54 protein-coding genes (2 of these 54 only partly in view) are annotated in these 55225 nt (G+C 70.3%); 23 read left to right on the forward strand and 31 right to left on the reverse strand.

The window, feature by feature from the left end; all coding sequences use genetic code 11:
• The 3 genes in view from KV106_RS11520 to KV106_RS11530 are tightly spaced (at most 52 nt apart) and all read right to left on the reverse strand, a layout consistent with a single transcriptional unit that may run on beyond the window.
• On the reverse strand, positions 1-399 hold the 5' portion of the coding sequence (locus tag KV106_RS11520) for a Bug family tripartite tricarboxylate transporter substrate binding protein (protein ID WP_057589679.1). 573 nt of this gene lie to the left of the window's left edge; only the first 399 of its 972 coding nucleotides appear in the window; the start codon lies at positions 397-399; the stop codon falls past the left edge of the window.
• 22 nt (positions 400-421) lie between these two features.
• Positions 422-1480, reverse strand: coding sequence for a beta-keto acid cleavage family enzyme (locus tag KV106_RS11525; RefSeq protein ID WP_261210404.1), 1059 nt, complete (start codon positions 1478-1480; stop codon positions 422-424).
• 52 nt (positions 1481-1532) lie between these two features.
• Positions 1533-2381, reverse strand: coding sequence for a TauD/TfdA dioxygenase family protein (locus tag KV106_RS11530; RefSeq protein WP_261210405.1), 849 nt, complete (start codon positions 2379-2381; stop codon positions 1533-1535).
• A 158-nt stretch (positions 2382-2539) separates the two neighbouring features.
• Here KV106_RS11530 and KV106_RS11535 point away from each other — a divergent pair, with 158 nt between their 5' ends.
• A complete protein-coding gene (locus KV106_RS11535) occupies positions 2540-3532 on the forward strand; it encodes an AraC family transcriptional regulator (protein WP_261210407.1) in 993 nt (330 codons plus the stop codon).
• On the opposite strand, the gene KV106_RS11540 is transcribed toward KV106_RS11535, so the two are convergent.
• From KV106_RS11540 to KV106_RS11555, 4 genes are all read right to left on the reverse strand, one after another.
• Complete coding sequence (locus KV106_RS11540; RefSeq protein WP_261210409.1) at positions 3519-3752, reverse strand: hypothetical protein; 234 nt, start codon at positions 3750-3752, stop codon at positions 3519-3521. The two genes, KV106_RS11535 and KV106_RS11540, sit on opposite strands and share 14 nt — an antisense overlap.
• A 225-nt stretch (positions 3753-3977) precedes the next feature.
• Positions 3978-5066 carry a phosphatidate phosphatase App1 family protein gene (locus tag KV106_RS11545; RefSeq protein ID WP_261210411.1) on the reverse strand — a complete coding sequence of 363 codons (1089 nt, stop codon included), beginning with the start codon at positions 5064-5066 and terminating at the stop codon, positions 3978-3980.
• Entirely contained in the window at positions 5063-5572 is a 510-nt protein-coding gene (locus tag KV106_RS11550; RefSeq protein ID WP_261210413.1) for a dihydrofolate reductase, read from the reverse strand. The genes KV106_RS11545 and KV106_RS11550 overlap by 4 nt, the downstream gene beginning before the upstream one ends.
• Positions 5573-5642: 70 nt before the next feature.
• Entirely contained in the window at positions 5643-6476 is an 834-nt protein-coding gene (locus tag KV106_RS11555; RefSeq protein WP_261210415.1) for a thymidylate synthase, read from the reverse strand.
• A 132-nt stretch (positions 6477-6608) separates the two neighbouring features.
• On the opposite strand from KV106_RS11555, the gene KV106_RS11560 reads away from it, so the two are divergent.
• From KV106_RS11560 to KV106_RS11585, 6 genes are all read left to right on the forward strand, one after another.
• Positions 6609-7148, forward strand: a complete 540-nt coding sequence (locus tag KV106_RS11560) for a sigma-70 family RNA polymerase sigma factor (protein ID WP_261210417.1) — start codon at positions 6609-6611, stop codon at positions 7146-7148.
• Positions 7145-8161, forward strand: coding sequence for a FecR domain-containing protein (locus KV106_RS11565; RefSeq protein WP_261210419.1), 1017 nt, complete (start codon positions 7145-7147; stop codon positions 8159-8161). The genes KV106_RS11560 and KV106_RS11565 overlap by 4 nt, the downstream gene beginning before the upstream one ends.
• 114 nt (positions 8162-8275) lie before the next feature.
• Positions 8276-10705, forward strand: coding sequence for a TonB-dependent siderophore receptor (locus tag KV106_RS11570; RefSeq protein ID WP_261210421.1), 2430 nt, complete (start codon positions 8276-8278; stop codon positions 10703-10705).
• Between the two features lie 24 nt (positions 10706-10729).
• Positions 10730-11356, forward strand: coding sequence for a nitrile hydratase subunit alpha (gene nthA, locus KV106_RS11575; RefSeq protein WP_261210423.1), 627 nt, complete (start codon positions 10730-10732; stop codon positions 11354-11356).
• On the forward strand, positions 11353-12012 hold the full coding sequence (gene nthB, locus KV106_RS11580) for a nitrile hydratase subunit beta (RefSeq protein WP_261210425.1): 660 nt from the start codon (positions 11353-11355) through the stop codon (positions 12010-12012). The genes nthA and nthB overlap by 4 nt, the downstream gene beginning before the upstream one ends.
• Positions 12009-12380, forward strand: coding sequence for a nitrile hydratase accessory protein (locus KV106_RS11585; RefSeq protein ID WP_261210427.1), 372 nt, complete (start codon positions 12009-12011; stop codon positions 12378-12380). The genes nthB and KV106_RS11585 overlap by 4 nt, the downstream gene beginning before the upstream one ends.
• A 9-nt stretch (positions 12381-12389) precedes the next feature.
• Here KV106_RS11585 and KV106_RS11590 read toward each other — a convergent pair whose 3' ends face one another.
• Positions 12390-13826 carry an FAD-binding oxidoreductase gene (locus tag KV106_RS11590; protein WP_261210429.1) on the reverse strand — a complete coding sequence of 479 codons (1437 nt, stop codon included), beginning with the start codon at positions 13824-13826 and terminating at the stop codon, positions 12390-12392.
• A complete protein-coding gene (locus KV106_RS11595; protein ID WP_409976509.1) occupies positions 13823-14290 on the reverse strand; it encodes a DUF2069 domain-containing protein in 468 nt (155 codons plus the stop codon). The genes KV106_RS11590 and KV106_RS11595 overlap by 4 nt, the downstream gene beginning before the upstream one ends.
• 14 nt (positions 14291-14304) lie before the next feature.
• Here KV106_RS11595 and KV106_RS11600 point away from each other — a divergent pair, with 14 nt between their 5' ends.
• A complete protein-coding gene (locus tag KV106_RS11600; protein WP_261210433.1) occupies positions 14305-15516 on the forward strand; it encodes a YihY family inner membrane protein in 1212 nt (403 codons plus the stop codon).
• A gap of 9 nt (positions 15517-15525) precedes the next feature.
• On the opposite strand, the gene KV106_RS11605 is transcribed toward KV106_RS11600, so the two are convergent.
• Positions 15526-15870 (reverse strand): Mpo1-like protein, encoded by a 345-nt coding sequence (locus tag KV106_RS11605; RefSeq protein ID WP_057592409.1) that lies wholly within the window; start codon positions 15868-15870, stop codon positions 15526-15528.
• A 101-nt stretch (positions 15871-15971) separates the two neighbouring features.
• On the opposite strand from KV106_RS11605, the gene KV106_RS11610 reads away from it, so the two are divergent.
• Positions 15972-16367, forward strand: coding sequence for a thioredoxin family protein (locus KV106_RS11610; RefSeq protein WP_261210436.1), 396 nt, complete (start codon positions 15972-15974; stop codon positions 16365-16367).
• A gap of 46 nt (positions 16368-16413) precedes the next feature.
• Complete coding sequence (locus KV106_RS11615) at positions 16414-17085, forward strand: Rossmann-fold NAD(P)-binding domain-containing protein (RefSeq protein ID WP_261210438.1); 672 nt, start codon at positions 16414-16416, stop codon at positions 17083-17085.
• 12 nt (positions 17086-17097) lie between these two features.
• Here KV106_RS11615 and KV106_RS11620 read toward each other — a convergent pair whose 3' ends face one another.
• From KV106_RS11620 to KV106_RS11630, 3 genes are all read right to left on the reverse strand, one after another.
• Positions 17098-17907: an alpha/beta fold hydrolase gene (locus KV106_RS11620; RefSeq protein ID WP_261210440.1), complete on the reverse strand. Its 810-nt coding sequence runs from the start codon at positions 17905-17907 to the stop codon at positions 17098-17100.
• A 49-nt stretch (positions 17908-17956) separates the two neighbouring features.
• Entirely contained in the window at positions 17957-20239 is a 2283-nt protein-coding gene (locus KV106_RS11625) for a hypothetical protein (protein ID WP_261210442.1), read from the reverse strand.
• A 61-nt stretch (positions 20240-20300) separates the two neighbouring features.
• On the reverse strand, positions 20301-21608 hold the full coding sequence (locus KV106_RS11630; RefSeq protein ID WP_261210444.1) for an O-acetylhomoserine aminocarboxypropyltransferase: 1308 nt from the start codon (positions 21606-21608) through the stop codon (positions 20301-20303).
• Positions 21609-21754: 146 nt separating this feature from the next.
• Between KV106_RS11630 and KV106_RS11635 the strand changes: the two genes are divergently transcribed.
• Positions 21755-22204: a CBS domain-containing protein gene (locus KV106_RS11635; RefSeq protein WP_057592415.1), complete on the forward strand. Its 450-nt coding sequence runs from the start codon at positions 21755-21757 to the stop codon at positions 22202-22204.
• Between the two features lie 24 nt (positions 22205-22228).
• Here KV106_RS11635 and KV106_RS11640 read toward each other — a convergent pair whose 3' ends face one another.
• From KV106_RS11640 to KV106_RS11700, 13 genes are all read right to left on the reverse strand, one after another.
• Positions 22229-23782 carry a sugar ABC transporter ATP-binding protein gene (locus KV106_RS11640; RefSeq protein WP_082321979.1) on the reverse strand — a complete coding sequence of 518 codons (1554 nt, stop codon included), beginning with the start codon at positions 23780-23782 and terminating at the stop codon, positions 22229-22231.
• Positions 23779-24882, reverse strand: a complete 1104-nt coding sequence (locus KV106_RS11645; RefSeq protein ID WP_261210450.1) for an SMP-30/gluconolactonase/LRE family protein — start codon at positions 24880-24882, stop codon at positions 23779-23781. Before KV106_RS11645 ends, KV106_RS11640 begins: the two co-directional genes overlap by 4 nt.
• Positions 24882-27008: an ABC transporter permease gene (locus KV106_RS11650; protein ID WP_261210452.1), complete on the reverse strand. Its 2127-nt coding sequence runs from the start codon at positions 27006-27008 to the stop codon at positions 24882-24884. Before KV106_RS11650 ends, KV106_RS11645 begins: the two co-directional genes overlap by 1 nt.
• Before the next feature lie 22 nt (positions 27009-27030).
• Complete coding sequence (locus tag KV106_RS11655; protein ID WP_261210454.1) at positions 27031-28053, reverse strand: sugar ABC transporter substrate-binding protein; 1023 nt, start codon at positions 28051-28053, stop codon at positions 27031-27033.
• 94 nt (positions 28054-28147) lie between these two features.
• Entirely contained in the window at positions 28148-29125 is a 978-nt protein-coding gene (locus KV106_RS11660) for an ABC transporter permease (RefSeq protein WP_203205166.1), read from the reverse strand.
• 17 nt (positions 29126-29142) lie between these two features.
• Positions 29143-31422, reverse strand: a complete 2280-nt coding sequence (locus tag KV106_RS11665; RefSeq protein WP_261210457.1) for an AMP-binding protein — start codon at positions 31420-31422, stop codon at positions 29143-29145.
• Positions 31423-31596: 174 nt separating this feature from the next.
• A complete protein-coding gene (locus tag KV106_RS11670) occupies positions 31597-32742 on the reverse strand; it encodes an acyltransferase family protein (protein ID WP_261210458.1) in 1146 nt (381 codons plus the stop codon).
• Entirely contained in the window at positions 32739-33548 is an 810-nt protein-coding gene (gene blaOXA, locus KV106_RS11675; protein ID WP_261210459.1) for a class D beta-lactamase, read from the reverse strand. The genes KV106_RS11670 and blaOXA overlap by 4 nt, the downstream gene beginning before the upstream one ends.
• A gap of 111 nt (positions 33549-33659) precedes the next feature.
• Positions 33660-34031 carry a VOC family protein gene (locus KV106_RS11680; RefSeq protein ID WP_261210460.1) on the reverse strand — a complete coding sequence of 124 codons (372 nt, stop codon included), beginning with the start codon at positions 34029-34031 and terminating at the stop codon, positions 33660-33662.
• 34 nt (positions 34032-34065) lie between these two features.
• A complete protein-coding gene (locus tag KV106_RS11685; protein WP_261210461.1) occupies positions 34066-34788 on the reverse strand; it encodes a helix-turn-helix transcriptional regulator in 723 nt (240 codons plus the stop codon).
• A 7-nt stretch (positions 34789-34795) separates the two neighbouring features.
• On the reverse strand, positions 34796-36421 hold the full coding sequence (locus tag KV106_RS11690; RefSeq protein WP_261210462.1) for a phospholipase D family protein: 1626 nt from the start codon (positions 36419-36421) through the stop codon (positions 34796-34798).
• Positions 36422-36488: 67 nt separating this feature from the next.
• Positions 36489-37475 (reverse strand): Bug family tripartite tricarboxylate transporter substrate binding protein, encoded by a 987-nt coding sequence (locus KV106_RS11695; RefSeq protein ID WP_057592431.1) that lies wholly within the window; start codon positions 37473-37475, stop codon positions 36489-36491.
• Positions 37476-37483: 8 nt separating this feature from the next.
• Complete coding sequence (locus KV106_RS11700; protein WP_409976510.1) at positions 37484-38599, reverse strand: adenosine deaminase family protein; 1116 nt, start codon at positions 38597-38599, stop codon at positions 37484-37486.
• A gap of 76 nt (positions 38600-38675) precedes the next feature.
• On the opposite strand from KV106_RS11700, the gene KV106_RS11705 reads away from it, so the two are divergent.
• The 9 genes from KV106_RS11705 (at position 38676) to KV106_RS11745 (ending at position 48257) form a co-directional block, all read left to right on the forward strand.
• Complete coding sequence (locus KV106_RS11705; RefSeq protein ID WP_261210463.1) at positions 38676-39689, forward strand: LysR family transcriptional regulator; 1014 nt, start codon at positions 38676-38678, stop codon at positions 39687-39689.
• An 80-nt stretch (positions 39690-39769) separates the two neighbouring features.
• The gene (locus tag KV106_RS11710) at positions 39770-40129 is read left to right on the forward strand and encodes a hypothetical protein (protein ID WP_261210464.1); all 360 of its coding nucleotides are present in this window, start codon (positions 39770-39772) and stop codon (positions 40127-40129) included.
• Positions 40130-40263: 134 nt separating this feature from the next.
• Positions 40264-40908, forward strand: a complete 645-nt coding sequence (locus KV106_RS11715) for an aspartyl/asparaginyl beta-hydroxylase domain-containing protein (protein ID WP_082321981.1) — start codon at positions 40264-40266, stop codon at positions 40906-40908.
• Between the two features lie 3 nt (positions 40909-40911).
• Positions 40912-42705: a hypothetical protein gene (locus KV106_RS11720; protein ID WP_261210465.1), complete on the forward strand. Its 1794-nt coding sequence runs from the start codon at positions 40912-40914 to the stop codon at positions 42703-42705.
• Between the two features lie 14 nt (positions 42706-42719).
• Positions 42720-43826 carry a hypothetical protein gene (locus KV106_RS11725; protein ID WP_261210466.1) on the forward strand — a complete coding sequence of 369 codons (1107 nt, stop codon included), beginning with the start codon at positions 42720-42722 and terminating at the stop codon, positions 43824-43826.
• A gap of 9 nt (positions 43827-43835) precedes the next feature.
• Complete coding sequence (locus KV106_RS11730) at positions 43836-44207, forward strand: HAD family hydrolase (RefSeq protein WP_261210467.1); 372 nt, start codon at positions 43836-43838, stop codon at positions 44205-44207.
• Complete coding sequence (locus KV106_RS11735) at positions 44204-45760, forward strand: aminoglycoside phosphotransferase family protein (RefSeq protein ID WP_261210468.1); 1557 nt, start codon at positions 44204-44206, stop codon at positions 45758-45760. Before KV106_RS11730 ends, KV106_RS11735 begins: the two co-directional genes overlap by 4 nt.
• A 3-nt stretch (positions 45761-45763) precedes the next feature.
• Entirely contained in the window at positions 45764-46480 is a 717-nt protein-coding gene (locus tag KV106_RS11740; protein WP_057592439.1) for a glycosyltransferase family 2 protein, read from the forward strand.
• 70 nt (positions 46481-46550) lie between these two features.
• Entirely contained in the window at positions 46551-48257 is a 1707-nt protein-coding gene (locus tag KV106_RS11745; protein ID WP_261210469.1) for a Mur ligase, read from the forward strand.
• A 1-nt stretch (position 48258) separates the two neighbouring features.
• On the opposite strand, the gene KV106_RS11750 is transcribed toward KV106_RS11745, so the two are convergent.
• Positions 48259-49479, reverse strand: a complete 1221-nt coding sequence (locus KV106_RS11750) for a polyhydroxyalkanoate depolymerase (RefSeq protein WP_057592441.1) — start codon at positions 49477-49479, stop codon at positions 48259-48261.
• A 131-nt stretch (positions 49480-49610) separates the two neighbouring features.
• On the opposite strand from KV106_RS11750, the gene KV106_RS11755 reads away from it, so the two are divergent.
• Complete coding sequence (locus KV106_RS11755) at positions 49611-50267, forward strand: glutathione S-transferase (RefSeq protein WP_057592442.1); 657 nt, start codon at positions 49611-49613, stop codon at positions 50265-50267.
• A gap of 1 nt (position 50268) precedes the next feature.
• Here KV106_RS11755 and KV106_RS11760 read toward each other — a convergent pair whose 3' ends face one another.
• Positions 50269-51096, reverse strand: coding sequence for a helix-turn-helix domain-containing protein (locus tag KV106_RS11760; protein ID WP_093343200.1), 828 nt, complete (start codon positions 51094-51096; stop codon positions 50269-50271).
• A 123-nt stretch (positions 51097-51219) separates the two neighbouring features.
• Between KV106_RS11760 and KV106_RS11765 the strand changes: the two genes are divergently transcribed.
• Positions 51220-52206, forward strand: a complete 987-nt coding sequence (locus tag KV106_RS11765) for a tripartite tricarboxylate transporter substrate-binding protein (protein ID WP_261210512.1) — start codon at positions 51220-51222, stop codon at positions 52204-52206.
• A 20-nt stretch (positions 52207-52226) separates the two neighbouring features.
• A complete protein-coding gene (locus KV106_RS11770; protein WP_261210470.1) occupies positions 52227-53564 on the forward strand; it encodes an aromatic ring-hydroxylating dioxygenase subunit alpha in 1338 nt (445 codons plus the stop codon).
• On the opposite strand, the gene KV106_RS11775 is transcribed toward KV106_RS11770, so the two are convergent.
• The 3 genes in view from KV106_RS11775 to KV106_RS11785 are tightly spaced (at most 28 nt apart) and all read right to left on the reverse strand, a layout consistent with a single transcriptional unit that may run on beyond the window.
• The gene (locus KV106_RS11775; RefSeq protein ID WP_261210471.1) at positions 53544-53891 is read right to left on the reverse strand and encodes a DOPA 4,5-dioxygenase family protein; all 348 of its coding nucleotides are present in this window, start codon (positions 53889-53891) and stop codon (positions 53544-53546) included. The two genes, KV106_RS11770 and KV106_RS11775, sit on opposite strands and share 21 nt — an antisense overlap.
• A gap of 28 nt (positions 53892-53919) precedes the next feature.
• Positions 53920-54558, reverse strand: coding sequence for a DUF4166 domain-containing protein (locus KV106_RS11780; RefSeq protein ID WP_261210472.1), 639 nt, complete (start codon positions 54556-54558; stop codon positions 53920-53922).
• Positions 54555-55225: the 3' portion of an SRPBCC family protein gene (locus KV106_RS11785; protein WP_261210473.1), read on the reverse strand. Its footprint extends 406 nt past the window's final position; only the last 671 of its 1077 coding nucleotides appear in the window; its start codon lies off the right edge, out of view; its stop codon occupies positions 54555-54557. The genes KV106_RS11780 and KV106_RS11785 overlap by 4 nt, the downstream gene beginning before the upstream one ends.

Consider the following 55225-nt stretch of genomic DNA (forward strand, 5'->3'; position numbering starts at 1 on the left):
GAACTGCGGCGAGGCGATCAGCAGCAGCGAGGAGCGCGCCATCAGCGCGACCGGCTGCACGTCCTTGAGCGGATCGAAGCCGCCCTTGAGCACGTGCGGCACCTCGGTGAGCACGTTGCTGGCGGTCATCATCAGCGTCTGGCCGTCGGCCGGCTGGGACAACAGGTACTTGACGGCGATCGCCCCGCCGGCGCCCGGCCTGTTCTCGACCACCACCGGCTGGCCGATGTCGCGCGAGAGCTGGTCGCCCACGATGCGCGCGAGCACGTCGATGGTGCCGCCCGGCGGCGCGGGGACGATCATCTTGACCGGCTTGTCGGTGTAGGCATGGGTCCAGGGCGAGCCCAGCGCCGACGCGGCGGCGACGAGCAGGGCGGCAAGGTGCGAGAGGCGCGGCATGGCTGCTCCGGTGCGTGGAGGTTCAGGCGGCCTTGCGCAGGAAGCCCTGCTGGCCGCCGTTGCGGTTGGGCGCGAAGCCGTTGGCCCGCAGCGTCTCTTCCACCGTGTCGTGGAACACGCCGATCCGCGAGATCTCGCGCGCCTGTTGCGCGGTGGCGATCGGGCGGCCGAATTCGCGCGCGATGCGCACCAGCTGCTCGACCTGCGCGGCGGTGCCGATCTTGGCGGTGCGCGACTGGTTCCAGAGGTTGTCCTCGGTGCCGCAGCGCACGTGCAGGCCCATGGCGATGCCCATCATGTTGACCGGCAGCACGTTGAGCACCGAACTCTCCACCGTGAGCACCGCGCCGTCGGGCACCGCGCGCACGAAGTTGGCGAGGTTGTAGATGTTCGGCGCGTCCATGCCGCCGCCGATCGCGACCCAGTTGAGCACCAGCGGGCCCTTGTAGATGCCGCGGCGCATCAGCCGCTCGACCGACTCGAAGCTGTTGATGTTGTAGCACTGGAAGGCGCTCTGGATGCCCGCGGCGCTGAGGCGGCGGATGTGCTCCTCGGCCCAGCCCGGTTGCGCCGGCACCGTCATCTCCTTGTAGGCGTTGAAGACGACCGGGTCCTCCATCGAGGTGCCGCGGATGTCGCGCAGGTCGAACTGCTCGAGGATGTTCATCTGCGAGGTGTTGACCGTCACCGTGACCTGGTCCGGCTTGGGGTCGAGCTCGGCCAGCATGTGGCGCGTGTCGTCCGACAGCCACTTGGCGGCCGCGCCCTCGCTTTCGGGCGCGAACGAGATCGAGCCGCCGACCTGGATGATCATCTCGGGCACGCGGGCCCGCACGCCGGCGATCAGCTCGTTGAACTTCGACAGGCGCTTGGAACCCTTGCCGTCGAGTTCGCGCACGTGCAGGTGCAGCACGGTGGCGCCGGCTTCGTAGCAGTCCACCGCCTTCTGCACCTGCTCCTCCATCGTCACGGCGATCTCGCCGGGGAAGTCCGAGGGCAGCCAGGACGGCGCGTAGGGGGCGGCGGTGATGATCAGCGGCTGCTGGTTTTCGGGGAACAGGTGACCGTCTAGGAAATTCATCGAGGGCTCCGGGGATGCGGGTGGTGCGAAGGGGAAAGGCGGGTCAGGCGGGTCAGGCGGTCGGCGTGCCGACGATGCCGGCGCGTTCCATCTTGCGGTGGCAGGGCGGGTAGTCCATCACCGCGTAGTGCTGCGTGGCGCGGTTGTCCCAGATCGCCACGCTGTCGGGCTGCCAGCGCCAGCGCACCTGGTATTCGGGGATGGCGGCCTGGTTGACGAGGTACTGCAGCAGCGCCGACGCGCCCTGCGTGAAATCCTGGCCGTAGCGCACGTTGGCGGGCGTGTGGAAGTTGGTGAAGTGCGTCGTGAAGCCGTTGACGTACAGCACCCGCTCGCCCGTCTCGGGATGGACGCGCACCACGGGATGCTCCGCATCGGGGTAGCGGGCCTTGAGCGCGAGGCGCTGCGCGATCGGCATTGCCGCGCCGAAGGTGCATTCGATGCTGTGGCGGGCGCGCAGCGGCGCGATCAGTGCCTTCACGTGCTCGGGCAGGCGCTCGTAGGCCAGCGCCATGTTGGCCCACATCGTGTCGCCGCCCACGGGCGGGCACTCGACGCAGCGCAGCACGCAGCCCATCGGCGGCGTCTCGCGCCAGCTGGCGTCGGTGTGCCAGCTGTTCTCGTAGCGGTCGTTGGGCGCGTCCGGCGTCTTGTAGATGCGCACCAGCCCCGGGTGCTCCGGATCGCTGCCGGCGACCGGGTGGTCCTCCAGTTCGCCGAAGCGCCGCGCGAAGGCCACGTGCTCGGCCCGGCTGATCTTCTGGTCGCGCAGGAACAGCACCTTGTGCCGCAGCAGCAGCGTCCGGATTTCCTCGAACAGGCCGTCGTCCCGGGCCGCATCGGCCAGGCTGATGCCATCGAGCCGCGCGCCGATGGCGCAGGTCAACGCTTCGATCCGCATGTCTTGTCTCCGTGCTTTTTCTTGGGTCTTTCCGCCCCGGCCTCCGGGGTGCGGGCATGGGGGCGACTGTAGGAGCGAGGGGGCGGCGCCGCTTTGCATTCCGTGCCATTCGCTGTGCATTTGGTGCCAGAATTTCCGCCACCCTGGAAAGGCCCGGCATGACGGCACTGATTCGCGCGGCGGCGCTGACGAACTTCTCGGAGGTTGCGCAGGAACTCGGTCACGACCCCGGCGCGGCGCTGCGCAGGGCGGGACTGCGCGCACGGATGGTCCGCGAGCCGGACCAGTTGATCGAGGCCGATCGCGTGGCCCGCCTGCTCGAGGACGCGGCGCGCGACACGGCCTGCGAGTCCTTCGGCCTGCGCATTGCCGCGCGGCGCCAGCTATCGAACTTCGGGGTGGTCAGCCTGCTGCTGATGCACCAGCCGACGCTGCGGCAGGTGCTGCTCACGCTGATCGAGCACCTGCACCTGCTCAACGAAAGGCTGGCGATCCAGGTGGAGGATGTCGGCAAGCTGGTGCTGCTGCGCGAGGAACTGGTCATGTCCATGCCGGCCCGGCAGTCGATCGAGCTGGCGATCGGCGTGCTCTACCGGATGTGCGCGGCGCTGCTGGGCGACCGGTGGCGGCCCGCCAGCGTGAGCTTCACCCACGGGCCGCCCGCCGACGCGGCCTTTCACCGCCGCTTCTTCCAATGCCCGGTCGAGTTCGACGGCAGTTTCAACGGGCTGGTCTGCCGCGCGGCGGATCTGGACGTGGCCAATCCCGGGGCCGATGCCGTGCTCGCCGCCTATGCGCGCAAGCTGATCGATGCCGTGCCCGGCGAGCGCGAGCGCTCGATCGACCAGGAGGTGCGCAAGGCCATCTACCTGATGCTGCCGGCGGGGCGTGCCACCTGCAAGTCGGTGGCGCAGGGCCTGGGGCTCAGCATGCGCACCCTGCAGCGCCAGCTCGATGCGCGCGAGCTGACCTTCAAGCAACTGGTCAACGACGTGCGCCAGGAACTCGCGCGGCGCTACGTGGCCAATGGCCGCCACAGCCTGGGCGAGGTGGCGGCGATGCTGGGCTACAGCACGCACAGTGCCTTCACTCGGTGGTTCGGCACCCAGTTCGGTTGTTCTCCCGAGGCCTGGCGCGCTACAGCTCGATGAACGCCGAGGTCGCCTTGTTCAGCGCGAGCATGCCCTTGGCCGTGATGCTCTCGACCTGGGCCAGCTGGCGGATCGCGCGGCCTTGCGGGTTGCGCTCCGAAGGGGGAATGAAGGCCGTCACGAGGTCCGCCGCGCGCAGCACGCGCAGCTTGTCGATCTCGGCGGGCGTGTGCACGACGTATGGCAATTTCTGCTCGGCGATGGTCCGAAGAAACTCCATGGGCATATGCCGTCTCCTTGAACGTTGATGGCAATGGGTTCGTGACATTGTGCGCAGAAACTCTTAGGGCAGCCTAAACCCTGCGCCGCTCGTGCCTATGTCAGGTGGTAGTCCGGCAGTACGGAAGCACTCTTTTTCGTAAAGCGTCGCGCGTGGCGCGGCGCTTCGTTTCCAGCGGTGTCGCGGGAGGGCTTTTCTGTTGCGCCGCAGCGTGCGCGCGGCACGTCAGGGCGTGGGCATCGGCCAGGCCGTGGTGTCTGGCGCGACGAGGTGCCACATCACCGGGTCGATGCCCTCGAAGGTGGGGCGGTAGCGCTGCGACAGCCGCCCTTCGCCGGTCACGTCGCGGATCACGATGCCGTCGATGCGCCCGGGGTTGTCGCGGAACACCCTGGCGTAGATCTCGGGATCGGCCTCGCCCGAATCTCCGACCAGGACGAAGCGGCGCTGCGGGAAGTCGGCCAGCAGGCGCGCGATCACGCCGAGCTTGTGGGCGCGCGAATCCTCGTCGCCCGGGATCAGCGTGCGCCAGGTCGTGCTCTCGCGCAGGTGCATGCTGCCCGGCGGAAAGCCCGCTTCGCGCACGAATTCCGCGAGCGGCGGATAGAGCTGGATCGGGCTGGCCGACAGGTAGTGGAAGCGCGTGTCGGGCGCACTCGCGAGCGCGCGGTACCAGCCGGCCATGTGGGGCGCGGGCTCGAAGCGGCGCGCGAAGGTGTTGAGCAGCATCTCGCGCCGCTCGCGCACCTGGGTGCGCTTGATGGTGTCGTCGATGTCCGAGATCACCGACAGGCCCTGTGCCGGCACGATCAGCGCGCGGCCGCGGAAACGGTGCAGCAGTTCACCGGGGCCGGTGACCGCGTGGAACTCGAGCCACTGCTGCGCGGGCGACAGCCGCGGCACCTCGATCACCTGCCGCACGTTCACCCGGCCGTCGGCGCCCGAGGGCGGCATGGTCTTGCGCCCGGGGCTGCCGTCGAATTCCACGTCGAACACCTTGCCGTCCTCCGACTCGGCATGGAACAGCGCGGTGCGCTGGTTGAAGCGCAGCTGCGCGGCCGGCGAGAGCTTCTTGAGGTTGAGACCGAGGTAGCGCGCGAAGGCGGCGTTGAGGCCCCAGCGGCGCTCGCGCTCGTAGACCCAGGCATGGATGTCGACCTCGAGCCGGCCATCGTCGGTGGGCCGCGCGGTGCCGTTCATGAACAGCGCCTCCTCGTCGGGCTCCATCGGCTCGGCCGCCAGCGCGGGCGCGATGCCGCCGGCCGCCAGCGCCGCGCCGGCCAGCAGCGTGCGCCGGCGCAGCGCCAGTGTCATGCGCCGGCCGTGACGCGCTCGTACGTCACGAAGCTGAAGGCCAGGCCGTCCTTGGCCGACACGTGCGATTCGCGCTGCGTCTCGCGCCAGGCGCTGGCGTCGAGCACCGGCGCGAAGGCGTCGCCCTTGTAGTCGCGCGCGATCTCGGTGACCAGCGCGCGGCGCGCGAAGGGCTCGGCCTCGGCATAGATCTGCGCGCCGCCGATCACCCAGACATCGGGTGCCTCGAGCCGCTCGCAGGCCTCGAGCGCCTCGCGCAGGCTGCCCACGCGCTGCGCGCCCTCGGCCTGCCAGCCGGCCTGGCGCGTGACCACGATGTTGCGGCGCCCCGGCAGCGGCCGGAAGCGCGGCGGCAGCGAGTCCCAGGTCTTGCGGCCCATGATGACCGGCGCGCCCAGCGTGCGCGCCTTGAAGTGCGCCATGTCCTCGGGCAGGTGCCAGGGGATGGTGTTGGCGGCGCCGATGACGCCGTTGGCGGCGCGCGCGAAGATGAGGTTGAGGTTCATGGCGAGGGGAAGGCGGGTTCGAAGCGGCCCGATTTTGACCGCATCCGCACCCCTTGGCCCCCGCGGACGATCAGACGGCCACCGGCGCCTTGATCGGGTCGTGGTGCCGGTAGTCCTCGAACTCGAAATCCTCGTACCGGTAGTCGAAGATCGAGTCGGGCCGGCGCTTGATGCGCAGCGTGGGATACGGGTAGGGCTCGCGGCTCAGTTGCAGCGCGACCTGCTCGGCGTGGTTGCTGTAGATGTGGCAGTCGCCGCCGGTCCAGATGAAGTCGCCGACGTCGAGGTCGCACTGCTGCGCCATCATGTGCGTGAGCAGTGCGTAGCTCGCGATGTTGAAGGGCACGCCGAGGAAGATGTCGGCGCTGCGCTGGTAGAGCTGGCAGCTGAGGCGGCCGCGCTCGCCGTCGTTCTGCGGCGGCGCCACGTAGAACTGGAAGAAGGCGTGGCAGGGCATCAGCGCCATCTTCGAGAGCTCGGCCACGTTCCAGGCGCTCACGATGATGCGGCGCGAATCGGGGTTGGACTTGAGCGTCTTCACGACCTCGGCGATCTGGTCGATGTGGCCGCCGTCGGGCGTGGGCCAGCTGCGCCACTGCACGCCGTACACCGGGCCCAGGTCGCCGTCCTCGCGCGCCCACTCGTCCCAGATGGTGACGCCGCGTTCCTTGAGCCAGTTGTTGTTGCTCGAGCCGGTCAGGAACCACAGCAGCTCCTGGATGATGGACTTCACGTGCACCTTCTTCGTGGTGACCAGCGGGAAGCCCTCGTTGAGGTCGAAGCGCATCTGGTGGCCGAACACGCTCCTGGTGCCGGTGCCGGTGCGGTCGCTCTTGTACACGCCGTGGGTGTCGACGTGGCGCATGAAGTCTTCGTACTGGGAGCGGATGGGGCGTTGGGTCATGGCGGTGAAAACGGCGCGCCCCGGACGGCGGGGCATGGCCCCGAATCTTATTCGGACGCGGACCGGCCCGTCCGGACCCCGGGCGAGCCCTTAAGATGAGAACTATTCTCAACATTCCGCCGCAGCCATCCCGTGTCCGCCCCCGCCATCGACGACAGTCTCCAGGTGCTCTACCGCAGCCATCACGGCTGGCTGCAGGCCTGGCTGCGCCGCCGGCTGGGTTGCGCCGAGGACGCGGCCGACCTCGCGCACGATGCCTTCGTGCGACTGCTGGCCGCGCGGCCGCCGCAGGCGGCGCCGGTCGAGATGAAGGAGCCGAGGGCCTACCTGACGACGGTGGCGCGCGGCCTGCTGATCGACCGCTTCCGCCGCGCCGACCTCGAGCGCGCCTACCTCGCCGACCTCGCGGCGCTGCCGCCGGCGCTCTATCCCTCGCCCGAGGAGCAGCTGCAGGCGGTGCAGGCGCTGCGCGCGCTCGATGCGCTGCTCGCGAGCCTCACGCCCAAGACCCGCGCCGCCTGGCTGCACAGCCGGCTCGACGGCATGACCCATGCCGAGATCGCGCGGCAGCTCGGCGTTTCGGTGCCGCGGGTGCGGCAGTACCTGGCGACGGCCGCGCGCCGCGGCTACGAACTGCGTTTCGGCGTCGCGCTGCCGGCAGCGTCGGCATGAGCGCGCAGGCCTCGGCCTCGCTGCCGGTGTCCGCGGCCGTGCTCGACGCGGCGATCGGCTGGCAGTTGCGCCTGGGCTCGGGCGAGGCCGACGCGCGCGATGCCGAAGGCCTGCGCCGCTGGCTCGACGCCCACGCCGACCACCGGCGTGCCTGGGCCCAGCTCGGCGAGCTCGATGCGCAGCTGGCGCCCGCGCGCAGCGAGGCCGTGCGTTCGGCGCTGGTGCGCGGCGGCGCCGCGCGGCGCTGGAAGCAGTCGGCGGGCGTGCTGGGGCTGCTGGCCGCGCTGCTGCTGGGGCTCGGTGCCGTCGACCGCTTCGAGCCGCTGGCCACCCTGAGCGCGGACTACCGAACCGGCACCGGCGAGCGGCTCACCGTGGTGCTGCCCGACCGCAGCGTGCTGCACCTCGACACCCGCAGCGCAGTCGACCTGACCTTCGATGGCAGCCGGCGCGCGATCGTGCTGCGCGCGGGGGAGATCGCCATCGAGACCGCCCATGGCGACGCGGCCGAGCAGCGCCCCTTCGTCGTGCTCACGCCCGAGGGCAGCCTGCGCGCGCTGGGCACGCGCTTCGTGGTGCGCCGGCTCGGCGACGGCGCCGGCACCCGGCTCACGGTCACGCAGTCCGCGGTGGCGGCACGGCCGGCCGGCTGCGCGGCCGATCCGGCGCAGGCCTGCGAGGGCGAACGCATCGTGCAGCAGGGCCAGAGCCTGGAACTGCGCGCCGACGGCGCCGGCACCCCCGGCCCCGCGCGCCCCGACACCGATGCCTGGAAGGACGGCATGCTGGTGGTCGACGACCAGCCGCTGTCCGAGGTGGTGGCCGAACTCGCGCGCTACCGGCCCGGCCACCTCGCGGTCGACCCGCGCGTGGCCGGCCTGCGCGTGACCGGCACGCTGCCGCTGGACGACACCGACAGGGCGCTGCTGGCGCTCACCGCCGCGGTGCCGGTCGAACTCGTGGGCGGCACGCGCTGGTGGCTGCGCATCGAACCGAGGCAGGCGCCGCGCTGAAGCCTGGATCGGGGGCGGTACCGGATTTTTTTTCGGCCGCCCCCTCTCACTTTTCGAACCTCGTCCGGCAAGCAGGAAGAGAACCCTCGTCCTTCCCCTGCCTGGAGTCCCGCCTTGTCCTCGTCCTTCCCGTTCCGTCCGACCCCGCTCGTCGCCGCGCTGCTCTTCGCCACCGCCGTGACGGCCCTGCTGCCGACGGCAGCACGCGCGCAGGCGCAGGCCGCCCCCGTGCTGCGCGACTACGACCTGCCGTCCGGCCCGCTCGGCGCCACGCTCAACCGCATCGCGCGCGAGGCCGGGCTGGCGCTGACGGTCGATGCCGCGCTGGTCGGCCAGCGCGCCTCGGCGCCGGTGCGCGGCCGCTACGACGCACCGCAGGCGCTGCGTCGCGCGCTCGCCGACAGCGGCCTCGAGCTGCTGCCGACCGACGCGGGCGGCTACACCGTGCGCGCGGGCGCGCCGGCCGCCTCCACCGCGCCGCAGGTGGTGGCGCCCGCGCCGTCGGCCATGCTGGCCGAAGTGCGCGTGAATGCCGAGCGCAGCGCCGACGGCGGGCCGGCCGACGGCTACATCGCGCGCCGCAGCACGGCCGGCACCAAGACCGACACGCCGATCCTCGAGACGCCGCAGTCGATCTCGGTGGTCACGGCCGAGCAGATCGAGGCCCAGCAGCCCACCAGCCTGGTCGACGCCTTCAACTACACGGCCGGCGTGAGGCGCTCGGAAGGCGCCGACCGCACCACCGACTCGTTCGTGATCCGCGGCTTCCAGGCCGGTGCCGGCACGGGCAGCCTCTACCGCGACGGCTCGAAGTTCATGGTCAACGCCTACGACGGCCAGCAGGAGCTCTACGGGCTCGAGCGCGCCGAGGTGCTCAAGGGCGCGGCCTCGCTGCTCTACGGCACGGCCGCGCCCGGCGGCGTGGTCAACACCGTGACCAAGCAGCCCACGGCCGAGCCGCTGCGCGAGCTGGGCGTGGAGCTCGGCAACCGCGATCGCCGCCAGATCAAGGGCGATTTCGGCGGCAAGCTCGACGAGCAGGGCACGCTGACCTACCGGCTCACGGGCCTCGTGCGCGACAGCAACACCTTCATCGACCACGTGCCCGACGACCGGCGCTTCCTGTCGGGCGCGATCCGCTGGCAGCCGAGCGCGGCGACCTCGCTCACGCTGCAGGCCGAGTACCTGCGCAACCGCACCGACTACGTGTACGGGCTGGCCGGCGGCGTCACGATCCTGCCCAACATCCACGGCCCGGTGCCGAGCAACCGCTACACCGGCACGCCGGGGCGCGACCGCTACGCCGGCACCAACACCGCCGTCGGCTACCGCTTCGAGCATGCCTTCAGCGATCGCCTGAAGCTGCGCCACAGCGCGCATGCCTTCCGTTCGGAGGTCGATTTCCCGAGCACCGCCGCTGCCGGCGTAAGCCCCGACGGCGCCAGCTCCACCTTCCATGAGTCCTACGACCGCCGCGACCGCTCGCGCGCGCGCACCACCGACACCTCGCTCGAGTACCGCGTCGACACCGGCCCCGTCGCGCACACGCTGCTGGCCGGCGTGGACACCACCTACCAGTCCTACACCACGCGGCGCGCGTCGCGCGAGATCGCGACCCAGTTCAACTACTACGCGCCGAACTACGTCTACGTCGCGGGTGCGCCGGTACCGAACACCTACTTCCCCGACATGGCCGGCAACGCCACCGGGCTGTACCTGCAGGACCAGATGAAGATCGCCGGGCGCTGGGTGGTGGTGCTCGGCGCGCGGCACGACCGGGCGACCGACCGCCAGGTGCCGGTCGACGGCGAGACCGCGAACTCGAAGGAGAAGACCTCGGCCACCACCGGCCGCGCCGGCCTGGTCTACCTGGCCGACAACGGGCTCGCGCCGTTCGCGAGCTTCAGCCAGTCGTTCCAGCCGCAGAGCGGCGTCGACCGCATGGGCGCGCGCTTCGAGCCCACGCGCGGCGAGCAGTACGAGCTCGGCCTGCGCTACCAGCCGCCGGGCAGCGACACCCTGCTGAGCGCGGCCGTCTACCAGCTCAGGCAGCAGAACGTGCTGTCCACCGACCCCGTCGACACCGGCTTCTCGGTGCAGACCGGCGAGGTGCGCTCGCGCGGGCTGGAGATCGAGTTGCGCACGCGCATCGGCCGCTCCGCCAGCCTGATCGCCGCCTATGCCTACACCGACGCGCGCGTCACCGCCGACACCACCGCCGCCAACGTCGGCAAGCGGCGCGGCAACGTGCCCTACAACACCTTCTCGGCCTGGGGCGAGTACGACTTCGGCGCGGCCGGCGCGCCGGGCCTGCGCGCGGGGCTGGGCGTGCGCTACGTGGGCGCCTCCACCGGGCTCTACGTGAACGGCATCGTGCCCTCGTACACCGTGTTCGACGCGATGGTGTCGTACGACACGGGCCACTGGCGCTACGCGTTCAACCTCACGAACCTGGCCGACAAGGCCTACATCGCCTCGTGCACCTACGGCTGCTTCTACGGCGAGCGGCGCAAGGCGGTGGCGTCCGCGACCTACCGCTGGTAGGTCGCAGCGCTTAGCATGAGGGGCATGAGCGAACACACCCACGACCACGGCGATGACCACAGCGAGCTCGATGAGATGGACCTGCGCGTGCGCGCGCTCGAGAGCGTGCTCACCGAGAAGGGCTACATCGAGCCGGCCGCGCTCGACGCGCTGATCGACACCTACCAGACCCGCATCGGCCCGCGCAACGGCGCGCGCGTGGTCGCCAAAGCCTGGGTCGACCCGGCCTTTCGCGACTGGCTGCTGGCCGACGCCACCGCGGCCATCGCCTCGCTGGGCTATACCGGCCGCCAGGGCGAGCACATGGTGGCGGTGGCCAACAGCGACAATCAGCACCACATGGTGGTCTGCACCCTGTGCAGCTGCTACCCGTGGCCGGTGCTGGGCCTGCCGCCCACCTGGTACAAGAGCGCCCCCTACCGCTCGCGCGCGGTGCGCGACCCGCGCGGCGTGCTCGCGGACTTCGGCACCGTGCTGCCCGAGACCACGCGCATCCGGATCTGGGACTCGACCGCCGAGGTGCGCTACCTCGTGATCCCGCAGCGGCCCGCTGGCACGGAGCAGCTGGGCGAAGAGGAACTCGCGGCGCTGGTGTCGCGCGATTCGATGATCGGCACCCGGCTCGCCGATGCGCCGGGGAGCCCGGCATGAACTACCAGACCCAGGCCGACCTCGGCGGCCGCACCGGCTTCGGCGCGGTGCTGCCCGAGCCCGAGGGCGAGCTGTTCCATGCCGACTGGGAGCCCCGCGCGCTGGCGCTGGTGCTCGCGATGGGTGCCACCGGTTCATGGAACATCGATGCGAGCCGCGCCGTGCGCGAGACCTTGCCGCACTACCTGCAGCTGAGCTACTACCGGATCTGGCTCGCGGCGCTCGAGCGCCTGATGATCGAGCGCGGCCAGCTGTTCGAGGACGAGATCGCGCAGGGCCGCATGCTGCATGCGCCCGTGCCCGTGAAGCGCGTGCTGCATGCGGCCGACGTGGGCGCGGTGCTGGCCAGGGGCTCGCCCACCGAGCGGCCGGCCGCGGCGCCGGCGCGCTTCGCGATCGGCCAGCCGGTGCGCATGCGCGCGGGCCGCGTCGACCATCACACGCGGTTGCCGGGCTATGTGCAGGGGCGGCGCGGCATCGTCGAGCGGCTGCATGGCGCGCATGTGTTCGCCGACAGCAATGCGCAGGGCGCGGGCGAGGCGCCGCAGTGGCTCTACACGGTGGTGTTCGAGGAGGCCGAGCTCTGGGGCTCGCGGGCGCAGCAGCTCTCGGTGTCGGTCGATGCCTGGGAAAGCTACCTGGAGGCGGCCGAATGACGCAGTGCCCCGACGGGATGCTGGCCCCCGGCATGCCGCGCGACGCCGACGGCCCGGTCTTCGGCGCGCCCTGGCAGGCGCAGGCCTTCGCGATGACGCTGGCGCTGCACCAGAAGGGCCTGTTCAGCTGGAGCGAATGGGCCGAGACCCTGGCCGCGCAGATCCAGGCCGCGCAGGCCGCGGGCGACCCCGATGCGGGCGACACCTACTACCGGCACTGGCTCGCCGCGCTCGAGACGCTGGTGGCGCGCAAGGGTGCGAGTTCGCACGATGAGCTGGCGCGCTACCGCGAGGCCTGGGACCACGCGGCCGACCGCACGCCGCATGGGCAGCCGATCGAGTTGCGGGCCGGCGACTTCGGGCGCTGAGCCGCCGCCTCAGACCCGGATCACCCGCCCCGGATTCAGGATGTTCTTCGGATCGAGCCCGCGCTTGATCGCGCGCATCATCTCGAGCGCCACCGGCGACTTGTGCTTCTCGAGCGTTTCGACCTTGAGCGAACCCACGCCGTGCTCGGCAGAGAACGAGCCGCCGAACTTCTCGACCGCCTCGTAGACCAGCGTGTTGATGCGGTCTTCCTCGTTCTTCAGGAAGGCCTTGGTATCGACGTTCTCGGGCGCCTGCACGTTGTAGTGCAGGTTGCCGTCGCCGAGGTGGCCGAAGTTCACCAGCCGCACCCCGGCGATCTCGCGCGCCAGCAGCGCGTCGGTCTCGGCCACGAAAGCCGGGATGCGCGAGACGGGGATCGAGATGTCGTGCTTGATGTTGAGGCCTTCCTCGGCCTGCGCGAGCGGAATGCTCTCGCGGATGTGCCAGAGCTGGTGCGCCTGCGCGAGGTTCTCGGCCACCACGGCGTCGGTCACGCAGCCATCCTCGAAGGCGGTCTCGAGCAGCGCCTCGAAGCGCGCGCGCGCATGGTCTTCCGATTCGCTGTCGGAGTTCTCGAGCAGCACGCAGTAGGGCACGTTCTCGTCGCCGATGAAGGGCACGCGCAGCTGCGGCATGTGCTTGTCGACCAGGCTCAGCGCGAACTTGCCCATCACCTCGAAGCCCGTGAGGCCCGGGCCCAGCTGCTTGTGGGCCAGGCCCAGCAGCGTGACCGCGTGGTCGAGCGAGGGCACGGCGGCCCAGGCCGTGAGCTGCGCGGCGGGCAGCGGATAGAGCTTCATCGTGGCGGCCGTGATGATGCCCAGCGTGCCCTCGCTGCCGACGAACAGGTCGCGCAGGTCGTAGCCGGTGTTGTCCTTGCGCAGGCCGCTGGTGCCGTGCCAGATCTCGCCCTGCGGCGTGACGACCTCCAGGCCCAGGCAGAGCTCGCGCGTGTTGCCGTAGCGCACGACCTGCGTGCCGCCGGCATTGGTCGCGAGGTTGCCGCCGATGGTGCAGCTGCCCTCGGCCGCGAGGCTCAGCGGGAACAGGTAGCCGGCCTTCTCGGCGGTCTCCTGCAGGGTCTGCAGGATGCAGCCCGATTCCACCGTCATCGTGAGGTTGGCCGCGTCGATGCCGCGGATGGTGTTGAGCCGCTGCAGGCTCAGCACCACCTGCGTGCCGCTGTCGTCGGGAATGGAGCCGACCGCCAGGCCGGTGTTGCCGCCCTGCGGGATCACGGCGGTGCCGGCCTCGGCGCAGGCCTTGACCACCTCGGCCACCTGCTGCGTGTCGGCCGGGCGCACGACGGCCAGCGCCTTGCCGCGCGAGCGCTTGCGCCAGTCCTGTTCGTAGGCCGTGAGGTCGCCCTCGTTGAGCAGGTGGTTGGCGCCGACGATGGCGCGCAGCCGTTCGATCAGGGCGGCGGAAGAAGCGGAAGGGGTCATGGGGTGGAAGCCTCCAGGGGACGGGCGGCGGCCTTGGCGTGGCGCAGCCGCAGGCGGACGTGCCAGGCGCAGGCGACGAAGAGCACGAGGCACAGCAGCACCTCGGCCAGCGCGAGCAGCTGGCTGATGCCGTTGGTGTCGCTCCAGGCGCGCACCACGCCCTCGGTGAAATAGAGCCAGACCATCAGGCTGACCCAGCGGTAGGTGTACATGCGGTTCTTCAGCAGGCCCGCGAGCGGGATCGCCAGCGGCAGCACCTTGAGCGCCATCAGCGAGCCGCCGGGGCGCAGCGGCGCCAGCCAGAGTTCCCAGGCCAGGCCCAGCACGATCAGCCCGGCGAGGCTGCCGACGGCGAGCCAGCGGGTGGTCGCGACGGAGGAGGGCGGGGGCGGGGAGAGGCTCACGGGCGGCGAAGGTGAAGAGGGCAAGGGGGAGATCCGGGGGCGCCCTCGCTGCGGGAACATGAAAGGCGGATGGCATGATACCGGCCATGAATCGTCGTCAGCTCTGGAGGGATCTCTCCCGTTTCCCCTGGCGAAACACCGCGGCGGTGCTCGGGGAGCGTTTTCGCGAGGACCGCCTCGGCCTCACGGCCAGCAGCCTGACCTTCACCACCACCATCGCGATGGTGCCGTTCTTCACGGTGGCGCTCGCGCTGTTCACCGTGTTCCCGATGTTCGCCAAGATGCAGGGCCGCCTGCAGCGCTGGCTGATCGAGAGCCTGATCCCCGAGAACATCGCGCGCCAGGTGCTGGGCTACCTCAACCAGTTCGCGAGCAAGGCCAGCGGCCTGGGGATCGCGGGCCTGATCGTGCTGCTGATCACCGCCATCGCGCTGATCCTCACCATCGACAAGACGCTCAACAACATCTGGCGCGTGCGCTCGCCGCGGCCGTTCGCGCAGCGGGTGCTGATCTACTGGGCCACGATCACGCTCGGGCCGCTGATCCTGGCGGTGAGCCTGTCCACCACCTCCTATGTGTTCGCGGCCTCGCGCGACGTGGTGGGCGTGAGCGCGGTCAAGCTGTTCTTCGACGCCTTCGAGTTCGTGCTGCTGGCCGCCGGCATGGCCTCGCTCTACCACTACGTGCCCAACACCAACGTGCGCTGGTCGCATGCCTGGGCCGGCGGCGTGTTCGTGGCGGCGGCGATCGAGATCGCCAAGCGCGTGCTGGGCTACTACCTGAGCCTGGTGCCGACCTATTCGGTGCTCTATGGCGCCTTCGCCACCTTCCCGATCCTGCTGGTGTGGATCTACGTGGCCTGGGTCATCGTGCTGCTGGGCGCGGTGATCGCGGCCTACCTGCCGAGCCTCCTGACCGGCGTGGCCCGGCGCGGCGGCGGCGCCGGCTGGCCGCTGCAACTGGCGATGGAGGTGCTGCAGCAGCTCGCCCGGGCCCGCGCGACGCCCGACAAGGGCGCGGGCGCGGCGCGGCTGGTGGCCTCGATGCGCGTGGACGCGCTGCAACTGGTGCCGGTGCTCGACACCCTGGTGGCGCTCGACTGGATCGCGCCGCTGGCCGAGGACGGCGATGGCGGCGACCCGCGCTACGTGCTGCTGGCCGACCCGTCGACGCCGATCGAGCCGCTGCTCGAGGCGCTCCTGATGCCCAAGGCCGAGCCGCTCGAGGACCTGTGGCAGAAGGGGCCGCTGCGTTCGCTGCGGCTGGGCGACGTGCTGTTGATCTAGCAGCCGGGCTCAGATCTTCACGCGGCCCAGCCAGATGTCGCGGTACATCGCCCAGTCGCCCATGAAGCTGTAGAGCGGCCGCCTGAACGAGGCCGGCTTGTTCTTCTCGAAGCCGAAATGCCCGACCCAGGCGAAGCCGTAGCCGACCAGCAGCCCGGCCAGCAGCCACAGCGGATTGAGCGTCAGCACCAGCATCGCGAGGCAGGCCAGCGACAGCGTGGAGCCCGCGAAATGCAGCCGCCGGCAGGTGCGGTTGGCGTGTTCGGTCAGGTAGAAGGGATAGAACTCCGCGAAGCTCGTGAACTGGCGCGGATCGACGCTCGCAGCGGAGGGAGTGGCGGTGGAGGTGTTCATCGTGCGTCTCCTGCGCCCCGGAGGGGCTTTGTCCATAATAGCCACGACCTTCCGGGCGCACCACCCGGGTCTTTCTTCCCCCTTCTGCCCACGTACGAGCCTTGAGCGCCCTGCCTTCCTCCCCCGATTCCGCCGCGCCGGCCGGCGGCGCGCCCTGGGTCGTGTGCCTGTGCGCCGAGTGGTGCGGCACCTGCCGCGACTACCGGCCGCTGTTCGAGCAGGTGGCGCGCGCGCATCCCGGGCTGCGCTTCGCCTGGGTCGACATCGAGGACCATGCCGACATCGCCGACGAGTTCGACGTCGAGACCTTCCCGACCCTGCTGGTGGCCGATGCCGCGGGCACGCGCTTCCTCGGCCCGCTGCTGCCGCATGCCGAAACGCTGTCGCGCATGCTGACCGCGCTGCCGGCGCCGCAGCCCTCGAGCCTGCATGCCGAGCTGCTGGTGGCGGTGCTCGAGAAGAAGCCCGCGCTCTTTACAGTGCCGCGGGCGGCCTGATCTACTCGGCTCGTCCACACACGCGGCCCGCGGGGCCGGCCCTCCCATGAAAGTCCTCGTCTTCGGCGCCACCGGCATGGTCGGTTTCGGCGTGCTGCGCGAATGCCTGCTCGCTCCCGACGTGGAGGAGGTCGTGGCCGTCGGCCGCCGGCCCAGCGGCCAGCAGCATCCCAAGCTGCGCGATCTCGTGCTTCCCGACATGTACGACTACACGGCGGCCGAGCCGCGGCTCACGGGCTTCGACGCCTGCTTCTTCTGCCTCGGCGTGTCCTCGGTCGGCATGAAGGAGGACGCGTACCGCCGCGTGACCTACGACCTCACGCTGGCCGCCGCCACCGTGCTCGCGCGGCTCAATCCCGAGATGACCTTCGCCTACGTGACCGGCGCCGGCACCGACAGCAGCGAGCGCGGCCGCAGCATGTGGGCGCGCGTGAAGGGCGCGACCGAGAACGCGCTGCTGAAGCTCCCGTTCCGGGCCGCCTACATGTTCAGGCCCGGCGCGATCCAGCCGCTGCACGGCGCCAACACGAAGACGCCGCTGTACAAGGCGGGCATCGTGCTGCTCACGCCGGTGTTCGGGCTCGCGCGGCGGCTGTGGCCGCATCTGGTGACCACCACCGAGAACATGGGGCTCGCGATGCTGGCGGTGGCGCGGCACGGAGCGAGCAAGCGGGTGCTCGACCCGCTCGACATCAACGACCTGGCCGCGCGCGGCTAGCGTGGCTTCGCTTCAGCGCGAGACGAAATCCCGCAGCGCGAACAGCACCGCGTCGGGCGCCTCGCTCATCAGCGCGTGGCCCGCGTGCACCGTCACCGTCCGCCCGTCGCGCGCCTTGGCGGCCAAGGCCTTCACGGCGCGCGGCGGCGTCATCTGGTCGGCGTCGCCGAGCAGGAACAGCACCGGGCACTGCACCTTCTCCATCGCCGCCTCGCCGCCCGCGTAGTCGTTGCAGGCCTTGAAGCCGACGTGGAACACATTGGCCTCGCGGTTGCTCGCGAGCACGCGGCGCATCAGCGCGCGCGAGCTGCCGTAGAGCCAGGTGCCCGGGCCGAGCGCCGAGGGCGGCGGCGCCAGCAGCGCATGCGAGAAGGTGTTGACCATCGCGATCGCGCGCTCGGGGTCGTTGAGCGAACTCTCGAGCAGCGCCGGCGACACCACCATCGGGTAGGCGGTGCCGACCATCGCCAGGTGCGTCACGCGCTCCGGCGCGCGCGCGGCCGCTTCCAGCGCGATCAGCGAGCCGAAGCTGTGGCCGATCAGCGCCGCTTTTTGCACGCCCACCGCGTCGAGCAGCGCGAGCACGAACTGCGCGGCCTCCTCGACGCTGGCCGGCGGCGGGCCCTCGCTCTTGCAGTGGCCCGGCAGATCGACCGCGAGCACGTTCCAGCCGTGGTTGGCGAACCAGCGGCTCTGCAGGATCCAGACGCTGTGGTCGTTGAGCACGCCGTGGACGAAGACCACGGTGGGCTTGGCGGCATCGAAGGGCTTGCCGCCGGTGTAGCAATAGGTGGGATGGTGGTTGACGTCGAACGTGCTCATGCGTGTTCCTCGATGGCTTCCTGTCTTTGTGGTGCGTGCGGGCCGGCGCTCATCGCGCGGCCTCCCAGCGCTGCAGTCGCTGCAGCGCGCGTTCGAACAGCCGCGCGGCCGCCAGTGCGAGCGCCGCGTCGCCGGGCTTGATCTGCCGGCCTTTGCCGGCGTCCTGCTGGAAGCCGTACATCACCCAGGCCGGCCCGGTGTCGGTGGCCGGCACGATCTGGTAGATGAAGTGATAAGGGTCGTAGGCCAGCTCGGGCAGCGTGGGATCGGTGTCGCGCTTGCGGTCCACGCTCAGGCCGACCCAGGCCCCGCCCGAGGCGCCGAGGTACGGGCCGATGCGGCAGATGCCGAGGTCGGCGTCGCGTCCGTCGAGCACGCCCTGCGCGTGCAGCCGGGCGATGGTGGCCTCGATGCGTTCGAGCGGGGCGGCGGCGGCCAGCCGCTGCCAGGCCGCGTCGGCCTCGCTCACGCGCCGCTGCAGTTCGGCCCACACGGGCGGCAACTGCGCGATCGGCGCTTCGGTCCATTCGGCCGGCGGTGCGTGGCCCGTGGGGCTGTGGGCCAGGTAGAGCCGCGCGGTCGGCGCCTTGCCGCGCAGTCGACCGAACAGGCCCGGCGCTTCGTTGAGCACGCCGAACTGCCAGGTGGGCACGGCGAGCGGGGCTTCGTCCTCGCCGTCGTGGACATCGCCGCCGCGCCGGATCTGTGCGTAGATGGGCAGCGTCTCGTCGCCCATCTCGCCGTCCTTGCGCAGCTCGAAGGACCAGCCGTCGTCGGACAGGGCCGCGAAGCGCACCACCGCGTAGCCGTCGTCGAGGAACGGCGCCCGGGCCCAGCCGAGCATGGCGGCCACCTCGGGCGCGGCCGCCTGCGCGAGGGCGGGGCGTTCATGTGGGTCGGGCGTGTCGAGCGCACGCTCGCAGCGCTCGGCCTGGGCCTCGTCGCCCAGCAGGCGCCAGGCCTGTGCCAGGTGCCGGCACAGGCCGTCGCTCAGGCGGTCGCTGGCCAGCAGTTCGCGCGCGATCCGTTCGACCGGCCCGCGCTGGCCCAACCGGGCGGCGGCCTGGGCGCCCAGCGCCATCAGCACCGCGCGGCGCGTCTCGGCCTCGACGTCGGAGATCAGTTCGGACAGCGGCGTGCCCGCGTGCGCGGCGCGCAGGTCCATCAGCTCGAGCACCTGCGCCGGCTGGCCGAGCCGTTCGAAGGCCCAGGCCACCTCGCACGCCGCCTGCTCGACCGGCCAGTCGTCGCCGAAAGCGCGCCGCAGCACGGTCCACGAGTCGACGACGCCGGCCCAGTCCCCGATGCGCGCCTGGCAGCGCAGCCGCCCGTGGTACTGCTCCCAGAACGGCGATACGGCCCAGCCCTTGTCGTGCCAGGGAATGGCCTGCGCGAACTTCTCCTGCCGAAAGCCGCCGGCGATCGCGAGGTTGTTGCACAGCATCGCGTAGATGTGGGGCTCGGCGTCCAGCGGGCCGCCCTCGCCGGTGGCGAAGTAGTGCTCGAAGCGCGCCGCGCCGAGCTCATAGGCCCGTGCCTCCACGGCCTTCACGCGCGCGAGGTCCTGGCTGCCCGTGTATTGGCCTTCCTGCTGCTGCAGCAACTCGACCACCTCCGCCAGTTCGCAGCCGGCGCTGTAATAGTCGCCGCCGCCGAGGTCGGGGTGCTCGGGCCATTGGATGGCCTCGAGGTCGAAGGGCCGGCCCATGCGGTAGTCGAGCAGCGCGCGCCAGACCGGCACGCGCGGATCGGCCGAGCGCGCCATGCAGGCATCGAGGTCGGCCGCGGCGCCTTCGAGGTCGCCGGCGTTGTCGCGTGCCCGTGCGCGGATGCGCAGTGCCGCCGGCAGGCCGCCGGCGCGCGCGTGCATTGCCTCGATGGCGCGCAGGCGCTCGGGCGCCGAGTCTTCACCGGGGTCGCCGAGCGAGGCACGCATGAGCGCAGCCCAGCCCCACGGATGGCCATGGTCGTCGCCGAGCGAGCGCAGGCGTTCGACGATGCGCTGCGCCTCCTCTTCGGTGCAGCCACCGGTCTTGAACATCGCGTCGTGATAGAGCCGGCCCGCCACGTCGTGGTCGCCGTCTTCCCAGGCCCAGTCGGCCACCTCGAACCAGGCTTGCGGCAGTGCGATCGAGCCCAGGCGCGTGACCGCCTCGAGCATCAGCGCACGCGATTCGGGGTGGCGTCCGAGCCGGCGCGCGAGGTGGGCCTGCTCGTAGAGCGAGCGGCCGGCTTCCTGCCAATGGTGCGGCATGCGCGGCACGCTGGCGAGCAGTGCGGCGCGCTGGCGCTCGTAGCCGTCCATCGCCTCGGCGGCGTCGTCCACGCTCATCGAAGTACCTTCGTGCTTCGCACTGCGGTGCGAGCTTGCCTGGGGCGGCCCGGCGCGGCGCTCATGCCGCTTTCTCGGCCGCCTTCAGCGCGCGCTTCAGGTCGTCGATCAGGTCGGCCGGATCCTCGAGGCCGATCGACAGCCGGATCGTGCCCTGCGAGATGCCCGCGCCCGCGAGCGCCTCGTCGGTCATGCGGAAGTGGGTGGTGCTGGCCGGGTGGATCACCAGGCTGCGGCAGTCGCCCACGTTGGCGAGGTGGCTGAAGAGCTTGAGCGATTCGATGAAGGCCTTGCCCTGGGCGCGGCTGCCCTTGATGTCGAAGCTGAACACCGCGCCCGCGCCGCGCGCGCCGTGGCGCAGCAGCTTCTGCGCCAGTGCGTGGCTCGGGTGCGATTCGATCAGCGGATGGCCCACGCGCGAGACGAAGGGATGGGTGGCGAGGAACTCGACGATCTTCTGCGTGTTGTCGATGTGGCGCTCCATGCGCAGCGGCAGGGTCTCGATGCCCTGCAGGATCAGCCAGGCGGTGTGCGGGCTCATCGCGGCGCCGAAGTCGCGCAGGCCCTCGCGGCGCGCGCGCAGCAGGAAGGCGCCGACCGTGCTCTCCTCGCTGAACACCATGTTGTGGAAGCCGTCGTAGGCCTGGCTCAGCTCGGCGAATTTGCCCGACTTCTCCCAGTCGAAGCTGCCGCCGTCGACCACCACGCCACCGATCACCGTGCCGTGGCCCGAGAGGAACTTGGTGGCCGAGTGGTAGACCAGGTCGGCGCCGAAGTCCAGCGGCTTGATCAGGTAGGGCGAGGTCAGGGTGGAGTCGACCAGCAGCGGCACGCCGGCCTCGTGCGCGATTTCGGCCACGGCCGGAATGTCGAGCACGTCGAGGCCGGGGTTGCCCACGGTCTCGCCGAAGAACAGTTTGGTCTCGGGCCGCACCGCGGCACGCCAGCCGTCGAGGTCGCCGGGCTTGACGAAGGTGGTCTCGATGCCGAAGCGGCGCATCGTGTAGTGCAGCAGGTTCTGCGAGCCGCCGTACAGCGCGGTGCTGGCCACGATGTGCGAGCCCGCGCCCATCAGCGTGGCGATGGACAGGTGCAGCGCCGCCTGGCCGCTGGCGGTGGCGATCGCGCCGATGCCGCCCTCGAGCGCCGACACCCGCTGCTCGAGCACCGCGTTGGTGGGGTTGCTGATGCGCGAGTAGACGTGGCCCGAACGCTCGAGGTTGAACAGGGCGGCCGCATGGTCGCTCGACTCGAAGACGAAGGAGGTGGTCAGGTGGATCGGCACCGCGCGCGCGCCGGTCGTGGGGTCGGGCGAGGCGCCCGCGTGCAGCGCGAGGGTGTCGAAACCGGGGTCGGAGTAGCCGGGCATGGGGTCCTTTCTGGAGCGGCGCTATGGGCCGGGTCGCGTCCGCTGCGTGACAGCGGCATACCGGGCCGTGGGAGTCGGCGCCGATTGTGGGCTATATTCAAAAAAGGCAGGTTGCCGGGAAAGACAGAGTCCGAGAGGAGCACACGATGAAAGTCAGCGACATCCTTCGCGTCAAGGGCAACACGCTCTTCACCATCACGCCAGACGATCTGCTGGCCGAAGCCGTCAAGACGATGGCGGACAAGGACATCGGCTCGCTGGTCGTCATGGAGCATGGCGACCTCGTGGGCATGCTCACTTTCCGTGAAGTGATCGTGACCATCGTCGCCAACGGCGGCCAGGTCGGCGGCACGCTGGTGCGCAAGGCCATGGACGATGCCCCGGTCACCTGCACCCTCGAAACCGACCTCGACGAAATCCGCCGCATCATGCTCGAGCGCCATGCCCGCTACATGCCGGTGATGGACAAGCGCATGCTGATGGGTGTGATCAGCTTCTACGACGTGGCCAAGGCCGTGGTCGACGCGCAGAACTTCGAGAACAAGATGCTCAAGGCCTACATCCGCGACTGGCCGGCGGAAGACGAGAAGAACTGAAGCGCCCGAACGGGCGATCGGCGGTCAGTGGATCGCCGCGTACATGATCGCCTCCTGCGTCGCCTCGGTGGCCGAGAACTCCGTCACCACCTTGCCCTGCTTGGCCACGAGGATACGGTCCGACAGGGCCATCACCTCGGGCAGGTAGGAGGAAATCACCACCACCGCCTTGCCGGCGTCGGCCAGCCGGTTGATCTCGGCGTGGATCTCGGCGATGGCGCCCACGTCGACCCCGCGCGTGGGCTCGTCGAAGATCACGATGTCGGGTTCCTGCACCAGCGACTTGGCGATCACCACCTTCTGCTGGTTGCCGCCCGACAGCTCGATCACCTTCACCTCCTTGCCGATGGCGCGCACATTGAGCAGCCGGCTCCAGTGCTCGCCCACCGAACGCGCCTTCGCGCCCGACACCAGCCCACGCGCGCCGGCCAGCTTGCCCTGCAGCCCCATGTAGATGTTCTGCGCGATCGACATGGTCTCGAAGAAGCCCTCGAACTTGCGGTCCTCGGTGATATAGGCGATGCCGTCGCGCACCGCCTGGCGCGCCACGCGGTAGCGCACCGGCCGGCCGCGCAGCAGGATCTCGCCGCCATGGAAGAAGTCGCGCTTGATCAGCCCGGCCACCACCTTGAAGGTCTCGGTGCGGCCCGCGCCCACCAGGCCGAACACGCCCGTGATCTGGCCCGCGAACACCGACAGCGAGTTGTTCTTGACCATCGCCGCCATGCGCAGGTTGCGCACCGACAGCAGGCACTCGCCCTGCGGCCGCACGTGGGTCTTCTTCTGGCCGTAGAGCGTCTGCGAGAGATCGCGCCCCACCATCGCCTGCACGATGCGCTCGCGGTCGAAGTTGGCCTTGTCGTCGGTCACCACATGGCGGCCGTCGCGCAGCACCGTGATGCGGTCGGCCAGCAGCAGCGCCTCCTCGAGCGCGTGCGAGATGAAGATCACCGACACGCCGCGCGCCTTGAGGTCGAACACCAGGTCGAAGAAGTACTTCTTCTCCTCGGGCGTGAGGCTGGCCGTGGGCTCGTCGAAGATGATGATGCGCGCCTTGTGCAGCACCGCGCGCGCGATCTCCACCATCTGCTTCTTGGCCGCGCCGAGCATGCCCACGGTGGCGGTCGGGTCGACGTCGAAATTGAGCGACTGCAGGAACTGCTGCGCCGAGATGTAGACACCGCGCAGCCGGTTGAAGAAGGACTCCTGGCCCAGGAACAGGTTCTGCGCCACCGTCATCGTCGGGACCAGGCTGGTTTCCTGGAACACCATCGCGATGCCCTCGTGGCGCGCTTCCAGCGGCGTGCGCAGCTGCACCGGCCGGCCTTCCACCAGCATCTGGCCCGCGCTCAGCGGCACCACGCCGGCCATCACCTTGGTCAGCGTCGACTTGCCGGCGCCGTTCTCGCCGAGCAGCGCGTGGATCTCGCCGCGGCGCAGCGTGAAGTCGACCGCCTCGATGGCGGGTACGCCCGCGTATTTCTTGGTGGCCTGGCGCAGCTCGAGCATGGTCTCGACCGCGGCGGGCGCGCCCGGCTCGGCGGCCACGGTGTCGGCGGTGGTATCGCGGGCATTCATCGCGCGGCTCCCTGTTCCTCGGCGGTCATGCGCACCCGCAGCAGCCGGCCGCCGCCTTTCGAGGCCGCGAACAGCGCGCCCGCGTGCTCGGCCACCGCGGTGATGCCGTGGTTGCGGCCATCGACCTGGCTGTGCAGCGAAGACACGACCTGGCCCTGCGCATTCACGCGCACCACCAGCCCGTAGGAGCGCGGCGGCGCCCAGGGCTTGAGCACGCCCATCTGCTTGACGCCCGCGCCCTGCAGCGGCTCGAGGAAGCTGTGGCCCGACGAGAGCGCCGGCGCGATCCAGTAGCGCGGATCGATCTCGGCCACCATGCGGCGGCGGTAGGCCTCCTCGCGCAGCACGAATTCCACCAGCTGCGTGCGGCAGACGAAGCAGCTGAGCCAGAAGCCGCCGCCGGCCGCCGCAGCCAAGCGCGAGGGATAGCCGGGCAGGTCGGCCACGCGCGGCGCGGTGCCGTTCGGCCCCAGCGCGAGCACGCGGTGCGCCCAGCTCTCGCCGACCAGCACCGTGCCGCCCGCCTGCGGCAGCACGCCGAAGGCATGGCGCAGCCCGGCCGCGAGCTGCTGCGCGGCACCGCCGCCCGGCGCCCAGGCGCAGACGCGGCCGCTCGCGCCGTGCGCCATCAGGTCGTGGCACCAGCGTTCGGGCGCATGCTCGGCCGAGCCCTCGGTCAGCAGCCAGCGCCGGCCGGCCTCGTCCCAGGCCAGCGCATTGACGCAGCGCAGCGCGCGGCCGCCGGCCTCCGCGAGCGTGTGGGCGGTGGCGCCGTCGGGCGCGAGCAGCAGCAGCTGCGTGCCGCCGAGCGCCAGCGCGAGCCGTCCGCCGGGCGCCGCTGCCAGCGCGGTGATCGGGCGCTCGAAGCGCCGTACCTCGGCGGGCACGCCGCCGTCGAGCCGGTACAGCGCGGGTCCGGCCGCGATCCACAGCACGCCGTCGGCCACCGCGAGGTCGTCGATGTCGGCGAGTTCGGCCACCACCTCGGCGTTGTCGAGCGCGCGGTTGGGCTTGAGCACGCCGTCCATCACCGGCACCGTGATGGCGGCGCTGCCGCGCCCGAGCAGGCGGTCGGTGAAACCGCGAAGGGTGTCGAGCATCAGGCTGTCCTCCAGCGCCGTTCGTACTGCACGAAGTCGGGGTCGGCGCCCTCGAGCTTGTAGCGGCCGATGCGGTTGTTCGAGATGCCGCCCAGGTAGAGGTGGCCGCGGTGCTCACGCATCGAGGTGATCATCGGGTGGTTCTCGCCGCCCAGGTCCCACAGCGTCTCGAGGATCTCGCCGGCCTCGCTGAACTTGAGCACGCAGCCGGTGTTGATGTTGGGGAACAGCCATTCGTCCACCGGCACGCGCGTGGCCATGCGGCGGCGAAAGCCCGGCATGCGCATCGCGAGGTCGTAGGCCGGGCAGCGCATGCCCACCAGCGCGAGCCAGTAGTGGCCGTCGGAGGCGAGGTTGATGTTGTCGGGGTAGCCGGGCAGGTTGTCGATCACCATCCGCACCTGGCCGGCCTTCGGCCCGTCGAACCAGTAGCGCTTGATGCAGCAGCCCCAGGTCTCGGCGAACAGGATCGACTGGCCGTCGCTCGCGATCGCGATGCCGTTCGGGAAGCGCAGCCCGCGCAGCACGGTGCGCGTCGAGCCGTCGCGCGGATCGAAGCAGACGATGCGCCCGTTGCCGCGCGCTTCCAGCCCGTCGACCGGCCACTCGTGCATCTCGTAGCGCACCGTGGCCTCGCTGAAGAAGATGCGGCCGTCGTCGGCGATGTCGAGGTCGTCGGCCAGCCGCAGCCGGCTGTCGTCGTTGATCGAGGTCCAGCTGCGGTTGGTCTCGTCGGTCACGCGCTCGACCTTGCGCTCGGGCGTGACGCGGTACAGGCCCATGCCGCCCACGCACACGTGCAGGTTGTCCTCGCGGTCGAAGGCCAGGCCCAGCGGCTGGCCGCCGATGTGGGCATAGACCTCCATGCGCTCGTAGTCGGGCGCGAGGAAGCGGATCACGTCGCCGTGGCGCGAGCCCGCATAGAGGTTGTCGTCGCGGTCGAGGATCACGTCCTCGGGCGACTCGATGCGGCCCAGGCCGATCAGCGTGACGTCGCGCAGCTTGTTGTTGACCGCATAGACACTCGGGCCCGCGCCCGCGCCGTCGCCGCTGCAGGCCGGTGCCGGCGGCAGCGCGAAGTAGGTCGGGCTCACGTAGACCTTGCTGATGATGCGCTGGCGGTTCTTGAGCCAGCGCACGTCGATCACGGCCGCCAGCACCAGGATCGCGGCCAGCACCATGCGGATCACGCCGCCGGGCGCCGACATCGAGGTCAGGCCGTTGGTGATCAGCAGCACCAGCAGCGTGCCGACCAGCGCCTTTGCGACCGAGCCGCGCCCGCCGCCCAGGCTGATGCCGCCGAGCACGGCGGCCGTGAGCACCAGCACCTCCATGCCCACGCCGATGTCGGCGCCGGCCGTGGCCAGCCGCGAGGCGAAGAAGCAGCCGGCCGCGCCGCACAGCGTGCCCGAGGCCACGTAGCACAGCGCCACCGTGCGCCGCACCGCGATGCCGCTGTTGTAGGCCGAGCGGCGCGAGCCGCCGATGGCCATGATGTGCCAGCCCGCGCGCAGGCGCGTGAGCAGCACATGGCCCGCGATCGCCACCGCCGCGTAGGCCCAGGCCACGGTCGGCAGGCCCAGCAAGGTGCCGTTGCCCAGGAAGTCCCAGGCCGGCGAGTCGGGCAGCGAGCCCGCGATCGCGGTCGAGTACTGCAGGCTCAGGATCTCGTAGAACGAGCGGAAGATGATCAGCGTGATGAGCGTGGTGAGGAAGGCGCGCAGCCGCAGGTAGCCGATCAGCACGCCGTTGACCGCGCCGAGCAGCGCGCCGACGGCCAGCGTGGCCAGCACCGACGCGCCCATCGGCCACTTCAGCACGTGCATGCACATCAGCGCGCAGAAGTTGGTGAGCGCGAAGATGGAACCCACCGACAGGTCGATGCCGCCCACGATCATCACCAGCGCCAGGCCGAGCACGATGAAGCCGATCTCGCCGGCCTGCCGCAGCGTGTCGGCCAGCACCACCGGCGACCAGAAGTTGCCGATGAGCTGGCCCGAGGCCAGCAGCACCGCCACCAGCAGCAGCACGGGGATCGCGGTCTCGGTCCAGCGCTTGGACAGGATCTCGCCGACCCAGTGGTCGGGCCACCAGCGGTAGCGCAGGCGGGTGAGCGTCTCGTTCATCGGTGCGGCTCCGGCGTCGGCGTCACTTGGCGGCGGTGAGCTTCCAGCAGGTGCCGTCGGCACCCGCGTTCTCCTTCGTGATCGGGATCAGCGTGGTGTAGATGTTCTGCTTGGCCACGCCGGGCTTCATGCCGCCCTGCACCAGCCACTTGATCATGGCGGCCATGTTGGCGGCCTGCGTCGGCACGTCGTAGCTCACGTCGAGGTCGAAGGCGCCCGACTTGACCTGGTCGCAGGCGCCTTTCTGCTCGCCGCCGCCCGAGGTCGCGAGGTAGACCTTGCCGGTCAGGCCGGCTTCCTTGATGGCGGCCGCGGTGCCGATGTCCATGCCGTCCCAGAAGCCGACGATGCCGCACAGGTCGGGGTTCTGCTTGAGCACCGTCTGCGTCAGGCCCTTGGCCTTGGCCGCGTCCCAGTCGGCGGCCTGGTTCGACACCACCTTGATCTGCGGATTCTTCGCCAGCACGTTCTCCACGCCCTTGAGCGTGTAGGCGCTGGTGGCCGCGGTCGGCGCGCCCTGCACGATGGCGATCTTGTTCGACTTGCCCTTGCAGGCCTGCACCACCGCCTCGGCATTGCGTTCGCCCACGTCGACCCAGTCGGCGCCCACGAACACGGTCGAGGGCTGCACCGAGCGCATGTTGATCTGCACCACGTAGATGCCGTCTTCCTCGGCCTTCTTGATCAGCTTGGCGTAGGTCTGCACATCGGGGTTGTGGATCACGATCACCGCGGGCTTCTCGGCCATCAGCGCGGTGAAGGCCTGCGCGCCGGCGTTGGTGTTCCAGTTGGGATCGCGCGCCACCACCTTCATGCCGGCGGGCTCGAGCTCCTTCTTGAGGCCGTTGTACCAGCCCTGCGCGAGGTCGAAGCCCATCGCCACCGGGATGTAGCCCACGGTCTTGCCGGCCAGCGACTTCTTGTAGCCGTCGCGGAAGGGCTCGTCGAGGCCCTTGCCCTGGGCGGCCGCGTGTTGCGAGGCGGCCAGCGCCAGCGCGATGCCCGCGAGCTTCGCGGATGCGGCGAGTGTGCGAACGAAGTGCATTGCATGTCTCCTTTTTTCGGTGGTCTCGGATGACGCCAAAATCGCCTGGCGCCCGGCTTCGGAAAACAGGTGGGTCCGCTCGCGGACCCCGGGATCAGATGTCGCCCTGCTGCGCGGTCTCTTCGTTGCGCGGGTTGAGCATGGAGTCGATCAGGATCGCGGCCAGCAGCACCACGCCCTTGACGATGTTCTGCACGGAATAGGAGAGGTCCATGATCGTCATGCCGTTGAGCATGGTGCCGATCAGGAGCGTGCCGATCACGACGTTGAACACGCCGCCGCGGCCGCCCGACAGGCCGATGCCGCCGAGCACCACCACCAGCACCACGTCGTAGATCATGGTGGAGTTGAAGATCCGCGTCGGCATGCTGCTCACCGAGGCCGCCATCACCACGCCCGCGAACAGCCCGATCAGCGCCGCCAGCACGTACTGCAGCAGCACCATCGGCCGCGTCGGCAGGCCGGTGGCGCGCGCGGCGAAGGGGTTGTCGCCGATCGCGTAGACGAAGGCGCCCGCGCGCATGCGGCGCAGGAAGAAGGCCATGGCCGCGGCCGCCACGCCGAACATCACGACCGGCGTCGGCACCCCGGCCAGGGTGCCGCGGCCCAGCCAGGCCGCGGGGTCGAGCGCGGCCGGCCACTGCACCACCTCGAGCTGAAAGAAATAGGCCTGGCCCAGCCCCGCGAGGAAGAGGCCCGAGGCCAGCGTGGTGAACAGCGAGGGCACCTCGGCATAGGCGATCAGCCAGCCGTTGACCAGCCCGAAGGCCAGCGCCAGGCCCAGCGCGATCGGGAAGGCCGAGCCGAGCGAATGGCCGTTCTGCACCAGCTGCAAGAGCAGGCCCGAGGGCACGGCCAGCGCTGCGATCATCGAGATGTCGATGCCGCGGCCGATCACCACCACCGCCATGCCCAGCCCCAGGATGCCGAGGAAGGCCACGTTCTGCACCAGCGTGAGCAGGTTGTCGATCTGCGCGAAGCCCGGCAGGAACGCCGCGAAGCCCGCGAACAGCAGCGCGAACAGCGCGGACACGATGCCCTGCTGCGTGGCCTTGAATTTCTTCGTCGTCATGGTGGGGGCGCTCCGCTTCAGCTCAGGGCCGCGTGCAGCGACTGGCGCAGCTCGCGCTTCATGACCTTGCCGTTGAGGTTGCGCGGCAGCGCCTCGGTGCCGATGGTCCAGGTCTCGGGCACCGCGTAGTCCGACAGCCGCTCGGCGCAGAAGGCCTGCAAGGCGGCGGCCTGGGTGCGCTCGTCGAGCTCGCTCACGCAGACGAAGGCATGCACGCGCTCGCCGAGCACCGCGCAGGGCACGCCCACCAGCGCGGCCTCGACGATCTGCGGATGCTCCATCAGCGTGTTCTCGACCGTGGCGCAGAAGATCTTGTAGCCGCCGCGGTTGATCACGTCCTTCTTGCGGTCGAGGATGCGCACGTAGCCGTCGGCGTCCATGCTGCCGATGTCGCCCGAGCGCCAGTAGCCGCCGCGGAACTCGCTGGCCGTGGCCTGCGGGTTGCGCCAGTAGCCGGGCACCACCATCGGGCCCGCGATCCAGATCTCGCCGACCTCGCCGCGCGCCACTTCGTTGCCGTTCTCGTCGACCACGCAGATCTCGCCGCAGGGCACGGCCAGGCCCACGCTGTCGCGGTGCTCGGCCGTCATGCCGGGCGGCATGATGGTGGCGGGCGAGCAGGTCTCGGTCGCGCCGTAGGCGTTCATCAGGGTGAGGCCCGGCAGCCGCGCCGCGATGCCCTCGATGGTGGCCGTGGGCATCGAGGCACCGCCGTAGGCACCGATGCGCCAGGCCGAGAGGTCGTGCGCCTGCAGGTCCGGCAGCAGCAGGCACAGGTTGTACATGGCCGGCACCATGATCGTGTGCGTGATGCGCTCGGCCGCCGCCAGCCGCGCGAACTCGGCCGCCTTGAACTGGGTCATCAGCACCGCGCAGCCGCGCGCATGCAGCATGGTGTAGAGCTGCGCCACCAGCCCGGTGACATGGCTCAGCGGTACCGCGACGATGCTGCGGTCCGATTCGCCCAGGCTCATCGCGTGCACGAAGTGCATCACCGAGTGCGCGATGTTCAGGTGCGTGAGCATCGCGCCCTTGGGCTTGCCGGTGGTGCCCGAGGTGTAGAGCAGCACCGCGAGGTCTTCCTCGGCGGCCGCGTGCGCGGTGGCCAGCGGCTCGGCCTGCATCAGTGCCGTGAAGGATTCGAAGCCCGGCTGCGCGGCACCGGTGCAAAAGCGCAGGCGCAGCAGCGGCAGCGCCTCGGGCGAGGGCACCAGCGCCTGCAGCTCCTGCGAGCAGACGATGGCTACCGCCTCGGCGTCGGCCAGCGAGAACTCGAGCTCGGCCGTGCGCGCCCGCGCGCTCACCGGCATCGCCACCGCGCCGAGCCAGGCGCAGGCGTAGACCGCGATCGCGAACTCGGGCCCGTTCGAGAGGTAGAGCGCCACCCGGTCGCCCGGCCGCACGCCGCGCCGTGCGAGGCCGCCCGCGCACTTGGTGGTGGCATGGTGCAGTTCGCGCCAGCTCAGCCGCAGCGTGTCGCAGACCAGCGCCTCGCCATCGGGCGAGAGCCGCACCGCGTCGGCCAGCATCCGGGCCACGTTGGCGGGGCGCTCGGCGAAGCAGCGCACCACGCGCTCGTTGAAGTGCACTTCACGTCGCATCTTGGGCATGGAATCTCCCCACTGGGACCACGAGGACGCGGAGCTCTGCGAGGGCCGCAGCTCCGTCGGGGCGCTGAGCACGCCGTGCATGAGCATCTCGATGCAGTGCCGCACGGCATCCTGCAGGCTGCGCGCCGGATGGCTGTCGGGCCGGTACCAGCGGCCGATGCCGCTGAGCGCGCCGACCACCGTGTACGAGGCCATCGCCGCGTCGCCGCGCGCGATCCAGCCCTCGGCCATGCCGGCCTCGATCAGCGCGCGGAACTCGGTGTCGATCTCGCCCTTGAGCGCGCGCAGCTCGCGCCGCCTGGGCTCGGCCAGCGGGTCCTCGCCGACGCGGATCACGCACAGGCCGAAGTCGCTGGTCACGATGCCCGCGTAGTTCTCCATCGCCACGCGCAGCCGTTCGCGCGGCGGCAGCCCGCGCCGCGCCGCCTCGAGGATGCCCGCGCGCAGCGCCTCGAGCCCGCGCTGCACGCACTCGAACAGGATCTGTTCCTTGTTCTCGACGTAGTGGTAGACGGTCGGCTTGGTCACGCGCAGGGCCCGCGCGATGTCGTCGAGCGAGGTGCCCTGGAAGCCCTTGGTCGTGAACAGCCGCGCCGCCGCCAGCAGCACCGCGTCCTTCTTGGCATGGCGATCCTGCTGCCGCTCTCCGCGGCTTTGCCAAGGCGATTCGACCAGCTCGGTAGACATTCGACTCCTGCGGCGATGACCAGGGACCGATGCCGCGCGGAGGCCGCGTGGCGCCAGGAAAACCGGGGGTTACTCGGAAGTACCCTGGTTGACTGGCGCGATTATTCGGAGCGACCGGGAAGGGTGGTTCGGGGAATTTCCCTTAGCTGCGGCGCACCAAAAAAGCCGCGGGGTTCAGGCGCGTGAAGCCGACAAGCGGCCTCGCAGCCAGCGGTTCAGCGGCTCGCTGCAGCAGCGCGCGATGGCGTCGCACAGCGCCATCGACAGCAGGAGGTAGCCGCCGAGCAGCCACATCCTGCCGCCGCCGCTCGCGTGCGCGGGCGGGAACAGGGTCCGCAGCAGGCCGAGCACGATCAGGTGGAACAGGTAGAGCTCGTAGCTGCGGCGGCCGAACCATCCGAAGGCGGTGGAGAGCCAGCGACCTCGCGTGGGCGCCGTGCCGTCCGCGGATCGATCGCTCATCGTCGCCAGCAGCACCGCTGTGCCCAGCGCCATCGCCGTGACGCCGAGCACGTGGCTCTGCGAGATCGGCCATCGCAGGTAGAGAAACGCCATGGCGATCGCCACGGTCCACGACAGCAGCGTCTTGAGTCGCGCGGAGAGAACGACCGAGTCCGCGAGCAGCGCCGTGCAGCAACCGATCGCGATGCCGTCGAAGGCCGCGAAGTAGGCATAGAGGTAGCCGCCTTCGTCGCCCTGGCGATGGAAGCGGTAGACCGGTGCCAGCACCGCGATCGCGAGCCAGAAGACGATCAGCCGGCGCTCCCGGCGCAGCAGCACGCAGAGGATCGGGAAGAAGAGATAGAAAACCTCCTCGACCGACAGCGACCACAGCACGCCGAGCGCGTAGTTGGTCCAGCCGTACTTGTCGACCACCACGTTCATCCAGAAGGTCAGCGAGGCGAGGTAGACCAGCCACAACGGCAACGGCGTTGCGCCCGTCGGTGCTCGGTTCTGGAAGATGGCCACGCCGCCCCAGGCCAGCAGGTCGACCGCGACCAGCAGGAGCAGCAGGCACGGCACGATGCGCGCCACGCGCAGGCCGTAGAAGGCGCGCGCCTTCACGTCCTGCAGCGCGCCCCAGCGGCGCCGCGCGTTCGAGGTGATCAGGAAGCCCGAGATCACGAAGAACATCGTGACGCCGTAGTTGCCGTTGCGCGCCACCGCGCGCACCGCTTCCCAGCCGAGGAGCTGCGACAGCACGATGCCGTCGAGCCGGTAGGCGATGTTGAAGTGGTGGAACAGCACCAGCAGGATCGCGATGCCGCGCAGCAGATCGATGCGCGTGCTGCGCGGCCCGAGGCTCGGTGCCGTCGTCATCTCGCGCCGGAACCGATCAGCGCGGGCAGCGCCGGCAGCAGCGCGTCGCGCGTGCGGACGCCCGGTGTCGTCGCCTGCTTCCGGTCGTCCTGCGTCAGCCGCGCGAACACCACGGTGCGCTCGCCGCGCGTGGCCCAGCCGACATACCAGCCGTAGCCGTGGGCTTCATCGAGCGAGCCGTCGGCCTTCTTCGGGTAGGCCGCGCCAGTCTTGCCTTGCACCGTCCAGCCTTCGGGCAGCTCGGTCGTCTCCATCGAGCGCCGCGTCATCTCGGTCGCGTGCGGCGAAACCGGCAGCCGGTTCGACAGCAGCTTGCGCAGGAACTCGACCTGCTCGAGCGGCGAGATGCGCAGCGAGGACGCGACCCATGAACGCTCGAGCCCGTTGTGCTTGCCCGGGTCGCCCGACACGTCGGCATTGCCATAGCCGAAGTCCTTCGCGTAGCGCGCGAAGCGTTCGGCACCCAGCGATTCGGTCACCCGCTGCGAGAACCAGAACACCGAGAGCTTGAGCCAGCGCTGTGGGTCGGTCGGCTGCTTCCAGCCTTCGACCCAGGCCGGATAGCCTTCCTTGAAGGGCAGCACGGGGTCGTGCTCGTTCTTGAGAAAGCCCGCGTCGAAGCCCATCAGCGCGATCGCGATCTTGAAGGTGGAGGCGGGGGTGACGCGTTCGTCGCAGCGGCCTTGCTTCACGATGAACTGGCCGGTGGTCGCGTCGGCGATGGCGGTGCAGAGGGTGCGGGCGTGGGTGGTGGCTGCGAGGGTGGCGAGCAGGGCTGCGGACAGGAGGCGAAGCGGACTTTTCATGGGAGGGACGAGGATTGGGCCGTCATCGTAGAAAAGGCCGGGCTTCGTGTCCTCCGACTGGCAAGCGAAGGACGTCTCGGCCGTAACGCGTGTAACGCCGAAGGGCCCTCGCTAGCCCGCCGGCCTCGAAAACACGTTCACCAGACTCCCATCCGGATCGCGAAGCAACAGCGACCGGTTGCCCCACGGCATCGTGGTCGGTCGCATCACGACCTCGGCCGCTTCTTCCATGCGCGCTAGCGTCCCTTCGACATCGGCGACCTCGAACTCGAGGATCGCCGAGCGATTCGACGCGGCCGTCGCTGCCCCGGCATTGAAGCGCTGCACGAGCTGCTCTTCGGAGATGGCGAGCGTCGCACCTTCCAGCCGGATCTCCGCGAAGCCATCGGCCAGCCGGGTGGCCTCGGTGCCCGAGAGGCGCGCATAGAACGCAACGAGGGCTTCGAATTGTTGGGTGACTAGACGCACGGATGCAAACTTCACGCCGATCTCCTGATGAATGAACGATGGCGCGAGCTTAGGAAGAGGGCATGTCAGATTCCGGCAGTATCGTGCGGCCGCTCTCGCGCACGCGTTGCTGCCAGGCCTTGAGCAGCGCCTGGCGGCGCTGGGGATAGCGTGCATCGAGCATCTCGGCGGCGACGATGCGGTCGGCGCGGAAGTTGCGGAAGTCGTTGCGCAGTTCGCACCAGGCGCTGAGCACGCGCGACTGCTCGAAGTACACGAGCGCAAAGGGCCAGATGACGCGTTGCGACGCGGTCCCGCCGGGATCGTCGTAGCCGATCCGCAGCTTGTGCTCGGCACGGATCGCGGCGCGCAGCAGGTCGGGTTCGACCGCGGCCGGCACGCGCTTCGCCCCCACGGCCACGAGCAGCGCGGAGGCTTCGAGCTCGCGCTTCAATTCGGGCGGCAGCACGGCGGCGATCTTCGCCAGCGCATCGTGCGCGCCGCCCGACAGCGCCCTGTCGCCGCGGTCGGCCACCCAGCGCAGGCCCAGCGCGAGCGCCTCGATCTCCTCGGGGCCGAACATCAGCGGCGGCAGCACGTAGCCGGGCTTGAGCACATAGCCCAGGCCGGGCGAGCCTTCGATCGACGCGCCCTGGGACTGCAGGCTCGCGATGTCGCGGTAGAGGGTGCGCAGGCTGATGTCGAGCTGGGCCGCCAGGGCCTGGCCGCTGACGGGCCGGCGATGGCGGCGCAAGGTCTGGACCAGGGCGAGCAGGCGTTCGGAGCGGGACATGCGGCTTCTACAACTGGCTCTGCGGAATCAACGGCCCCAGCAGCCGCAGCTTGAAGCGCTGCCATGCCGTCGTCTCGGGCGGTACGTCGAACACGCGCGTGTCGTCGTCCTGGTCCACCCACTCGACGTTGCGGCCCTTCGCATCGAGCCGCAGCCGGTAGAAGCTGCGCGTGTCGGCAAAGCTCTCGAGCTGGCGCGCCATGTCGGGGCTGTCGATGATGAGGCCGAGCTCGGTGTTGAGCCGCGCCGAGCGCGGGTCGAGGTTCATCGAGCCGAGGAAGACCTGGCGATGGTCGACGATGCCGTTCTTCATGTGCAGCGCGCCGGTGCCATGGCCGAACAGCCCGAGCTTGCCGCGGTGCACGCTCAGCGAGGGGCTCAGCTCGTAGATCTCGACGCCGGCCTCGAGCAGCCGGTGGATGTGCGGCCAGTAGCCGACGTAGACCCAGGGCTCGTCGGTGGAGGCCAGCGAATTGGTGACGAGTTCGACCTCCAGGCCCGCGGCCCGCGCCTCGGCGAGGCTGGCGACGGCCGCGTCCGAGGGCACGAAATAGGGCGAGACCATCTTGATGGTCCGCTGCGCGGTACGGAACCAGCGCACGACGGATTCGGTCACGGTGCCCTTGTTCGAGTTCTCGCGCTCGTTCCAGCCCTGGGTCTTGGTCAGCGGGTCGAACAGCACGCGCGCGTCGGCCGCGAGCAGCGGGCTCAGCCTGCGCTCGGCCAGCTCGAAGGGCAGGTTCATCATCGGCACCATCTCGAGCGGAATGGCGCTGGGCTCGCCCTCGGTGGCGTTGGGAATGACGCCGTCGTCGGGGATGCGCGGCGCCTGCGGTGGCCTGGCCGTTGCGGTGCGTTCCTCGAAGCGCTGCCGCAGCTGCGCCGGCGTCAGGCTGCTGCGCGCGATGCGCTGCACGGGATAGACGGCCTCGCTGTTCCAGTAGTGGTCGAAGGCGTCGGAGAGTTCGCGCACCACCGGGCCCGCGGCGAACACGTCCATGTCGATGAAGTTGCTGGCGCTGGCGTTCATCACGTACTCGTCGGCCATGTTGCGCCCGCCGGCCACGGCGGCGGCGTTGTCGGCCACGAACAGCTTGTTGTGCATGCGCCGGTTGATGCGCTCGAAATCCATGGCCGACGCGGCGAAGCGCGTGAGGTCGCTGCCGCGGCCGGCCGGGAAGGGATTGAACAGGCGCACCTCCACGTTCGGATGGCTGGCCAGCCCGAGCAGCAGCTCGTCCTCGCCGGTGGTGTAGAGGTCGTCCACCAGCAGCCGCACGCGCACGCCGCGCGCGGCGGCATCGCGCAGCGCGCGCATCAGCGCGCGGCCGGTGTTGTCGCCGGCCAGCAGGTAGTACTGCACGTCGAGGCTGCGGGTGGCGAGCTTCGCGAGCTCGATGCGGCTGGCGAAGGAGGTCGGGCCGTAGGGCAGCAGGCGAAAGCCCGATGCGTTGCCCGGTGCCAGTGCCTGCTGCGCGATGGCGTTCAGCGGCGTGGCGGCGTAGTCGGCGATCGCGGCGACGGGCGCCTGCGCCACGGGCGGCGGCAGGCTGGCGCAGGCGCCGAGCAGGGCGGGCAGCAGCAGGGTCGCGAGCAGCAGGCGAAGGCGCGGGAGCGGGGACGCGGTCGGCATGGGGTCGATCTCCGAAGGCCGGTGACGGTGCGGCGATCGATCATGCGCCATGGCGGCCGCGCCGCGCTCATTCCTTGATGTTGGCCGTCTGCACGATCTTCTGGTTGCGCGCGTACTCGGCCTGCACGAAGCGGCCGAAGGCTTCGGGCGTGCCGCTGCCCGGCAAGGCGCCCTGCTCGGCGAGCTTGCTGCGTACGCCTTCCTCCCGCAGCACGGCCTCGAGTTCCTGGTTGATGCGCGCGACGACGGCGGGTGGCGTCTTCGCGGGCGCGAAGATGCCGGTCCAGCTCACCATGTCGAAGCCCTTGAGGCCGGGCATCTCGTCGAAGGTGGGCACGCCAGGCAGCGAGGGCAGCCGCTTGGTGCCGGTGATGCCCAGCGCCTGCAGCCGCTTGCCGTTGACGTGCGGGATGGCGCTGGTGCTCACGAGCATCGCGAGGTCGACCTGGTCGCCGATCACGTCGGTGGCGATCTGCGCGCCGCCGCGGTAGGGCACGTGGGTCACGAAGATGCCGCTGCGCTGCTTGAGCAGTTCCATCGCGAGCTGCAGCACGGTGCCCACGCCCGAGGTGGCGTAGTTGTACTTGCCGGGCGCGGCCTTGGCGAGCTGCACGAAGTCGGCGTAGCTCTTCGCGGGCAGGCCGGGGCGCGCCACCAGCACCATCGGCGCGGTGTTGAGCAGGCCGACCGGCGCCAGGTCCTTGAGCGGATCGAAGCGGAAGGCCGAGGGATTGACCAGCCGGCCGATGGCGATCGCGCTGTCGGGACCGACCACCAGCGTGTAGCCGTCGGGCGCGGCGGCCACGGCCTTGGCCACGCCGATGGCGCCGCCGGCACCGGCCACGTTGTCGATCACCACCGACTGCTTGAGGCGCTCGGCCAGGCGCGTGGCGACGAGGCGCGCATTGACGTCGACGCTGCCGCCCGCGGTGTAGGGAACGATCAGCGTGATCGGCTTGGCCGAGGGCCAGGCGGGCTGGGCCGGGGCGAGGTTGGGAAGCAGGGCGGCGCAGAGCGTCGCAACCGCGAGCAGGGGAGGGCGCAGGGCTTTCATGGCGGGCTTCAGGCGTGGGATTGGGAAGAAGTGGGCGCATCGCCGAGGCGGCTGCGCAGGTGGTCGAAGGCGTCGCTCCATTGCGCGCGCCAGTCGCGGCGCTGCGTCTCGTCGATCCAGGCGCCGTCGAGGCCGTTGAGCATGAAGCCGCGCAGGTCGTCGAGGCCGAAACCGAAGTCGCGCACCATCATCAGCCAGGCCTGCGTGGGCGTGACCTTGTGCAGGGTCGGGTCGTCGGTGTTGGGATGGATGCGCAGGCCCAGGCCCGGCATGCGGCGGATCGGATGGTCGAGCGCCCAGCGCTCGGGCGGCAGGGTGCGCAGGTAGTAGGAGTTGGTCGGCACCACGGTGAACAGCACGCCGCGCTCGGCGCATTCGCGCGCGAACTCCGGTGCGTCGACCACGGTGTAGCCATGGTCGATGCGGTCCACGCGCAGCACGTCGAGCGCGGTGCGCACGTTGGTCCAGGGCATGCCGAACTCGCCGGCATGCGCGGTGGTGCGCAGGCCGACCTGCCGGGCGCGCGCATAGGCCTCGGTGAAGAGCTCGGGCGGGCGGTCGACCTCGCGGTAGTCGATGCCGATGCCGATCGCCTCGTCGCAGCGGTTCGCGGCCATCCATTCGACCATCTCGAGCGCGGCCGCGGGCGAGGCCTCGCGGTCGATGGCGCCGATCAGCCGGCCGTCGATGCCGAACTGCTGCTTCGCATCGCGGATCGCGCGCACGATCGCGCCCTGCGCGAGCGCATAGGGGATGCCCGATACCTGCACCGTGCCGGTCGGGTTCCACGAGAACTCCGCATGGCGCACGTTGTGCTGCGCGGCGTCCTGCAGGTATTCGAGCGTGAGCTGGTGCAGGTCGTCGGGGCCGCGCACCAGCTCGGCGTCGAGCGCGCGCAGCACGCGCAGCACGCCCACGGGTTTCTCGCCGCGCGTGTAGAAGCCCTCGATCTCGTCGGCCGCCAGCGGCGAGCCGGCGCGCAGGTTGAGCTGCTTGAAGGTCTCGTGGCGCACGGTGCCGAACAGGTGGCAGTGCAGCTCGACCTTGGGAATGGCGCGCAGCATGGCTTCGAGGTCGAAGCCGTGGGCGGCGGAAGACGGGCTGGCGGAGGGGCTGGCGGTCATGCGGGCCAGTCTAGTGAGGGCGAGGTGATAAGGAAAATTTTGAATTTCTATAATTTGATTCGTCCGATCTATAAGCATGGCCACCTCTTCGCGCGCTCCCAAGTCCCCGGCCGCACCCGAGCCGGCCGCGTCCTCGCTGCCGCTGCGCGCGCTCACGCTGCGCCAGCTGCAGTGCTTCTCGGTGCTGGTCGAGGAGGCGCACTTCGGCCGCGCGGCGCGGCGCCTCGCCATCACCCAGCCCGCGCTCAGCAATGCGATCAAGCAGGTCGAGAAGCTGCTGGGCGCGCAGCTGCTCACGCGCTCCACGCACCGCGTCGAGCTCACGCCGCTGGGCGCCGAGGTGCTGGCGCGCACCGACTTCCTGGTCCGCACGGTCGAGGTGGCGCTGCGCGACATCGAGAGCACGGTGCGGCGCGGCCGGGCCTTCGTGCGCATCGGCGTGATCCCCTCGGCCGCCGCGCGCGTGGCGGCAGCCGCCGCCGAGTTCGCGGCCATGCCGGGCCGTGGCGAGGTCGAGCTCGCATGGCGCGACGCACCCTCGACCACGCTGCTGGCGGAGTTGCGCAGCGGCCAGCTCGACATGGCGGTGGCCGCCATCACCGAGCCGCCGGGCGGGCTCGAATGCGTGGACCTGTTCCGCGACCCGCTGGTGCTGGTGGTGCGGCGCGACCATGCGCTGGCCGCGGCCGGCGAGACGGAGTGGGAACGCATCGGCCGCGAGCGGCTGGTGCTGTTCGAGAGCGGCAGCATGCCGGCCCTCGGCAATCCCGCGCGCGCGCAGTTCGCGCAGGGGCTCGAGCCCTTGCGCGTGAGCTACTCCGAAACTCTCTATGCGCTGGTGCGCGGCGGCCAGGCGCTGGGGCTGATGCCGCGGCTGTACACGGCCTCGCTGCGCGATCCCGAACTGGTCGTGCTGGCGCTGTCGAAGCCGCGCATCGAACGCCGCGTGGTGCTGGCCTATCTGCCGGGGCCGATGCGCAACGTGGCGGCACAGGCGCTGATCGATTTTCTGCGCGAACGCCTGCCGCAGGCCGGCGAGTTGCCGGTGCGACGCGTCGCGAAAGGCGCGAGAAGCTACCGAAAACCGTAGTTCTCACTGCGCCAAACACCGTTGTAAAGGTGAACGAATTGTTTCCGAGGTGGAGTATCTGCCGCTAAGATTTGGCGGTCATGTCCCGCTCGCTCGTTGCGTTCGTCCTCGCGGTCCTTCTGTGCTGTCAGGCCGTGGTGGTGTTCGCGCAAATCCTCGTCGAGGCGGGCATGCACCGCGACCTCGTCGCGCAGACCCTGTGGTCCGATGCTTCGGCCTCCTCCGATGACTATCCGCGCGGTGCGGGCACGTCGGTGTCCGCCTCGGCGTCCGCCGACGATGCGGACCTCGGGCACGGTATCGAGGTCCTGTTCGAGGGCTACGCGATCGACCTGATCACGCTGAGCAGCGTGCTGCCGCTGTCCTTCGCCTTCTTCTCCTCCTCGACCTTCCTCGCGCCGCCGAAGCGGCCGCCGCGCCTTTCCTCCTCCCTCGCCTAGGTCCGGCCTCGTGCCCGGGCCGCGCTGCGCTTTGCCGTGCAGCGCCTGCGCAGCCATTGCGCATCGCCCGCCGCGCGCGGGCCGGCGCCATCGTCCGCGATGGCCATTCATCCAGGGAACCGAGGAGAGAGACCGTGAAGCAATCCAAGGACGTCATGTTCGCCCGGCTGGCGAACTTCAAGATCGACATCGACGCGCTGCGCGCGCATTTCCTCCACCACGTGAAGACGCTGCCGTCGACGCCCTACCGCGACAACCGCGTCGACTACATCGGCTGGGCCGTGACCAGCCGCGACGGCACGCTGATCGACGGCATCCGCCGCATCAACCCCAATGCCGCCATGCCCAGCCGCGGCACGCAGCCCACCGACGCCTGCTCGGGCAGCCTCGCCGAGGTGATGGACGCGCTGTCCGCGCGCGGCCTCAAGCCCTTTCGCGCGCGAATCATGCAACTCGAGAGCGAAGGCGACGAGATGCCGCTGCACACCGATGCCGTGCGCGAGGCCTGGCGCCTGCACGTGCCGATCATCACCAACCCCAACTGCTTCTTCGAATGGCAGCGCGCCGACGGCAGCATCGAGAGCGTGCACCTGCCCGCCGACGGCTCGGCCTGGCTGGTGCGCGTGGACGTGAACCACCGCGCCGTGAACCGCAGCAATCAGCCCTCGAGCCGCGCCCACCTGCTGATGAGCCTGGAGACGCCGCCGCCGATCGGCATGCTGACCACGCCCTGGCTGCCGGTGGTGCGCGAGGCCGAAACCGCGGCGCTGGCGGCCTGAGCGATGTGGCGGGAAGACGCTCCGCTCGAAGCGATCGCTTCCGAGGCCTGGACCTCGGTCGCCGACATGGAGGCCGCGCTGGCGGCCTTCACGCGCGCGGACCAGCATGAGCTGAGCCTCTACCGGCTGCGCCGCGCCCTCGGCGAGGGCCATGCCTTCGAGAAGGAGATCGTGCTGCGCTACCACGAGGCGCTGGTGCTGTCGGGCAACGTCGCGGCGGCGCTCGAGCTGCGCGGCGGCGAGATCTGGGCGCGCCACTTTCCCGCCAAGGGCGAGATGGATGCGGGCGCGGTGCAGATGATCGCGGGCCAGATCGATGGCCATGCGGCCCGGCTGGCCCGGACCCTCGAGGCCTTTCCCTTCGCCTTCGCGAGCTTCCTCGCGGGCCTCAAGCGCCACCAGGGCGCGAGCTACCGCAGCCTGGCCGGCGTGGCGCGGCCGCTGTTCGAGCACCGGGAATTCGCCGAGCCGCGCGACCGCACCGCGCTGATGCTCGCGGTCGAGGGCTTCCGCGGCTATGGCGACGACCTGCGGCGCGAGATGCTGGTCGAACTGTTCCAGAGCTGCGACCACGAGACGCTGTGCCGCTTCTTCCAGAGCGTGCTGCCCGCGAACGGCGCGCTGCTGCGTGCCTTCGCGAACGACCTGCTGGAGGACCCGCAAGGCCTGCGCTGCCTGAGCGACGCGGCGATCTGCCGGCTGCTGATCCTCGGCTATGGCCTGTTCGACGAGGCGCTGTACGAGCGCATCCTCGCGCAGGTGCGCCACCTGCCGCCGGCCGAGGGCGGCAAGCAGGCGAGGCAGGCGCGTGCCAGCGCGAGGATCGCGCGCGCCTTCGAGTCGGGCGCGGCACGCTCCGATGCAACCGCGCCGGCCACCGGCGCGCCGCTGCGCATCGCCGTGTGCGTATCGGGCCAGATGCGCGGCTACGCGGCCGCCTTCCAGACCTGGAAGCACCTGGGCCTGGACGGCCACCAGGTGAAGTACTTCGTCCATACCTGGGAGGACACGGGCTGGCGCTTTCCCGATCCGATGTCGGGCAACGGCGTGGACCGGATCTTCAAGTTCGCGCCCTTCGCCGAGGCCTACCGGCAGGCCGGCTTCCGCTACGGGCTGGCCGCGATGAAGAAGGCCTATCCGAACTTCTTCGCCAGGCTCGAGGTGTCGTCGACGCTCGGCGAAGCGGACCTGCGCGCGGTGTACGGCGCCGACGCGGTGGTGGCGATCGAGAGCCACCGGCGGCCCGAGTTCGAGAACGATGCGAACAACCAGCTCAAGATGTTCTACAAGATCCAGGAGGCGCACCGCCTGATGTTGCAGGACGGTGGCGACTACGACCTGGTCATCCGCATCCGGCCCGACCGCGCCTTCCGCGCCGGCACGGCCGCGCCCGACTGGGCCGGCATGGCCGAGGCCTGCCGCCGTCAGCGCGTGCTGTTCTTCAACCACCTCGCGGTGACCAAGACGCTCTATGCCGGCGACCAGTTCGCGGTCGGATCGCCCGAAGCCATGGGCTGCTATGCCAACACGCTGGGGCTGCAGACCCAGGCCATCCGCGAGAACTGGTTCGGCTTTCCGAAGCGGCTGCGTTCGCACTGTTCGCTCGCGCATGCGCTGCTGTTCCAGGGGGTGCGGCGGCGGCCGCTCGAGCACATCCATGCCGTCGAGGCCGTGCCCGCCGCCGCCTATGGCCGCGGCGAGCTGCGCGCGATGCTGTCGGCCGACCTGCCCGCGGGCCCGGCCAGCGAGATGGACCGCCTGCTGTGGAACGCCCTGGCCGGCGCGGCGCCGCGGTGACACGGGTGCGTCGCATGCAGGCCCTGCTGGCCCTGTCGGTGCTGTGGGGCCTGTTCCTTGGCTTGCTGCCGGGCGCTGCGCGCGCGCAGGACCAGGCCGACCGCGAACCGGGCCTGCAGCAGGGGCCCGAAGGCGCGGGCTGCCGCATCTCGAAGAATGCGCACCGGCTGGCGCTGACGCAGCGCCACGAGTTCAACGGCATCCGCGTCTTCTATGCGCTCGACGGGCCGCATGCGCTCTACACCGGCGTCGATCTCAACGGCAACGGCGTGCCCGACATGGTCGAGGACGCCGCGTTGCACCTGGACACCGTGCGTCGCATCTACCTGGCCAACGGCTTTCGCGATCCGCTGCGCAGCCCGCGCTTCCGGCAGGCCGAGACCATCGACATCGACCTGCTGAACTTCGATGCCTACAGCCCCGGCGTCGCGGACAAGCGCGGGCTTTCGTTCTCGGCCGTGATCCGCTACCCCGACAGCCGCGCGCGCGCCGACCGCTGCACGCTCTCGATTGCCATCAATGCCGCGCTCGCGGGCAACCACGAGCGGGTGAAGGACTACCTGATCCCGCACGAGCTGTTCCACCTGTTCCAGTACGGCCATGCGATGTTCCGCGCCAGCTGGTACCTCGAGGGCATGGCGAAGTGGGCCGAGTGGGTGACGCTGGCCGAGAACCGGCGCAACCCCACCTTGTGGAGCACGCCGCTGCCGGCCACGCCGGCCGAACTGCGCGCGCGCGTGTTCGCCAATCCCAATCCCTACGACGTGCGGCATTTCTGGAACCGGCTGGCCGAGCTGGCGAAGGCCGGCGAGCCGCCGATGGCGCTGCCCGACGAATTGCGCGCGCGCCGCTTCGCCGATGGAACGCCCGTGGTGCGCGACGAGATATGGCGCGGCCATGCGCTGATGCTGCGCATCCTGCAGGCACTCGGCGAGGAGACCGAGGCCGTGGCGCGCGAGCGCGGCCTGCCGCCCTACCAATGGCCCGATGCCGACCAGCGCGACCCGGCGCACAACCCGCGAATGATGCGCGTGGTGCAACGCGCGGTGGCCGCCGCCGGCGTGCGCAACAACGACGAACTCTCGCGCTTCCTGGCCATCGACCCGGCCGCCGCGAACTAGGAGCCCTGTTTGAAACGATTGATCTTCGACCTGGACCACACGCTGTGCGTGGCGGAACGCAAGGACTATCCCAACGCCCGCCCGCGCGAGGACATGATCGAGCGGCTGCGCAGCTACCGCGAGCAGGGCTTCTCGATCTCGATCTACACCAGCCGCAACGTCAACAGCTTCGGCGGCAACGTCGGCCGCATCAACGCCCACACGCTGCCGATCATCATCGACTGGCTGGCCCGCCACGACGTGCCCTACGACGAGATCCACGTCGGCAAGCCCTGGTGCGGCGAGGAGGGCTTCTACGTCGACGACCGCGCGATCCGTCCCTCGGAATTCCTCAAGTACAGCCGCGAGGAGATCGACCGGCTGCTGGAGCAAGAGAAGTGATCGTCGTCACCTCGGCGGCCTACGTCGACTCCGAGCTGCAGTCGGAGTTCGGCCGCCTGCCGCCGGCCTTCCTGCCGGTGGCCAACCACCGGCTGTTCGTGCACCAGGCCGCGCTGCTGGCAAGGCACTTCCCGGGCGAGCCCATTTACCTCTCGCTGCCCGAGAGCCATGCCGTCTCGCACCGCGACGCGCAGGCGCTGGAAGCGCACGCGATCCAGGTGCTGCGCGTGCCCGACGGGCTCACGCTGGCCGATTCGCTGCTGTTCTCGATCAACACCGTGGGCCGCTACGACGACGGCATGCGGCTGCTGCTGGGCGACACGCTGATCAACGACCTGCCGACGGGCTGGGACTGCCTGAGCGTGGCCGAGTCGGCCGACGACTACGACTGGCAGGTGGACCACGGCACGGAGACCGCGGTGCGCGTGTGGTGCGGCTACTTCGCGTTCCAGTCGGTCAGCCGGCTCGCCAAATGCCTGGTGGCCGCGCGCGGTTCGTTCGAGCGCGCGGTCTCGGCCTACGACGAGGCCTGCTACCTGCAGCGCGTGCAGACCGCGCAGTGGTCGGACTTCGGCCACGTCAACACCTTCTACCGCTCGCGCGCGCGCATCACCACGCAGCGCGCCTTCAACGACCTCGCCATCGGCGACCGGCGCGTGCGCAAGACCGGCAGCCAGCCGCGCAAGCTCGAGGCCGAGGCACGCTGGTTCGACGCGCTGCCGCCGCGGCTGCGCGTGTATGCGCCGCAGCTGCTTGACCGCGGCGCGGTCGAGGAGGGCTACGGCTACGAGCTCGAGTACCTGTGCATGGCGCCGCTCAACGAGCTTTACGTGCACGGCCGCAACTCCACCGCCTTCTGGTCGCGCGTGTTCAGGCACCTGGCCGACTGGCTCTCGGCCTGCCAGACGGCGGTGCCGCTCGGCGAGCGCGAGCACCAGGCGGTGGCGCAGGACAGCCGCGGCATGCTGGGCGACAAGACGCGCGCGCGGCTCGATGCCTACGCCACGGCGAGCGGGACGAGCCTGTCTTCGCCCACGCGGCTCAACGGGCGCGCGCTGCCCTCGCTGGCCGAGATCCTCGAGCGCTGCCTCGAGGCCGCGGCGCGCGTGCCGCTGGTGCCGGGCGTGATGCACGGCGACCTGTGCTTCAGCAACATCCTGTTCGACACCCGCTCGGACTGCATCAAGCTGATCGATCCGCGCGGCCTCAATTTCCGCGACGAACCGCGGCTCGTCGGCGACCTGCGCTACGACCTCGCGAAGCTCGCGCATTCGGTGCTGGGGCTGTACGACTACATCGTGGCCGATGCCTTCGAGATCGACGACGGGACGGGGCTGGATTTCCGCCTGCGCATCCATGCCGACGAGGACGTGGCCGCGATCCAGAAGCTGTTCGCGGCGCTGCCGCTGCTCAACGGCATGACCGCGCGCCACGTGGCGCCGATCACGGTGCTGTTGTTCCTGTCGATGCTGCCGCTGCACCAGGACGCGCCGCGTCGCCAGCGCGCGATGCTGGCCAATGCGTTGCGCCTTTACGAACAGATGGAGCACTGAGGGATGTTCGTGATTCCGATGATGGGCCAGAGCCGCCGTTTCACCGAGGCCGGCTACACGTTGCCCAAGTACCGGCTGCCGCTGCACGGGCGCACGGTGTTCTTCCATGTGGTGAAGTCCTTCGAGCGCTACTTCCAGGACGACCTGTTCCTGTTCGTGGTGCGGCGCGACCACGACGTGGTCGAGTTCCTGGTGCGCGAACTCAAGGCGCTGGGCGTCAAGTCCTTCCACATCGTCGAGCTCGACGGCGACACGCTGGGGCAGGCCGACTCGGTGCACCGCGGGCTGCAGGCGCTGCGCAGCGAGGAAGCGGTCTACGTCTTCAACATCGACACCATCCGGCCCGGTTTCCGCAAGTCTGCGCTGGCCGATGGCGCCGCCGGCTACCTCGAGGTGTTCGAAGGCGAGGGCGAGCACTGGTCCTTCGTCGAACCCGGGCCCGATCGCTCGGTGCTGCGCACCACCGAGAAGGAACGGATCTCCAACCTGTGCAGCGACGGCCTCTACCACTTCGCCGACGCGAGCGTCTTCGACGAGGCCTTCGAGCACCAGCAACGCCACCAGCTGCTGACGCGCGGCGAGTACTACATCGCGCCTTGCTACAACGCGCTGATCGAGCGCGGCGCGCGCGTGGCCTACGAACTGATCGGCGCCGAGCAGATCGTCTTCTGCGGCACGCCGCGGGAGTACGAAGCGGCGGTGGCCCGGCCCTGGGAATGACATTCGGACGAGGGACAATGCGCGCAGCCATCGCATCGCCAGCCGATGGAAGCCATGTGAGGAATCTTCGATGAGTCTGGGTGAACTGCTCGCGTGCGCGAAGCCCGCGGTGGCCGCGACGTGGGCCGAGTGCATGGAGGCGTCGGCGCCCGAGGGCGCGGGCGTGCTGTTCCTGTCGGCCTGCAACGGCAAGGAGCGCGCCCACGTAGTGACGGTGCGCGGCAGGAACTTCGAGGAGGTGTGGCGCCGCGGCGCGCAACTGCTGCAGACCTGGCTGCGCAAGCAGAGCACGGCGCCGATCTGGCTGCGCGCGGACGTGGTCCACACGGTGCAGGCGATGCACTGGAAGGGACTGCAGCAGGCGCTCTCGACCACCAAGCGCAACTACTTCCGCAGCGGCATCGCCTTCGACGCCGACCTGTCGGTGGCCATGCTCGAGCAGGACATCGGTGCCCACGCCGTGCTCTACGACGGCAAGTTCGACGAGGCCACGCCCAACGCGGCGAACCTCCGGCTGTTCGGCCAGCACCGCTACGGCCGCGAGCTGAGCTGGCCCACCGATCCGCAGCAGCCGGTGTGGGTGTTCGACACGCGCGCCGTGTTCACCGACGGCAAGGAGGCGCACCGCATCGAGCACGAAGGCGTGGGCCGCGGCTATCGCCGGCTGCCGGCCTGGGACGCGCCGCGCGTGCGCCAGATCGTCGAGACCAGCACCGCCTACCTCGCGCGCCAGGTCAAGAGCGCGGGCGCCTACCACTACGGCTGGTTTCCCTGCTTCGACCGCGCCATTCCCACCTACAACGCGCTGCGCCACGCGAGCTCGACCTATGCGCTGATCGAGGGCTGGGAGCTGACGCGCAAGCCCGAGCACAAGGCGGCGATCGAGCGCGCGCTGGGCCACCTGACGGGCGAGCTGATCCGGCCCGCCACCCTGCCCGATGGGGCGCAGGCCGCGTTCCTGGTCGACATCGAGGACGAGATCAAGCTCGGCGGCAATGCCGTGTGCCTGCTCGCGATGGTCAAGTACACCGAGCTCACGGGCGAGCAGGCCTACCTGCCGCTGATGGAGCAGCTCGCGCTCGGCATCCTGCACATGCAGGACCCGGCCAGCGGCCGCTTCGTGCATGTGCTCCACCATCCCGACCTGCGTGTGAAGGAAGAGAACCGCATCATCTACTACGACGGCGAGGCCGCCTTCGGACTGATGCGGCTGTACGGCCTGACGCGCGACGAGCGCTGGCTGCGCGCGGTGGAAAAGGCTTTCGCGCACTTCATCGAGGCGCGCCACTGGGAGGCGCACGACCACTGGCTCAGCTACTGCGTCAACGAGCTCACGCTGTACCGGCCGGAAGAGCGCTACTTCCGCTTCGGCCTGGACAATGTGCGCGACCACCTCGAGTTCGTGCTCAATCGCATCACCACCTTCCCGACCCTGCTCGAGCTGATGATGGCGGCGCAGAAGATGGTGACGCGGCTGCAGGCCGACCCCGCGCATGCGCACCTGCTCGAGGGCTTCGACATCGAGAAGTTCTACCGCGCGCTCGAGCAGCGCGCGCGCTACCTGCTCACGGGGCACTTCTGGCCCGAGCTCGCGATGTTTTTCCGCAATCCGCAGCGCATCGTGGGCAGCTTCTTCATCCGCCACCACAGCTTCCGCGTGCGCATCGACGACGTGGAGCACTACCTCTCGGGGTATGTGGCGTACTGGAAATATCTGGAGGCGGGAGGGCGGCCGGCCCAGCCGGCGGCGGTGGAGGCCGCGCTGCCCCAGCCGTAGTTCAGTGCAGCTCGGCGGCCGCGTGGATGGTCTCGCGCACGCGCGGATAGATCTGTGCGTTCCACTTGCTGCCGCTGAACACGCCGTAGTGCCCCACGCCGGCCTGCAGGTGATGGGCCTTGAGGTAGGGCCGCACGCCGGTGCAGAGGTCCTGCGCCGCCACGGTCTGGCCCACCGCGCAGATGTCGTCGCGCTCGCCCTCGACCGTGAGCAGCGCGGTGCGGCGGATCGCGGCCGGGTTCACGGTGCGGTCGCCCACGGTGAGCTGGCCGCGCGGCAGGTCGTAGGTCTGGAACACGCGCTCCACGGTCTCGAGGTAGAACTCCGCGGGCAGGTCGTTGACCGCCAGGTACTCGTCGTAGAAGTTGCCGATGGTGCGGGCCTTCTCGAGCTCGCCCTCGACCAGGTGGCGGTACATGTCCTCGAACTGCTTCTTGTGGCGCTCGGGGTTCATGCTCATGAAGGCCGCGAGCTGCAGGAAGCCCGGGTACACGCGCCGCATCGCGCCCGCATGCGGCCAGGGCACGTGGCTGATGAGGTTGCGGCGGAACCAGTCGATGGGCCGGTCGGTGGCGAGGCGGTTCACCGCGGTCGGGTTGATGCGGCAGTCGACCGGCCCGGCCATCAGCGTGAGGCTGCGCGGGGTGGCGGGGTTGTCGTCCTCGGCCATGAGCGCGGTGGCGGCCAGCGCGGCCACGCAGGGCTGGCACACCGCGACCATGTGGACGCCGGGGCCGACGGCCTCGAGGAAGGCCATGAGCTGCAGCGTGTAGTCGTCGAGGCCGAAGCGGCCCTGCCACAGCGGCACGTCGCGCGCGTTGTGCCAGTCGGTCAGGTAGACGTCGTGGTCGCGCAGCAGGGTGCGCACGGTTTCGCGCAACAAGGTGGCGAAATGGCCCGACAACGGTGCAACCAGCAGCACGGGCGGGTGCGTGGGATGGTCGCCGTCCTTCCTGAAATGCAGCAGGGTGCCGAAGGGCGCGCTCAGCGCCACCTCCTCGTGCACCGCGACCTCGTCGCCGTCGACCGGCACGCTGGCGATGCCGTAGGGCGGCCGGCTGTGGGTGAGCCGCATGCGCGAGAACACCTCGCACTGCGCCGCCAGCCGCCGCTGCATGGTGCGCTCGCTGCCGTCCTGCCAGAGCGCGCGCGCCATGTACTGGGAGGCGAGCCGCAGCGGGGAGAGCAGGTCGGCCTGGTTCTGGTAGACGCGGTAGAGCATGGTTGTGGTGCGTTGCAGTGCCAGAGGCAAGTTGCGGGCCAAGGCCGGGCGCACCGGGATGGAACGGGTGGCACAGGGCTTGCACGTCTGAGGCCACCGGCGGCGCTTGCCGGCACCAAGGAGCACACCCGATGGCCAAACCCGTTCTCACCATCAGCAGCAAGAACTACGGCGCCTGGTCGCTGCGCGGCTGGCTGATGTGCAGGCTGGCGGGCCTGGACTTCAGCGAGAAGATCATCCCGCCCGACGACCCGGCCATGAAGGCCGAGATGCTGCTGCTGTCGTCCTCGATGCTGGTGCCCTCGCTGCAGCATGGCTCGGTGAAGGTGTGGGACACGCTGGCGATCGGCGAGTACCTCAACGAGATCAAGCCCAAGGCCGGCCTGCTGCCCGCCGACGTGGCGGCCCGGGCCCACTGCCGCGCGATCTGCGGCGAGATGCATTCGGGCTTCGCGGCCATGCGCGGCGCGCTGCCGATGAACATCAAGGCCCGTTTCAAGAACTTCAAGGTGTGGTCGCGCGCGCAGGCCGACATCGACCGCATCGTGGCGATCTGGCGCGAATGCCTCAAGGCCTACGGCGGCCCCTACCTGTTCGGCGAGCAGCCGGGCATCGCCGACGCGATGTACGCGCCCGTGGTCACCCGCTTCCTGAGCTACGACGTGGCGCTCGACAGCGCCTGCACGGCCTACTGCAAGCGCGTGATGGAACTGCCCGCGATGAAGGAATGGGTGGCGGCGGCGAAGCAGGAGCCCGACGAGATCGACGAGCTCGACGCGGAGTTCTGATTCAGCCCGGGGGCGGCGCCGGCTCGAAGCCGGCCTGCCGCAGCTTGCGCTCGATGCCCTGCGCGGCCGCCTGCAGGTCGGCCAGGTGCTGCGCCACCATCTCGCGCTCGCTGCGCACCGCGGGCAGCCAGGCGCAGCTGATGCAGCCGACCACGCGTTCGTCGAGCCGCACCGGCACCGAGATGGCGCCGAAGCGGTCGGGCGAATCCATGCTGGTGGCGGTGGGGTCGCGCGACACGTAGCCCTGGGCGCGCGCGTTCGCCACCATGCGGCGCACGTTCTCGGGCCGCCGCGCGTCGCGGTCGACCTGGTGCGGTGAACGCGCGAGCGCCGCGAGAAGCTGGCGCCGTTCGTCCTCGGGGCAGAAGGCGAGGTAGCAGCGCCCGAGCGATGACATCAGCATCGGCGGGCGAAAGCCCAGCACCCGGTAGTTCACGGCCAGCCCGTTGATCGGGCGGTGCGCGTCGAGGATCAGCATCGCGCTGCCGTCGCGCACGCCGAGGTCGGTGGGCCAGGGCACCTTGCGCTGCAGCGTGGCGCGCGGTTGCGCCGCCAGCGCCGACAGCCGCGCGCGCCACTCGACGAGCGGGCCCGGGGCACCGGCGGCCGAGGTCGGCACGTAGCGCTTCTCGAGTTCGTTGCGCTCCACCCAGCCGGCCTGCTGCAGCGTCTTGAGGATGCGCAGCAGCGTGGCCTTCGACAGCCCGGTCTGGCGGCTGAGTTCCGACAGCGTGGCGGCCGAGGAGCGCTGGATCGCGAGCATCACCTCGAGCCCGCGGCGCAGCGCGTCGATGGATTTCACGCCCTGCGCGCCCTGGGTGTCCGACATGCCGCGGCCTTCCGAAGTGGTTCACTCAGTGAAACTATATCTTGGGGCCCCGCGCCCGGCTTCCTACATTGCACTGGCCCCGATCCCGTGGCTCCACGCACAGGCAAGAAAGGAAAGCCCATGATGAATCCACTCCGGCGCCGGACGATGGCCGCCGCGGCGCTGTTCTCGGCGCTGAGCGCGTTCGCCGCCACCGCCACCGCCGAGACCTGGCCCGCGCGGCCGATCACCATCGTCGTGGCCTACCCGGCCGGCGGCGACACCGACGCCATCGCGCGCACCTATGCCGAGAAGCTGTCGCAGCGCGTCGGTCAGCCGGTGCTGATCGACAACCGGCCCGGCGCGAGCGGCATGATCGGCAACGCCTGGGTGGCGAAGGCGCCGGCCGACGGCTACACGCTGCTGTTCACGCCCAGCACCTTCCCGATCGCGCAGCACGTGCTCAAGGCCGGTCCCGGCGTGGCGCACGACGTGGTCCGGGACTTCACGCCGATCGTGAAGACCGGCGACATCCCGCTGCTGCTGGTGACGGCGCCCTCGACCGGCCTGCAGAGCGCGACCCAGCTCGTGGCGGCCGCGAAGGCCGGGCGCGCGCTGACCTACGGCACGCCGGGCGCGGGCTCGCCGATGCACATCGCGGGCGAGCTGTTCAACCGCGACGCCGGCATCGCGCTCGTGCATGCGCCCTATCGCGGCGTGGCGCCGGTGGTCAACGACGCCCTGGGCGGCCATGTGAGCGTGGGCTGGATCACGCCCGGTGCCGTGGCCAGCCACATCGCGGCCGGCAAGCTGCTGCCGCTCGCGGTGGCGCAGCGCCAGCGCGCGGCCCTGCTGCCCACGGTGCCCACGCTGTACGAGCTCGGCTGGCGCGACGTGGACCTGAACGCCTGGATGGGCCTGCTCGGGCCGCGGGCGATGCCCGAGGCGATCGTGCAGGCGCTCAACGCCCACTTCAACGAGATCCTCCGCATGCCCGAGGTGCAGGCGCGCATGGCCACGCTGGGCATCGAGCCGGTGGGCGGCGCGCCCGCCGTGCTGGCGCGGCAGATCGCGCAGGACGACCAGCGCTTCGGCCGGCTCGTGCGCGAGTTCGGCATCCGTGCGGATTGACCAGGAAACAGGAGACGACGATGTTGAGCGAAGAGAAGAACCGCCTGCTGACCGAAGTGGGCCCCGGCACGCCGATGGGCGACTACCTGCGCCGCTACTGGCACCCGGTCGCCGGTGCGAGCGAGTTCGACGCGCAGGCGGTCAAGCCGCTGCGCATCCTCGGCGAGGATCTGGTGCTCTACAAGGACCTCGGCGGCCGCTACGGGCTGGTCGACCGGCGCTGCCCGCACCGCAATGCCGACATGGCCTACGGCTACGTCGAGCAGTGCGGGCTGCGCTGCAGCTACCACGGCTGGCAGTACGACGCGGGCGGGCAGTGCGTGCACCAGCCCTTCGAGGAGACGCTGGATCCGGGCGCGCGCATGCGCCGCAGCACGCGGATCAAGGCCTACCCGGTGCAGGAGAAGGCCGGCCTGCTGTGGGCCTACATGGGGCCGCAGCCCGCGCCGCTGCTGCCTGACTGGGAGCTGTTCAACTGCGCCAACGGCTTCGCGCAGGCGGTGTTCGCCGAGATCCCGTGCAACTGGTTCCAGTGCCAGGAGAACTCGATCGACCCGGTGCACTTCGAGTGGACGCACAACAACTGGACCACGCGGCTGCAGGGCGAGGAAGGCCCGTACGTGCCCACGCACCTGAAGCTCGCGTTCGAGGAGTTCGAGCACGGCTTCGTCTACCGGCGGCTGCGCGGCGGCGAGCGCGAGGACAACCCGATGTGGACCGAGGGGCGCGTCACGCTGTGGCCCAACGGCTTCTTCCTCGGCCATCACTTCGAATGGCGCGTGCCGATCGACGACCACCACACGCTGAGCGTGCTGTGGGTGCTGAGCCGCGTGCCGACCGAGCAGGAGCCCTATGTGCAGGAGCGCATTCCGTCGTGGTACGGGCCCACCCGCGATCCGGTCACGGGCCGCTGGATCACCAGCCACGTCGCCAACCAGGACTTCGCCGTCTGGGTGGGGCAGGGTGCCGTCACCGACCGCACGCGCGAGAAGCTCGGCCAGAGCGACAAGGGCATCGTGATGATGCGGCGCCGCTTTTTCGAGGAACTGGAGGCGATGCAGGCCGACCCGGCGCACGAGCCCAAGGGGCTGATCCGCGATCCGCAGAAGAACCGCGACGTGTTCCTGCCCTCGGCCTGTCGCGAGGAGATGGCCAAGGGCCTGCCGCGCCGGGAGCTCGCGGCGCATCCCTTGCTCGGCCCCTATCTCAAGGATTTCTTCGGCCAGGCCGGGCAGCCCGAGGCGGTGCGCGCGGCCTACGAGCAGGCGATCGGGCAGAAGGTGGAGGGCGCGCGCTTCTTCAAGGTGCACGGCGCGGCGGAGGACGCGCCGTCCCGGTCAGTGCCGGAACATCCTTAGGTCGAGCGCGCTCTCGTTGCCCAGCCACATCGCGTGGTCGGTGTGGTCGGCGAGGTCGTTGCCGGTCACGCCGTGCACGAACACGTCGAGGCCGTCGCGGTGGCTGTCGAGCCAGCCGATGACCGCGTCGAACTCGGCCGCGTCGAAGGCGAGCTGGCAGCTCCAGTGCGGATGCGGGCCGACCGGGCGCTCGTGCACCCGGCCCACCACCACCATCAGCTCGCGGCCCGCCTGCTCGCACAGCGCGCGGGCTCGGGCCACGGTGGCGGGGCCGAAATAGACGTGGGCGTGGTACTGCGGGTAGAGGTTCTCGGGGCGGCGCGGCATGGTGGGGCGATTGTGGCGCCGGCGCGGATCACCTGTCGTTGGGAAGGTCGTCGGGCAGGCGGAAGCTGCCGCTGTAGCGGAACACGTCGCCGAACCAGCGGTGGCGCAGCAGCATCCGCATGCTGAAGGCGTCGGGGTCGCGCGGGTCGGGCCGTTCCTCGACGTAGGCCGTGCCCAGCAGCAGGCCCAGCGGCAGCGGGATGCGCAGGCGGCCCAAGCGCCAGACGTAGCCGCGGTCGCGGAACACCAGCGCACCGTCCTCGGCGCTCACCGCCAGGCGCATGCCGATGCCGAAGCGCACGTACTCGATCACCAGCGCGCCGTCGGCTGCGTCGTGCTCCATGTGCGAGCGGAAGTGGAAGGGCGCGCGGCCCGCGAAGCGGAAGATGCGGTCCCAGTAGAGGTGCGGGTCGTCGGGCCGGCAGCGGTAGTGGACCTCGATCGGCACCTCGCGCCCGGTGTAGGGCACGAGGGCGCCGAACAGCCGGCCGAAGGGCATCAGCAGCGCGGCCCAGGGCGCATGGTGGACCTCGTGCATGGTGCCGCGCACGCAGACGTGGTCGTTCGAATGCGGGGCCATCGTGTAGTGGCGGCGGATCGCGTCGCCCAGCCGGTCCCAGGCGGGGCCGAGCGCTTGCTGGAAGACCGGGCGGGTGTCGTGGCTCATGGGCGGATCATGGGGCCGGTGTGCGCATCGGCGGTCGCCGTGGCTTCGCTGCGGGCCTTGTAGAAGCGCAGGATGTGCTCGGAGAAATCGCCGAGCAGGAACTGCGCGAGGCGGTCCGCGTACCAGTTGAAGCGCGTGCTGACGCGCCACGAGACGTCGAGCCGCAGCTCGGTGCCGCCGTCGCGCGGCACGAGCGTGTAGCCCGACTCGCGCAGGTCGAAGTAGTGGCCGCCGATCATCACGTGGTCGTCGAGCGCGCCGGCCGGGAAGGAGTCGGGCGCGAAGCGGTAGCGCCAGCGCACGTGGCGCGCCGGTTCCCACTCGATGACCAGCTCCTCGAAATGCACCTGCTTCTGCCAGCGCACCATGCGCACGCGGCCCTCGGGCGTCTCCTGGGTCACGCCCGACACCGGCATCGGCACGCCGATGCGGTAGGCCCAGGCATCGCCGAGCTCCTCGGGGCGGATCGCGCCCGCGTTGTTGATCTCGTGCCACACGCGCTCGGGCGGTGCCGCGATGAACAGGGTGCGCGCGGTGGACGAGAGGCGCTCGGGGTTCGGGAACTGCGGCTCGATCGCGCCCAGCACCAATGGCAGCACCGCGAAGCTGTAGAGCGCGGGCTTCGGCCAGTTCGTGACGCGGCAGACCAGCCCCATCGCGAAGCCGC

The organism is Variovorax endophyticus, assembly GCF_025376855.1.
GTDB lineage: Bacteria > Pseudomonadota > Gammaproteobacteria > Burkholderiales > Burkholderiaceae_C > Variovorax.

Excerpts from the sequence above, each read along its gene's own strand:
- KV106_RS11525 (WP_261210404.1), bottom strand. The coding sequence starts at position 1,480 with ATGAATTTCCTAGACGGTCACCTGTTCCCCGAAAACCAGCAGCCGCTG.
- KV106_RS11530 (WP_261210405.1), bottom strand. The coding sequence starts at position 2,381 with ATGCGGATCGAAGCGTTGACCTGCGCCATCGGCGCGCGGCTCGATGGC.
- KV106_RS11535 (WP_261210407.1), top strand. The coding sequence starts at position 2,540 with ATGACGGCACTGATTCGCGCGGCGGCGCTGACGAACTTCTCGGAGGTT.
- KV106_RS11540 (WP_261210409.1), bottom strand. The coding sequence starts at position 3,752 with ATGGAGTTTCTTCGGACCATCGCCGAGCAGAAATTGCCATACGTCGTG.
- KV106_RS11545 (WP_261210411.1), bottom strand. The coding sequence starts at position 5,066 with ATGACACTGGCGCTGCGCCGGCGCACGCTGCTGGCCGGCGCGGCGCTG.
- KV106_RS11550 (WP_261210413.1), bottom strand. The coding sequence starts at position 5,572 with ATGAACCTCAACCTCATCTTCGCGCGCGCCGCCAACGGCGTCATCGGC.
- KV106_RS11555 (WP_261210415.1), bottom strand. The coding sequence starts at position 6,476 with ATGACCCAACGCCCCATCCGCTCCCAGTACGAAGACTTCATGCGCCAC.
- KV106_RS11565 (WP_261210419.1), top strand. The coding sequence starts at position 7,145 with ATGAGCGCGCAGGCCTCGGCCTCGCTGCCGGTGTCCGCGGCCGTGCTC.
- nthA (WP_261210423.1), top strand. The coding sequence starts at position 10,730 with ATGAGCGAACACACCCACGACCACGGCGATGACCACAGCGAGCTCGAT.
- nthB (WP_261210425.1), top strand. The coding sequence starts at position 11,353 with ATGAACTACCAGACCCAGGCCGACCTCGGCGGCCGCACCGGCTTCGGC.
- KV106_RS11585 (WP_261210427.1), top strand. The coding sequence starts at position 12,009 with ATGACGCAGTGCCCCGACGGGATGCTGGCCCCCGGCATGCCGCGCGAC.
- KV106_RS11590 (WP_261210429.1), bottom strand. The coding sequence starts at position 13,826 with ATGACCCCTTCCGCTTCTTCCGCCGCCCTGATCGAACGGCTGCGCGCC.
- KV106_RS11595 (WP_409976509.1), bottom strand. The coding sequence starts at position 14,290 with ATGTTCCCGCAGCGAGGGCGCCCCCGGATCTCCCCCTTGCCCTCTTCA.
- KV106_RS11600 (WP_261210433.1), top strand. The coding sequence starts at position 14,305 with ATGATACCGGCCATGAATCGTCGTCAGCTCTGGAGGGATCTCTCCCGT.
- KV106_RS11605 (WP_057592409.1), bottom strand. The coding sequence starts at position 15,870 with ATGAACACCTCCACCGCCACTCCCTCCGCTGCGAGCGTCGATCCGCGC.
- KV106_RS11615 (WP_261210438.1), top strand. The coding sequence starts at position 16,414 with ATGAAAGTCCTCGTCTTCGGCGCCACCGGCATGGTCGGTTTCGGCGTG.
- KV106_RS11620 (WP_261210440.1), bottom strand. The coding sequence starts at position 17,907 with ATGAGCACGTTCGACGTCAACCACCATCCCACCTATTGCTACACCGGC.
- KV106_RS11625 (WP_261210442.1), bottom strand. The coding sequence starts at position 20,239 with ATGAGCGTGGACGACGCCGCCGAGGCGATGGACGGCTACGAGCGCCAG.
- KV106_RS11630 (WP_261210444.1), bottom strand. The coding sequence starts at position 21,608 with ATGCCCGGCTACTCCGACCCCGGTTTCGACACCCTCGCGCTGCACGCG.
- KV106_RS11635 (WP_057592415.1), top strand. The coding sequence starts at position 21,755 with ATGAAAGTCAGCGACATCCTTCGCGTCAAGGGCAACACGCTCTTCACC.
- KV106_RS11640 (WP_082321979.1), bottom strand. The coding sequence starts at position 23,782 with ATGAATGCCCGCGATACCACCGCCGACACCGTGGCCGCCGAGCCGGGC.
- KV106_RS11645 (WP_261210450.1), bottom strand. The coding sequence starts at position 24,882 with ATGCTCGACACCCTTCGCGGTTTCACCGACCGCCTGCTCGGGCGCGGC.
- KV106_RS11650 (WP_261210452.1), bottom strand. The coding sequence starts at position 27,008 with ATGAACGAGACGCTCACCCGCCTGCGCTACCGCTGGTGGCCCGACCAC.
- KV106_RS11655 (WP_261210454.1), bottom strand. The coding sequence starts at position 28,053 with ATGCACTTCGTTCGCACACTCGCCGCATCCGCGAAGCTCGCGGGCATC.
- KV106_RS11660 (WP_203205166.1), bottom strand. The coding sequence starts at position 29,125 with ATGACGACGAAGAAATTCAAGGCCACGCAGCAGGGCATCGTGTCCGCG.
- KV106_RS11665 (WP_261210457.1), bottom strand. The coding sequence starts at position 31,422 with ATGTCTACCGAGCTGGTCGAATCGCCTTGGCAAAGCCGCGGAGAGCGG.
- KV106_RS11670 (WP_261210458.1), bottom strand. The coding sequence starts at position 32,742 with ATGACGACGGCACCGAGCCTCGGGCCGCGCAGCACGCGCATCGATCTG.
- blaOXA (WP_261210459.1), bottom strand. The coding sequence starts at position 33,548 with ATGAAAAGTCCGCTTCGCCTCCTGTCCGCAGCCCTGCTCGCCACCCTC.
- KV106_RS11685 (WP_261210461.1), bottom strand. The coding sequence starts at position 34,788 with ATGTCCCGCTCCGAACGCCTGCTCGCCCTGGTCCAGACCTTGCGCCGC.
- KV106_RS11690 (WP_261210462.1), bottom strand. The coding sequence starts at position 36,421 with ATGCCGACCGCGTCCCCGCTCCCGCGCCTTCGCCTGCTGCTCGCGACC.
- KV106_RS11695 (WP_057592431.1), bottom strand. The coding sequence starts at position 37,475 with ATGAAAGCCCTGCGCCCTCCCCTGCTCGCGGTTGCGACGCTCTGCGCC.
- KV106_RS11700 (WP_409976510.1), bottom strand. The coding sequence starts at position 38,599 with ATGACCGCCAGCCCCTCCGCCAGCCCGTCTTCCGCCGCCCACGGCTTC.
- KV106_RS11705 (WP_261210463.1), top strand. The coding sequence starts at position 38,676 with ATGGCCACCTCTTCGCGCGCTCCCAAGTCCCCGGCCGCACCCGAGCCG.
- KV106_RS11710 (WP_261210464.1), top strand. The coding sequence starts at position 39,770 with ATGTCCCGCTCGCTCGTTGCGTTCGTCCTCGCGGTCCTTCTGTGCTGT.
- KV106_RS11720 (WP_261210465.1), top strand. The coding sequence starts at position 40,912 with ATGTGGCGGGAAGACGCTCCGCTCGAAGCGATCGCTTCCGAGGCCTGG.
- KV106_RS11725 (WP_261210466.1), top strand. The coding sequence starts at position 42,720 with ATGCAGGCCCTGCTGGCCCTGTCGGTGCTGTGGGGCCTGTTCCTTGGC.
- KV106_RS11740 (WP_057592439.1), top strand. The coding sequence starts at position 45,764 with ATGTTCGTGATTCCGATGATGGGCCAGAGCCGCCGTTTCACCGAGGCC.
- KV106_RS11745 (WP_261210469.1), top strand. The coding sequence starts at position 46,551 with ATGAGTCTGGGTGAACTGCTCGCGTGCGCGAAGCCCGCGGTGGCCGCG.
- KV106_RS11750 (WP_057592441.1), bottom strand. The coding sequence starts at position 49,479 with ATGCTCTACCGCGTCTACCAGAACCAGGCCGACCTGCTCTCCCCGCTG.
- KV106_RS11755 (WP_057592442.1), top strand. The coding sequence starts at position 49,611 with ATGGCCAAACCCGTTCTCACCATCAGCAGCAAGAACTACGGCGCCTGG.
- KV106_RS11760 (WP_093343200.1), bottom strand. The coding sequence starts at position 51,096 with ATGTCGGACACCCAGGGCGCGCAGGGCGTGAAATCCATCGACGCGCTG.
- KV106_RS11765 (WP_261210512.1), top strand. The coding sequence starts at position 51,220 with ATGAATCCACTCCGGCGCCGGACGATGGCCGCCGCGGCGCTGTTCTCG.
- KV106_RS11770 (WP_261210470.1), top strand. The coding sequence starts at position 52,227 with ATGTTGAGCGAAGAGAAGAACCGCCTGCTGACCGAAGTGGGCCCCGGC.
- KV106_RS11775 (WP_261210471.1), bottom strand. The coding sequence starts at position 53,891 with ATGCCGCGCCGCCCCGAGAACCTCTACCCGCAGTACCACGCCCACGTC.
- KV106_RS11780 (WP_261210472.1), bottom strand. The coding sequence starts at position 54,558 with ATGAGCCACGACACCCGCCCGGTCTTCCAGCAAGCGCTCGGCCCCGCC.